Annotated in this window: 26 protein-coding genes (1 of these 26 cut by a window edge); 9 read left to right on the top strand and 17 right to left on the bottom strand. The window is 54.2% G+C overall.

The genetic code is table 11. From position 1 onward, the window contains the following. Positions 1–680 precede the first annotated feature (680 nt). Complete coding sequence (locus Poly59_RS21220) at positions 681–1,691, bottom strand: HDOD domain-containing protein (RefSeq protein WP_146536058.1); 1,011 nt, start codon at positions 1,689–1,691, stop codon at positions 681–683. Positions 1,692–1,823: 132 nt separating this feature from the next. Between Poly59_RS21220 and Poly59_RS21215 the strand changes: the two genes are divergently transcribed. Next, on the top strand, positions 1,824–3,383 hold the full coding sequence (locus Poly59_RS21215; RefSeq protein ID WP_246151816.1) for an ATP-binding protein: 1,560 nt from the start codon (positions 1,824–1,826) through the stop codon (positions 3,381–3,383). A gap of 158 nt (positions 3,384–3,541) precedes the next feature. Here the strand turns inward: Poly59_RS21215 and Poly59_RS21210 are convergent, their stop codons facing one another. The 3 genes from Poly59_RS21210 to araD form a co-directional block, all read right to left on the bottom strand. Next, a complete protein-coding gene (locus tag Poly59_RS21210) occupies positions 3,542–4,738 on the bottom strand; it encodes a hypothetical protein (RefSeq protein ID WP_146536057.1) in 1,197 nt (398 codons plus the stop codon). Between the two features lie 212 nt (positions 4,739–4,950). Beyond that, positions 4,951–5,856 (bottom strand): dihydrodipicolinate synthase family protein, encoded by a 906-nt coding sequence (locus Poly59_RS21205; RefSeq protein WP_146536056.1) that lies wholly within the window; start codon positions 5,854–5,856, stop codon positions 4,951–4,953. Positions 5,857–5,935: 79 nt separating this feature from the next. Beyond that, the gene (gene araD / locus Poly59_RS21200; RefSeq protein ID WP_146536055.1) at positions 5,936–7,669 is read right to left on the bottom strand and encodes an L-arabinonate dehydratase; all 1,734 of its coding nucleotides are present in this window, start codon (positions 7,667–7,669) and stop codon (positions 5,936–5,938) included. Between the two features lie 379 nt (positions 7,670–8,048). Here araD and Poly59_RS21195 point away from each other — a divergent pair, with 379 nt between their 5' ends. Continuing rightward, positions 8,049–8,267, top strand: coding sequence for a hypothetical protein (locus tag Poly59_RS21195; RefSeq protein WP_146536054.1), 219 nt, complete (start codon positions 8,049–8,051; stop codon positions 8,265–8,267). 45 nt (positions 8,268–8,312) lie between these two features. Here the strand turns inward: Poly59_RS21195 and Poly59_RS21190 are convergent, their stop codons facing one another. Then, on the bottom strand, positions 8,313–9,569 hold the full coding sequence (locus tag Poly59_RS21190; protein WP_146536053.1) for an outer membrane protein assembly factor BamB family protein: 1,257 nt from the start codon (positions 9,567–9,569) through the stop codon (positions 8,313–8,315). Positions 9,570–11,406: 1,837 nt separating this feature from the next. On the opposite strand from Poly59_RS21190, the gene Poly59_RS21185 reads away from it, so the two are divergent. From Poly59_RS21185 to Poly59_RS21165, 5 genes are all read left to right on the top strand, one after another. Then, on the top strand, positions 11,407–11,607 hold the full coding sequence (locus Poly59_RS21185) for a hypothetical protein (RefSeq protein WP_146536052.1): 201 nt from the start codon (positions 11,407–11,409) through the stop codon (positions 11,605–11,607). Positions 11,608–11,690: 83 nt separating this feature from the next. Then, complete coding sequence (locus Poly59_RS21180) at positions 11,691–12,956, top strand: DUF1559 domain-containing protein (RefSeq protein WP_146536051.1); 1,266 nt, start codon at positions 11,691–11,693, stop codon at positions 12,954–12,956. 574 nt (positions 12,957–13,530) lie between these two features. Next, positions 13,531–16,761 (top strand): lamin tail domain-containing protein, encoded by a 3,231-nt coding sequence (locus Poly59_RS21175; RefSeq protein ID WP_146536050.1) that lies wholly within the window; start codon positions 13,531–13,533, stop codon positions 16,759–16,761. A gap of 112 nt (positions 16,762–16,873) precedes the next feature. Then, a complete protein-coding gene (locus tag Poly59_RS21170) occupies positions 16,874–17,485 on the top strand; it encodes a hypothetical protein (protein ID WP_186776425.1) in 612 nt (203 codons plus the stop codon). 125 nt (positions 17,486–17,610) lie between these two features. Then, positions 17,611–20,586 (top strand): endonuclease/exonuclease/phosphatase family protein, encoded by a 2,976-nt coding sequence (locus Poly59_RS21165; protein ID WP_146536048.1) that lies wholly within the window; start codon positions 17,611–17,613, stop codon positions 20,584–20,586. 318 nt (positions 20,587–20,904) lie between these two features. Here Poly59_RS21165 and Poly59_RS21160 read toward each other — a convergent pair whose 3' ends face one another. The 6 genes from Poly59_RS21160 to Poly59_RS21135 all read right to left on the bottom strand — a co-directional run bounded on the left by Poly59_RS21160 (position 20,905) and on the right by Poly59_RS21135 (position 27,761). Further along, positions 20,905–21,507, bottom strand: a complete 603-nt coding sequence (locus Poly59_RS21160) for a hypothetical protein (protein WP_146536047.1) — start codon at positions 21,505–21,507, stop codon at positions 20,905–20,907. Positions 21,508–21,545: 38 nt separating this feature from the next. After that, a complete protein-coding gene (locus tag Poly59_RS21155) occupies positions 21,546–23,054 on the bottom strand; it encodes a serine/threonine-protein kinase (RefSeq protein WP_146536046.1) in 1,509 nt (502 codons plus the stop codon). Beyond that, complete coding sequence (locus Poly59_RS21150) at positions 23,051–23,689, bottom strand: RNA polymerase sigma factor (protein WP_222436148.1); 639 nt, start codon at positions 23,687–23,689, stop codon at positions 23,051–23,053. The genes Poly59_RS21155 and Poly59_RS21150 overlap by 4 nt, the downstream gene beginning before the upstream one ends. A 190-nt stretch (positions 23,690–23,879) precedes the next feature. Beyond that, the gene (locus Poly59_RS21145; RefSeq protein WP_146536044.1) at positions 23,880–25,622 is read right to left on the bottom strand and encodes a sugar phosphorylase; all 1,743 of its coding nucleotides are present in this window, start codon (positions 25,620–25,622) and stop codon (positions 23,880–23,882) included. A 68-nt stretch (positions 25,623–25,690) separates the two neighbouring features. Continuing rightward, positions 25,691–26,902: a glycosyltransferase family protein gene (locus tag Poly59_RS21140; RefSeq protein WP_146536043.1), complete on the bottom strand. Its 1,212-nt coding sequence runs from the start codon at positions 26,900–26,902 to the stop codon at positions 25,691–25,693. Between the two features lie 31 nt (positions 26,903–26,933). Next, a complete protein-coding gene (locus Poly59_RS21135; RefSeq protein WP_146536042.1) occupies positions 26,934–27,761 on the bottom strand; it encodes an HAD-IIB family hydrolase in 828 nt (275 codons plus the stop codon). A gap of 382 nt (positions 27,762–28,143) precedes the next feature. Here Poly59_RS21135 and Poly59_RS21130 point away from each other — a divergent pair, with 382 nt between their 5' ends. Further along, positions 28,144–34,575: a tetratricopeptide repeat protein gene (locus tag Poly59_RS21130; protein ID WP_146536041.1), complete on the top strand. Its 6,432-nt coding sequence runs from the start codon at positions 28,144–28,146 to the stop codon at positions 34,573–34,575. A gap of 56 nt (positions 34,576–34,631) precedes the next feature. Here the strand turns inward: Poly59_RS21130 and Poly59_RS21125 are convergent, their stop codons facing one another. From Poly59_RS21125 to Poly59_RS21115, 3 genes are all read right to left on the bottom strand, one after another. Further along, complete coding sequence (locus tag Poly59_RS21125; protein WP_146536040.1) at positions 34,632–37,616, bottom strand: carboxypeptidase-like regulatory domain-containing protein; 2,985 nt, start codon at positions 37,614–37,616, stop codon at positions 34,632–34,634. Positions 37,617–37,743: 127 nt separating this feature from the next. Then, positions 37,744–39,021, bottom strand: a complete 1,278-nt coding sequence (locus tag Poly59_RS21120) for an OmpP1/FadL family transporter (RefSeq protein WP_146536039.1) — start codon at positions 39,019–39,021, stop codon at positions 37,744–37,746. A gap of 308 nt (positions 39,022–39,329) precedes the next feature. Continuing rightward, the gene (locus Poly59_RS21115; protein WP_146536135.1) at positions 39,330–40,709 is read right to left on the bottom strand and encodes an SAM-dependent methyltransferase; all 1,380 of its coding nucleotides are present in this window, start codon (positions 40,707–40,709) and stop codon (positions 39,330–39,332) included. A gap of 323 nt (positions 40,710–41,032) precedes the next feature. On the opposite strand from Poly59_RS21115, the gene Poly59_RS21110 reads away from it, so the two are divergent. After that, complete coding sequence (locus Poly59_RS21110; protein ID WP_146536038.1) at positions 41,033–46,876, top strand: response regulator; 5,844 nt, start codon at positions 41,033–41,035, stop codon at positions 46,874–46,876. A gap of 38 nt (positions 46,877–46,914) precedes the next feature. Here Poly59_RS21110 and Poly59_RS21105 read toward each other — a convergent pair whose 3' ends face one another. The 3 genes in view from Poly59_RS21105 to Poly59_RS21095 are tightly spaced (at most 20 nt apart) and all read right to left on the bottom strand, a layout consistent with a single transcriptional unit that may run on beyond the window. After that, entirely contained in the window at positions 46,915–48,321 is a 1,407-nt protein-coding gene (locus Poly59_RS21105; RefSeq protein ID WP_146536037.1) for a sulfatase family protein, read from the bottom strand. After that, positions 48,318–50,015 (bottom strand): tripartite tricarboxylate transporter permease, encoded by a 1,698-nt coding sequence (locus Poly59_RS21100; protein ID WP_146536036.1) that lies wholly within the window; start codon positions 50,013–50,015, stop codon positions 48,318–48,320. The genes Poly59_RS21105 and Poly59_RS21100 overlap by 4 nt, the downstream gene beginning before the upstream one ends. 20 nt (positions 50,016–50,035) lie before the next feature. Continuing rightward, positions 50,036–50,407: the final stretch of a tripartite tricarboxylate transporter substrate-binding protein gene (locus Poly59_RS21095; protein WP_186776424.1), read on the bottom strand. It continues 987 nt past the right edge of the window; only the last 372 of its 1,359 coding nucleotides appear in the window; its start codon lies off the right edge, out of view; it ends in the stop codon at positions 50,036–50,038.

Raw genomic sequence — 50,407 nt, 5'->3', positions numbered from 1 at the left:
TGGTGATACTCGTGCGACTTGCATGCCTAATCCATGCCGCCAACGTTCATTCTGAGCCAGGATCAAACCCTTCAATTTTGTATTGATTCACCAGCGAGCAAGCTCGCCGGGAGAAAGCAAAGTTAAAACCGATAGTTGATCTGGTCTGGAGCCTCGGTAAAGACTCCAGCGATTCGCCATTTTTTCATTCATCCGAACCAAACCACTCCGAAAAGTAACCCGATCCAGAATCACGAGAAATGACCTCGCAAATCTAAACTCAACAGAAGTTTCATCACCAAATTGTCAAAGATCAATTAACCAATGGGCTGACTTGTTGACTTCAAATGAAGTCGGCCAGCGGCCAAAGGTTGGTCCCGTAGTATCGGGCAGTTTTTATTTTCGTCAACCGGCCGGACACTTTAAAAACCGAAGAATTTTCGGCGGCCTTGCTGGCTGATTTCGCGTCGCGGGCTTGAACGTTTCCTTGCGGAAGATGTCGAACCCGTGTCAGCGAGGCGGAAAGATAGAGGGACTTGTTCCTGGTCGCAAGAGGCAATGATGCTATTCCAGAGAATTTTTTGAAAAGGCTGTTCCTGCACTCCGTTCGAATCATGCATCCGCGATGCCTACGGTGCTTAGCAAACGGCGTAATCACGATATTTGCGGAGATTTTGAGGTCTTCAGACGGCGTCAATTTGCTACCGCAAACCAGAGACCGAAGCGAGCGTTGTCGAAAGCTGGGTCCACAATACGGTCAACAGCCCGGCGTCGATTCCAAGCTTTTTGAAGACGCGGTCGCTCGGTGCGACGATGGAGTGTGCTGGCGTCGACCCCCAACCACTGCGACTGCACAGGTAGTTGGCAATTGCCACGCAGCCGACGGTGTCGGCATGTTCCGAGTCAAGGACGCGCTCGGGCGCGTGGTGATGACGGGCTGCCATGGTCACGGCGTCGGGCAATCCCCACTGGCCCAAAATGGCTTCACCTAACTGACAGTGATCCCAGCCTAGAATGTCTCTTTCTACTTCATGAGTCGGCGATAGCTCGTCGATCTGGCTGACCACTTCGGCAAACGACTCGGGATCCAGTCGCTCGCTAGCACAAAGCCCAACGTCATGCAGGGCGCCAGCAATGAACACCAAACCGGGATCGCCAACGTTGCACATCCGCGCGATCAAAGTCGCGACGGAACCGACGGCAATTGAGTGCCCCCAAAGGATTTCGCGACTGTAAACGTCAATCTGGACCTCCGGCAGAAACATGCCTCGAACCCACGCCAGCACGGCAAGACGCGCCAATTCACAGCGATCCATGACCTTGGCGGCTTGCTCAAGAGTCTGATAGGGCTGCGAAAGGTTGTACATCGGCGTGTTGCACCACAACAACAATCGCTTGGACAACGTGGGTTCGCCGCTAAGCCAACGAACCAGGGTTTCGTTGTCGCGCCCGTCGAAATCCCCCGATGCAATCAGTCGCCGCGCACCATCAGGAAGCGCAAGCGACCACTTCGCTTGGTCGATTCGCAGGCCCAGGCGGGCTGATGAGAGGTTGGACTTCGACATGAATGTTTGCATCGAGCGGTTGGCGACCACGGGCAAATGGCATCTCTTAGTTCCTAGGTCACCAAACGCAGCAGTGCGGTCGCAATGACGACGTGCGACGATATCGCCCCGCAAATTCAATCCGGCTTGGCGAAATGGGCGGTTCATAACGATCAGTCTGATCAGGGGGACCAAACGAGACGCTCGGGGCGGCTATCGATTTTGTGGAATATCGCGACTGCCTGGGCCGATGAACAACGGAACACACTTCCTTTGCATCCACCTCAATCCGAGGCAGTCATGAGCGGCGACGTCGACAGCAAGCTCGATTCATTGATCTCTCGCATCCAAACGCTAAGCGCCGGTGGCACGCCAGCGGCCAGCCTGGCGTCGCTCGCAACTAGCCAGCCGGAATCCAGCGCACCGCAACCCAACTCGCCTGCTCAGGCTGCGCGCCCGGCGCCGGCACCGGCGGCAGCCGAGGCCCAGCGGCCTTCCGGTTCACCATCCGGTCCCGCAATCGCTCGCCCGACCGGGGAACCGGCCCAACCTCGACCGGCTCGATCGCCAGAACCGCTCGGATTCAAACCGTCCCGCGACGAACCTTGGCGACCAGGCGAACCTGCCGACATGGTCGCCGCTGGCGTCAACGAAACGCTGCTCGAAGCCATTATCTATCGTTTCATTCGCAACATCGGCGAAGCGGCAGGACGCAGAATCGCGGACCAAGTGAAATTGCCCTTCGGCATGATCGAGCCGCTGCTGACTCGCTTGAAGGCAGAACAAAATGTTGCCTACAAGAACTCGACGTCGACCAACGACTATGTCTACATGCTGACCGAAAGCGGTCGCGCGATCGCACGCGGTCACATGCAAGACTGCACTTACTACGGCGCGTGCCCAGTTCCGCTGAAGGAATACATTGCCAGCGTCAAACGGCAAACGATCGAAGGCCAGTACCCCAAGAAACAAGACCTGCTGAACGCCTTCAAGGACTTGCTGATCAATCCTGCGATGCTGAACAAACTCGGCCCAGCCGTCGCCAGTGGCCGCGGTATGTTCCTGTTCGGGTTCCCCGGGAACGGCAAAACATCCATTGCTGAACGAGTCACCGGCGCGTTTGGAAAGTACGTCTGGATCCCCCGCGCGATCGATATCGATGGCGACGTCCTACGTGTGTTCGACCCGATGTGTCACGAACTCGCGATGCCCGAAGCCGGCAGCGGCTTGTTGGACATCGGCGGATTCGACAAACGCTGGGTCCGCATCCGTCGCCCAACCATCATCGCCGGCGGTGAATTGACGATGGACATGCTTGAAGTTCAAAGCAATTCGGAAAGCAATATCAGCGAGTCGCCCCTGCAACTGAAAAGCAATTGCGGCACGTTGGTCATCGATGACTTTGGACGTCAACGAATGCGGGTCGACGAACTGCTAAACCGCTGGATCGTCCCGCTTGAAAAACGCTATGACTTCTTGAACATGGCATCCGGAAAGAAAATCCAGGTGCCGTTCGATCAACTGGTCGTCTTCAGCACCAACCTTGAACCCAAGGACTTGGTCGACGACGCGTTCCTGCGACGAATCCCCTACAAAATCGAAGCGGAAAACCCACCGGAAGCCGACTTTCGCAAGCTGTTCGAAATCATGTGCAAGGTGGTCAAAATCCCCTATGAAGCGGACCCGATCAACTATCTGATCGAAAAGCACTACAAGGCAGTGGATCGGCCGATGCGCATGTGCCAACCCCGTGACTTGCTGCTGCAAGTCAAGAATTACTGCCTGTACAACGACCTGCCCATCGAACTCAAACACGAGTACATGGACTTCGCGTGCGAGAACTACTTCTCGGTGATGTAGGGGGAGCAGGTGTTAGGTACAAGCGTTTAGGTACAAGCGTTTAGGTACAAGCGTTTAGGTACAAGCGTTTAGGTACAAGCGTTTAGGTACAAGCGTTTAGGTATTTGGAAGACATAATTTTCCTAAAACCTAATCTCTAACACCTAATCCCTATTCACTCACGGACTTCGCAGCAGCGCACCGACGGCTTCTAGGTACTTGGCGACAATATCGATGTCGATCTTGTCCCACTTGTTGGACTTGTGACGCAGGATGGCGAGTTTCATCATTTCGATGGCGTCGGCCAAGTCTTCGGGCAGTTCCGGCAGTCCCGCAAACGGCTGCATCGGAGTTGGCGCGACCTCGACGTTTTCAGGTGCGACGCCCAATCCGCCCGGGTTGGGAAGTTCGGTGTTGCCAGCCAACGACTGCAGTTCTTCTTCATCACCAAAATCGGCATCTTCATAGGTCTTGCCCATCGCGGTACCAGGCTCGTCGCCGTATTCGCGAGTGCTGCCGCCACCCTGTGCGGGCTCGACGATGTCCTTGTCGATGTCCTCGTCCGTATCGACTTCGACGATCTGGCTGGACGTCGGACGCTGCGAATCAACGGCGCCGTGCGCTTGCCAACGCTGCTCTCGCATCCCGGAAACGCTCCATCCGGATTGCACCGCGCCTTCCAGCCACAATGCAGCGTCTTCCCAGTCCTGAGCCGCCAAAAAGTGGCTCCAGTAGAGCCCTTGGTACGACTCGTATTTCGATCCGAACTGATCGTAAACGCGGCGCAGACGCCCGACATGCGGTGCCGTGACTCCGCCAACGCGGCGAGCCCATGCTTCGTCGCTGTACTGGTCGGCTCCCACGCCCGATGCGATCAACGCCGCTCGCCATTCACTGATGATGCGGCCCTTTTCCCAATTCGTGGTGCTGATCAGTTCGTTCCAGCGGCCGACAAACGGCGTCGCCAAAACAGCAAGCTGCTCTTCACCATCGTCGGCTGCGGCGTCCTCGGAAACCGCCTCGGTCGTTAACTCGGCTGCGGCTACGGTCTCAACAACGTCTTCTAAGGCAGTCACAGCGTCGCTGGCGACTGATTCCGACACGTCATCGCTTACGTCATCGCTTACGTCATCGCTGACGTCTTCGTAGTCATCGTCATTGCTGTCGAAGGCCTCGCGAGCCTCCTCGACTTCGGGATCAACGCTAGCTTGAACCTCGGTGTTCGCGTCTGCTGATTGCTCAGCGGCTGATTCACCAGCAGTCAGTGCGTCTTGCGAGTCGACGCCATCCTCCATCGCAGTTTCGGCGTCAACCGATGTTGCGCTACGGGAGGTGGCTTCGTCAAACGGGGCTTCGTAGGAGTCGTCGGCGGTCATGTGCATCCATCGCGGAGAAAAAGAATCTTCAAACGAGCTACGCATTACGCTACCGACTGTCCCACCGACTCGTGAAGACTTGATGAGCCCAGATCAGCAATCCAAGGCAAATTGCGGGCCGATCAAGCCGCGTGCGGAAAATATGACGTGTGGAAAAGATGTCGGGTCGATGACTTTAACGACTGCAACACCCATAATCTCGCCACCGCCGTCTAGCCCACCATCGATTTGACGGCCGCCGCGATCTCGGCGATCTGAGATTCCGACAAGTCGCTTAGCATCGGCAACAACGGACCTGTCTTGGCGATTCCGGCTGCCTCAACGGCATGATGCAGCACACGAATCGGGTTGATCCCGTTCCGCAGGTCTTCCAGCGGACAGAACCATTTTCGAATCGATTCGGCGGTGGCGATATCGCCCGCATGGATCGCGTGCATCATCTCCATCGATTTGCCCGGCGCGACACAAACGCACCCGCTGGTGAACCCTGCCATGCCCACGTCGTGAACGTGAACGATCGCCGGTTGCTCGCCGATCCCCGACACCATCCGATCAGCCGGGAAGACCTGCATCACTTCTTTCATATAGGGATCGTCGGCCGGATCATCCAGCACGACGGCGTACTTGATCCACGAAATCACTCCGTCGGCCTCCAACGACTTGATGATCGACGGATCAAGCCAGCGATCAAACTTCAAGTACAACACAATCGGCTTGCCAAATTTTTCGGCGATGTGACGAACGCCGGATGCGATCCCGTTTTGATCGACGATGTCACGCGACGGCAACAACATCACCGTCGGAAAATCAAAGTCGGCAAGCACATCGACTTGATCCATCGACAAACCGTACGCCGGCCCCACCGACGGCACCACGACCGTATCGTCGCCCGCACTGTCGGCAAGCACTGAAAGCAACGACGCGTACTCAGATAACCGAGCGTGATAGAAGACCGCGTTACCGCCGTACAACAGCGAACGCACGCCACCGGCTTCGATGTGCCGAATGATTTTGGCATTTTCGGCCGCATCGATTTTAAAGTTCGCGTCCCGAGCAAGCGGGGGGACAGCGATCACGGATTCGCGAAGTTGGGCAACAGAGAATGGTTGTGTGTTCATAATTTGCGTTTAATGAGAATGATTACTTCATCGCCCAACCGAACGAAACGAAGGGGCGTTCAAGGTGTCGCGAAAGAGCTTAGTGGATGCTTGGTTCAGCCCCAGGACTGCGGCCGACTAGAAAGTCAAAGTCGCATCCTTTGTCGGCTTGAGTGACGTGTTTTGCATACAAGTGGCTGTAACCGCGCTCGGGCACCGGAATCGACGTTTGCATCGTTTTTCGCCGCAATTCGGCCTCTTCGTCCGACACGTGCCAGTGAATGGTTCGCTCGGGAACGTTGATTTCAATCTCGTCGCCGTTCTTCACTAGCGCCAGCGGACCGCCCGCAGCACTCTCCGGTGCAATGTGCAGCACGCATGTACCGTAACTCGTCCCACTCATCCGCGCGTCGCTGATCCGCAGCATGTCACGAACGCCTTTTTCAAGTAACTTTTTCGGCAACGGCAACATGCCCCACTCCGGAAAACCAGGTGCCCCGAGTGGCCCGGCTGATCGCAAGATCAAGACACTGTTTTCATCCACGTCCAGGTCCGGATCGTGAATCTGTTCCTTCATCGACGGATAGTTGTCGAACACAACCGCCTTGCCGCGATGGACCATCAATTTTGGATCCGCCGCGATTGACTTGATCACGCAGCCACTCGGTGCCAAGTTGCCTTTCAGCAAACACGTTCCGCCGACTGCAGCGACCGGATTTTCGCGAGTCCGGATGACTTCGTCATTGATCACTTCGGCGCCCGCGATCTGCTGACCCAGCGTTTTGCCCGTCACGGTCATGCACTCGGTGTTCAGCAGATCCGTCATCCGCGACAACATCGCTGGCAAGCCGCCCGCATCTTGAAAATCTTCCATCAAGAATCGGCCGCTCGGACGAATATCGGCCAGCACCGGCGTGATCCGCGACAGCTCGTCAAAACGATCAAGCGTCAACTCAATTCCCAACCGACCGGCGATTGCGATCAAGTGCACGATCGCATTGGTGCTGCCCCCGATCGCCAGCGAAGTCATCAAACCGTTATCGATCGACTCGGCCGTCATGAATGTCGACGGTTTCAGATTCTCCCAAGCCATCTCAACCGCTCGGCGGCCCGTTCGTGTTGCCAAGCGACAATGCTCGGCCATCACAGCCGGAATCGTCGCCGCGCCGGGCAAACTAAATCCCATCGCTTCGGTCACACAGGCCATCGTCGACGCCGTGCCCATCGTCATGCACGTGCCAGCCGACCGGGCGATGCAGTTTTCGATGCCTTTCCAGTCGCTGTCGCAAAGGTTGCCTGCCACCCGTTCGTCCCAGTACTTCCAGACATCTGATCCGCTGCCCAGCGTTACGTCCTTCCAGCGTCCCTTCAACATCGGGCCGGCCGGAAAGAAGATCGATGGGATGTCGGCGCTAATCGCGCCCATCAACATCGCTGGCACCGTCTTATCGCAACCGCCCATCAACACCGCCGCGTCGACCGGATGACAACGCAGGACTTCCTCGACCTCCATCGCCAACAGATTCCGGTACAGCATCGTCGTCGGCTTCATCATCATCTCGCCCAGCGACATGACAGGAATCTCGACAGGAAAACCGCCCGACTGCAAAATGCCACGCCGCACTTCTTCGGCGCGATTACGAAAGTGCGAATGACACGTGTTCATCTCGCTCCACGTGTTCAAAATCGCGACGACCGGTCGATCAGTGAAATCGATGTCGTCAAACCCCATCCCCTTCATCCGCGACCGATGCCCAAACGAACGCATGTCGTCCGGCGCTAACCAGCGATGAGAACGAAGCTTGGTCGGGTCGCGGTCGGGTGAGTTTGTCATGAAAGCGGCAATCGAGTGATCGGAGCGGGGTCTGCGAAGCCCAGTTTAACGGCCTCGCGACACAACCGCGATTGCCCGTCCAGATCACGACAACGCCAACTCCCAAACCAACCGAACAAGGTCCACGAGAAAAAAATTGACGCCGAGATGCAACCATCCCCAAAAAAGACACTGCGTCTGCCTTCCCTCCGCCGCCACTCTCGGGAGTCGTCTGATGAGCAGCTCCTACTTGCTGCTGCTTTTGCTGGCAAGCCTTGCTCTCCCTCAGCCTACATTTGCCAACGACGCCGCCATCGCAACGCTAAATTGACCGGACGATCTGCGTCCCCATCGACGCGAACTTCAACTCAAACTCAATCATTGGCAAAGATCGCAGACGATGCAATTGATCGCGTTGCAGCACTTCTTTGCAAGGATCGCAAAACAGATGGACGACATTGTTCGCCGGCTGCGCGTAGCCAAAGACCCACGTAATCCAGCCCTGCTTGCCGAAGCCTTTGCAGTTGCCGCCAAAGTGCTCGACAGCACCAGTGTCGCAAAAAAATCAACAAGGTGGAAAGCAAAAGCGGACGCCGAAGTCGCCAAGGCCAAGCGTTAACTTCGCTTTGGCTGACTTCGTGTCAGTCACGACGCACTCAAACGATCATTCGCCGATGCAAAATAAATGCTTGGCACCGCGAATGAAGATTTCGTCATCCGCAATCGCCGGCGTCGCATCGACACCTTCGCCAACCGAATTAACACTGACGACGTTGAACTTCGCCGCATCATCGATCACCACCGTCGTACCGCTTCGCCCCGTCAAGAACACGTGACCGCCGGCCGCCACGGGTGATGCGTACGTTGTGTTGATGTTGGGCAATCGCACGGTCTGAAAATTCGACTCGCCAGTGTCCGCATCCAAGCACGTCAGCAAGCCCGTTTTGGCTTTAAAAAAGTACAGCCGATCGCCCGATAACAACGGCGATGCGATGTCCGGCGTGTCACGATCAACCGACCAAACGATGGCATTGGTGCCTTCGACGTCGCCTCGCCCATCCGGCTTGAACGCGGCTAAGAACGAACCCCGATAGCCGCTGCCAACGTAAACGATGCCATTGCGATAAACCGGCGACGCAACGGGTCGCTGAGTCTGGCCGCCGCATGCCCACAGCTCTTTGCCGGTTTCCAAATCATACGCCCGAGCCATCGTTTGCCCGTTCATGATCACCTGAGGTCCCGAAGCTGACGGGATCACCATCGGCGTCGCCCAACAAGTGGGCTCGTCACGCGGCGTCTTCCAAATCGTCTCGCCCGTCGCTTTATTCAAGGCATACAGGAACGATGGTCCCTCATGATCCCACGGCACCAAAATCTTCTCGCCCACGATCGTCGGCGAACTTCCTTCGCCAAAATCGTTTCGCGTGATCATCTTGCCAAAGTCATCACGCTTCCAAACCAAATCACCATCCATCGTGTACGCATACAACCCTTGCGATCCAAAGTGCGCATAGACGTGTTCGCCATCGGTACATGGCGAAGCGGATGCGAATCCATTGGTTTCGTGAGTCGGCTGATGAGGCGTCGCCACGGTCGCGGTCTGTTTCCAAATCAGCTTGCCGTCACCACGATCAAAACAGAACGTTACAAACTCGAGCTCGGGCAAACGTCCAGTCGATTTCCCCGTCGGCACGCCCGACGTCACAAACACACGGTCCTCCCAAACCACGGGCGATCCCGATCCGTTGCCAGGCACGTCCACCTTCCACTTCACGTTTTCAGTCGCCGACCATTTCACCGGCGGCGCAGCGTCACTGGCAACTCCGTTCCCATCCGGACCCCGCCAATGTGGCCAATTATCAGCCGACGCCGAAACCGAATAAGCGACCATCAAGACGGTCACACCTGCCAAACTTCGCATATCTTTATTCCAAGAAAGAAACTCAAGACTTAAAACTCAAACGCCCGAATCGCTGGCAAGCCATTTACCCCAACGCAAACGTCATCATCGCCAAAACGCCCAGTATGGTTGCCATGATGTGATCCGTGTTCGGTGCGATTCTCGAGAAATGAACTGCTGCGACAAAACGCCAAGCCGACTGGAAGCGACTTTGCCCGTCGAAGCCCATTCTACGGCAAGGACGAACCCACTTACTGCAGTGCCAGCGCTATTCCCGGCTTTTCCGAGGCTCTCAGGTTCGAGCCCACCACGCGCCGCGAACTGGGATGAAGTAGCAGTCATTGGGGATCGAACTGCAAAGCTGTTCTGATTTCCAACCTCGTCGCGAACGGAGTTGCGGGGCGCAAGACCAAGGCGAGTACACCGTCATCATGGAATCCGGCACGTTGACGCATCAAGCTGGCAACATCCGACCGTCACAGTTGCTCGGCGCATCCCAATTGGAAACCGGCGTTGATTCCGCCCATCACGATTCCGGGACGCGGCAAGTCGCAGCGAACATATCTCAAAAATTCACTCCGCCGTTCGTCTCGCCACCACCAAATCCAGGTGCCCCCAGACCTCACCCTACCGAACGACTGCACTTACGGAAGCACTGAGGTCCCCACCGCTGCTAGCCACAACCATACCACCCGACCTGACCTAGATCGAATTCGTACCGGCACCGCCCATGTGCCACTCAAGAGCCTTGCTCAGCAAAATCGGCTTCGGCGTGCAAATGAAATTGCCCACAAAACGGCAGCCACCGAATGACGCTGCGAACTAGCGGTGGCAAACGAAGCAGTCGCCAACAACTTACTTTCTCCCCGAAAGAAGCACTTCCCAACCGAAACTGCCTGGTGTTCATCCAGACTTTTCGATCAGTCGCAACTCGGCTGTGCGTCGCGTTGGACGCTTGCAAGACACCGCGTTAGATCCATTTGGCCTACTTCCACGTCAACGGCAGGAACTAAACGATTTGCCGCGAGCAGAAAACCGTGAATAAACGATGAACATTTACGAAAGCTTTCGTTAACACGATGTCTCGATAAGGAACTTATCGGACAAGAAACGAAAACAAATACGAGGACCACCACCAAACGGCCCAGCGTGGGGGACGAAGCAAGATCATGAATTACGAGAGCCCATCACGACCATTAAACAAGCTTGCCGGCGACCAACCTTCCATTGAATTCACTTGCTATGTTTTCGCGACGGAGCCCACAGAACAAAATCTTTGAACTCAGCTCTGGCAACAACAAATGAACATCACCTCAAGTCGCGACGATCTTCATCGAACCCTAACGATCGACCGCTAACATACTGGTTCGCTAGCTCGCAGCCGACGCCGATACGATTCCAATGAATGAAATACTTTCGACTGGGAACGATCAATGGTCGCACTGAAGATCTCGCGAATAGCGATTGCTGTCGAACTCATTCGTTAGTTGGTTCGCATGCGAATGAAATTTCGCAGCCATCACAAATTTGAGAACGGATTATTTGCCCGAATGATCTGCTGAAGGCTTAGCAATTTCCATTGACACCTAAGCCAACAATCGCCTCGCTTTTACCCCTACTTGCCTTCCTACAAATCTGTTTTCATATCAACGACCGCGCGCAATTGTCGGGAATCCAGTTCGAAAATGCAATCGATGCATTGAAAACTCAAAGGAATCTTCATTTGTACTCGTTCGATTCGATGCCAGGGGATCGTCATTCAATACGGATTCCGAATCGCCAGACCGCGTCATACTCTGGCTAGGAGTCGGGCGTGCATCGCAACGGTGTGGAATCGTTTTTAAGGAATCAGAAAACTATGAAATTCAAATTGAACGTGAACTCTGTGGCGGCTGCTGTGTTGCTGATCATCCCAGCAATCTCGGCTGTAGGCTGCGGTGACGGAAGCGATTCCGTTGTGATTAAGCCAGGCGAACCTTACCAGCCAACGGCAGAAGAACAGGCAACGATCGACTTTGTAGAGAAGGAAATGGCGGGCCGAAGCGGACAGCAGCGATAACTCGCTGCACTCGGATATCTCAGCCGTACCGAGCACTTGATTTACAACTCAATCTTTCTTTCGATTTTTTCAGGACACAAGCGATGCCAAGACATTTAAAGAAGCCTGTTCACGGCTTCACTCTCGTTGAATTGTTGGTGGTGATTGCGATCATCGGCGTGTTGGTTGGGCTGCTGTTGCCGGCGGTTCAGGCCGCTCGCGAAGCTGCCCGTCGAATGAGCTGCAGCAACAATTTCAAACAGATCGGGCTGGCGATCCACAACTACCATTCAGCGTTCAAGCGGCTGCCCAGCCACATGGAGGGCACAAGCAAGCACAACCCTGCTGCCAATTGGTTCACGACCCAAGAGGTTTCCAATCAGCGTTCACTGAGCATCTTTGTTCCCTTGACGCCATTCTTTGAACAGCAAGCTTTGTGGGAACAAATCGCAAACCCAAACATGACAGACTTGTTGTCGGCGACCGGGCTTCGCCCGTCGGGCCAACCCTGGCCGGCAATGGGTCCAACCCCAACAGACGACACCAACCCAGGCGGAAGCGTAACGGCACGCAACTCTGGCTATCAACCATGGATGACCGAAGTACAAACACTAAGGTGCCCAAGCGATCCAGGGTCTGGACTGCCCGGAATGGGACGCACGAACTACGCAGCCTGCATCGGCGATGCGATGCACTACTTGGACACCGGCAAAGTGCTTTACAACCTAACGGGGACCTGGACCTACGGCCCCGAAAAGATCCTAGCCTCTGGCCGTGGCGTCTTCATTCCTCGCGAATCAATGAGATTCCGCGACATCCTCGATGGGACATCCAACACCATCATGGCGGGCGAGATCGCTACTTACTTGGGCGACAGAGCAAAAACCGGAATTGGAAAAACGATCTCCAGTTCACAGGCTAGCAGCTTACAAGCCAACCCAACTTTCTGCACAACGCTCTCACCATCGATCGATCCCCTACGTCCGCAGTTCTGGGCTTCCGGCGCGACCAACATCATGCCTGCGAACAAGGGACGTGGTATGCGATGGGCAAGCGGCATGCACCCCTACTCGGTGATGCAAACGATTCGCCCACCGAACAGCGAACTATGCCTATTATTCGGCGACACAGGAAGCGGTGCAGTTCCACCAAGCAGCTATCACCAGGGTGGCGTTCACGTGCTCATGTCTGACGGCGCAGTTCGATTTATAACGGACTCGATTGAGGCCGGCACTCAAACCAACGGCACGGTGATCGCGACATACGACGGCGGCACGGGATCACGCGCGCCGGGATCGCCAAGTCCTTATGGCCTATGGGGATCGCTAGGAACTCGCGCCAGCCATGAGGTCGTTGACTCGGAGCTTTAAACACAAATCTTTCGTTACAGCATCACTGTTCGAATCGTTAAACCCACCGCCGCGCAGACCTCTGCAAAATCGACGGTGGGTTTTCTATTGATGCATCGACGATCTCATAAAGCCAACCGATCAACAAACTGATCCGTCGCCTTACCAAACCGATAAACCTCCCAAAGTGAGCGGCTAGGCACCCCTGCCCCAGTGATACAAGCAGATGATATTAAGAATGCGAAAGCATTTTTTTATTGCAGGCAATGCCGCTTCAACTGACGAAACACGTCGACTAGGGAAATATCAACTACACAGTTGAACCTTCATAAAAAGCTCACGCAATCCGTTCAGTTTAGAGGGTTTGCGTAACTTGCATTACGTATAAATTGCATTGCCGCATCACTTGGATATGTCAATTCTTCATTCACTGCGAATTGAAGAACTGCCAACAGAGTGGATCCATCGTCGCAAGTCTTTGGTCCAGGTTCCTCAGGGATTTAAGGAATTTAGTTGACCAATGCATAAGGCGACTCGGCACCTTGATATTTTGCCTCGATAAGACTTCCACTTCATTAGCCAACGAGCAATCAGCATGGGTCGCATTTCAAGCTTCGTTTCTCAACTCGGTAATTCAAATCGATCTGCACGGGTGGGCTCTAAATTTCGCCGGTCCACGAAACTCCGAAATCGTAGATTTGAGCAACTCGAAACGCGGAAACTGCTCGCCAGTGACCTCTTCATCAGCGAATATTTGGAAGGCTCATCAAACAACAAAGCGTTAGAGTTCTACAACAACTCGCCAGCAGCAATTGACCTGAGCGGATATTCACTCGAGCGATTTACCAATGGGTCTCTAACCGCCTCAGCGACGCTGCCGTTCTCTGATTTTTTCTCATCGCCAGGTGAAGGATCGCTGGCTCCCGGAGCAACGTTTGTCATTGCTAACCCGAGTTCCAACACTCTAATTCTTGGCCTTGCTGATGTGACGAGCGGGGTCATCAACCACAACGGGGACGATGCATACCAACTTTTACAAGGCACAACGGTCGTTGATACATTCGGCGTCGTTGGAGTGGATCCAGGTAGCGCTTGGGAAGATGGGGCCGTAAGCACGGCCAATCAAACATTGCGACGCAAGCCGACCATCGTCGATGGTAACGTCGCCGGATTTGATCCGATAACCAACCTCGGCGATGAATGGGATTCGTTTCCGTCGGACACCTCAGACGGACTGGGTTCTCACAATGCAGGCAATGCAGGACTAACTCTGACTCAGTCCGATGGATCCACTTTTGTCGTCGAAGGCGGCACAACGGATACGTTTGAAGTGGTCCTTAACCTAGCCCCGACTGACGATGTGACGCTGACGTTGTCGACAACCGATGGTGAAACTTCGACGAACGTCCCAAGCCTAGTGTTCACCGCGGCAAACTGGGACCAACCACAGACGGTCACAGTCACAGCAGTAGACGATGGTGACTTTGAGGGCGCGCACAGTGGCATCGTTAGCTTTACCGCTTCGAGTTCTGATTTGGATTACAACGGCCTCGTCATCAACGACTTGACCGTCAGCATTGCAGACAATGACGCACCACCTGCGAACTCGTCATTCGTGATCAATGAGATTCGTGTCAACGCCGGAGGCTCGATCACTGACTTCGCAGAAATCGTTGGTGACCCTTCGACGTCAACTGCCGGCCTGTATTTGGTGTTCGTCAGCGGCGAATTCGAGCCAGGCCAGATCGATGCTGTTATCGATCTGTCGTCGGGCGTTTCGGATGCGAACGGGTTCTTGTTGGCAACAAACTCAACCACGAACGTCGCAACTGACTCGGGTGATGTTTTGCAGCCCGGTTTCAGCGTCTTCGGATCGCCACAAACCGTCTTTTTAGTCGAAGGGTTCACCGGTTTAGTGGGCGACGACCTGGACGCTACCAATGACGGATCGCTGGACACGACACCTTGGATCGGCACTCCGTTTGATTCGGTTTCGCTGGTCGACGGTGACCAAGCCCCCGACTTCAGCTACTCGGCGACAGTGTTTGGTCCAGACGGAAACTTCACGCCCAGCGGCGTCGCCCGTGATGTCGACGGTACAGGCAACTATGTTCAACTCGCGTTTGGCAACGACGACCTAGACACCCCCGGTTCAACCAATTCGGTAGTCACCATCGCCGCGACGACGGATGGCGACGAAGCCGGCCCGGTGGATGGCGTCTTCACCGTCTCCCAAATCGCAACAAAAGCAACGGACACGGTCATCAGCTATAGCGTCGGCGGAACGGCCACCAGCGGCGACGACTTCGTCGCACTTAGCGGAACGATCACGATCCTGGCTGGTAATTTGGACGCGACCATCACGGTTCCTGTCATCGATGATTTAGTCGTCGACATCGGCGAGTCCGTGACCGTCACTCTCACTGCGATCACCTCGGGCGACCCAAGTTTGGTACTCGGCAATGGTATCGAAGCAACCATCAACATCGCGGACAACGATTTCGTCAGCACTCTGTCGCCTGGTGACTTGGTGATCAATGAGATCATGCAAAACCCAAGTGCAGTATTCGACAGCAACGGTGAATACTTCGAGCTTTGGAATACCACCGCAGCCGACATCGACATCAACGGGTTTGTGATTTCGGATTTTGACGGCGAATCACACACGATCTCGAATGGCGGCAGCCTGATTGTTCCCGCGAACGGCTATTTGGTTCTCGCGATCAACTCAGACCCTGCCACAAACGGTGGAATCGTTGCCGGATATCAGTATTCGGGATTCAACCTTAGTAACGGGGCCGACGAAGTCGTTATCACTGATCCGGTCGGCACGGTAATCGACACAGTCGCCTATGACGGCGGCCCGACATTCCCTGACCCGGCCGGCGCTTCCATGGAGTTGATTCTTGGGGTGGCATCTCCAGGAACCGACAACGACACGGGATCCAACTGGCAAACCTCCACAGCCCCTATCGCTGGCAGTACCGATTTCGGAACGCCGGGAGCGGCTAATATCGTTCCCGTCGGCGACACAACGCCCCCGACGATTACGGATGTAAAAGTAGCTTCATCAGGTTGGTCGACGCTTTTCAAATCGACGATTGACACGACCTCCTCCGAAGGACTTTCGTTACCGGGTGCTGATCAATTGAAGAACCTGACTTGGTTCAACCTCAACACGATCATCGTTGAATTCAGCGAAGATGTTCAACAGTCCGGTGGAACAGACATTGACCTAACGAATCTGTCGATCGCAGGAGCAACCGTCGCTGATTATGAGGCGTCACCAGGCCTGACGGCAACCTATTCCGATGGTGGTGGCGCAGGCCCATTCAAACTGACCATCAGCTTGAACAGTGGATCATTTGGTCCCGAGAAACTGCTGGTGATTATCAACGATACCGTTCAAGACACTGCCGGAAATTTGCTTGACGGCGAATGGACCGATGCGTCAAGCACGACTTCAGGTGACACCGTCGCAGGCGGCAACTTTGCCTTCCGCATCGATGTCCTTCCCGGTGATGTGTCAAACGACGACTTCCTGCTTGGGAATGACACCGACACAGTATCCGGCGCGCAGTTCACTTTTGCCGGCGGCGCGGGCTACGATCCGTTCACCGACGCAAACGGTGACGGCTTCTTGTTAGGTGACGATACAGACAGCATTTCGGCTGCTCAGTTCACCTTCCTGCCATCCAATGAACCTGTAGCGCCATCCCCGACACCTGCTCCGCTGAGCCCGCCCGCGTTGGACCTTTTATCAGATTCAGACGCGGATGATTCTTGGGCGTATTTAATAGATGTTGCTCTAACCGAACTCATCTGATGTCCAAAGCGTTCTCACGTGATTCCCATCGCCAGAGAGATTGCTTGTGTGCTTTTGCCTCTATCAACGTCGATGAAGGCGATTTAATTCGTTTACTTTGGAGAAGATGATAATGATAAAGAACGCGATATTGGGAATTTCCCTAATGTTTGCGAGCGGACTAGGAAGCATCGCTCACGGCGCCATTGTCGTTTCGGGCGAAATCGTTCCAATCGCCGAAGGTTTTACTGGCGATGTTGGGATTGGTATTTTTGCGACCTCCGACGTCGCCACGACCATTTCGTCGTATAACTTGCCGACACTTTTCTCAAATCCGGCAGTTGCAAGCTACGCAAGTTTCGAAGCAACGAATTTTGGATTTGGAACGGAGTCGGCGCCAGCACTTCCTGCCAACTTTACTAGTGACGTTGGGTTCGCAGGCGGTGCAGGCGCGATTCCCGTACTCGCAATGGAACGCGTCAAAGTGGGCGAGATCGTCTTCTCGATTTCGAACGCACCGCTCGGGCTGACAGAAGTCGGTCAATTCATCGACACCGGTTTTGACAGGAACTTCTTTCAATTCGCCACTTCCGGCGGTGTCCAAAGTGGAGGCAACGGTGGTTTGACTCTTGGATCGCCGTCACTTGGTATTCAAGTGAGTGCAGTTCCCGAGCCATCGGTGTTCGCCCTTGCCGCCGTCTCTTTGACAGCCGTTGGGATGCGTCGCCGCAGAACCCAAAAGTAGACCTGATTTTTCAGCTTACTTCGTATGACTTGTCCGCCGAGGGCTTTGCTCTCGGCGGACGTTTTATTTCTTAATCTGCATTTTTCGCAGAATCGAATCTTTCGATCCTAATTCAGCAGCGCCTAATGATTCGCTTTCTTCGACTTGGACAAGGTTCTGCGATTCCCCAAAACCGTTACGTCAATCGCTGCAATAGGCGCCGAATTGTTCTGTTTGAATCACTCGAGTTTCGTCGTTTGCTGACCGCTCTTCGCGTGGTTAACTACAACGTTTTGCAAGGCGGCCCGACAGACGCAACAGCGGTGGGCCACTACAGCACGATCCTAAGTGCGATCGGCAACGAGACGAAGGCCGGCGTGACCCAGCCGATTGACTTGCTGGTATTGCAAGAGACCAATTCTAGCTCGATCAACAGTATCGAGAGCATCCTGGACTCGCTCTACACTGACGATTACGCGCGGTACCTATCCCCATCCTATGGCGGACTCGCTTTCGGGTTCGTTTACAACACGACAACTTTACAGTTGCTGGGAACAAAGAACTTAACAGGTTCGTTCACACGTCCTCCAATGCGAGGGCATTTTCAGCCTATCGCGGCCACATCCGAAGATTCAGATTTTTACATCTACTCGACCCACCTAAAAGCTGGTTCCGGCTCGAGCGACGCCAGCACTCGAGCCGTTGAGGCCAGCCTGATACGCACAGACGCGGACGCCTTGGGCGAAGGTGAAAACGTGTTGATCGTCGGTGACTTCAACCTGAAGAACAGCTTCGAGGGCGCGTACACGAACCTAACCGCTAGCGGCGCAGGTCAAGTATTCGACCCCATAAATTCGCCGGGTAACTGGACGAATAATAACGCGTTCAAGAGCATCCATACTCAGGATCCCAGCGGCGGCGGCGGAATGGACGATCGCTTCGACTTGCAACTCGCCAGCGGAGAACTCTTTGTGGCCGGCGGCCTCGATTACATCCCAGGATCTTATCGAGCGTTCGGCAACAACGGCACGCACTCTTTGAATGGAATTCTGACGGGATCCGGTGCGGCGGCCAATGTTCTAGAGGCGCTTCGCGGCGCTAGTGACCATCTGCCACTGGTCGTGGATTACGAGTTCGAAAATGTGCCCGCTGAAGTCGTCGTCAATGAAACCGACGGTGCCACCGATGTGATAGAAGGCGGGATTCCAGACAGCTTTTCAATTACTCTCGTTGGCGTGCCGACGTCGGATGTCACGGTCACCTTGACTCCCAACGTTCAGCTGGATCTCGGCAACGGCCCTGGGATCGCGATCAATCGCACGTTCATTGCCGGTACCGCGACGACCCCGTTTCAGATTCTGGTCAATGCAGTCGATGACTTGGTTGCCGAAGGACTTCACTCGGGCGTGATTTCCATATCAACATCTAGCACTGACTTGGTTTTTAACAATCTGAGCATCGCCAATCTTCAAGTGAACATTACGGACAATGACAACGCAGGCGTAACGGTCGTCCAATCCGGTGGAATTACAAACGTAACTGAGGGTGGTGCCGCGGACGCCTTTACCGTGGTCTTGGACACGATTCCAAACGAAACCGTGACCGTCATAATCACCCCCGATAACGAATTGGATCTGGGAAACGGCCGAGGAACCGCGGTCACCCGTATTTTCACGCCAGCAAACGCATTGATCGCTCAGGTCGTCGACGTCACCGCATTCAACGATTCCTTGTTTGAGGGACCGCACAGTGGGCTGATATCGATCTCAGTCAGCTCCATCGACACGGCCTATAATGGGCTCACGCTTGCGAGCTTATCCTCTGCCATCATTGATGATGACACAAGCAAGACGCTGACACTGGCTGGCGAAGTAGAAGAGTTTTTCGGCCCAGGAACCTACAACTTCGATTTCTACGTCACCGCAACTGGTGGAACACAAGAATTAAGATCCTGGAACATTCCGTTTGCGTTTGATCTACCGGGTGCCACGTTTAGCGGGTCTCTCGCCGACTTCCAACCAAACGCCGCCTTTTCTCAAGAAGCCGTTGCACCGCTCAACTCTCCCTTCACTGCTGACTTCGGGCTAGCAGGATCCGTTGGCCAAATGTCCTTAGTCGAAGGGCAGCCTGTTAGCCTCTTCACGATCAGCTTGGTGGTCGACGAGACGGCATCGATAACATCGCTGACTGAAATTGGACAAGTGGTCAGCGGTGGATTCGATGCGAACTTCTTCGCTTTTTTTGACGAGAACAATCAACGGATACCGACCGAATCAATAATCGTCGGAAGTGGTTTCTCCCTCGCTCCTGATCTAATTCCGCCAACGATCACCGACGTAAAAATCGCGGGAAGCGGCTGGAGCTCCGCTTTCTTGCAGTTTAGCGACCCTGGATTCTCGGAAGGCGTATCATTGCCCGGCGCTGATCAATTGAAAAATCTCACTTGGTCAAATCTAGATACAATCGTTGTTGAATTCAGCGAAGAGGTCCAACAACAAGGCGGTACAGACGTTGGCTTGGGGAACCTCTCGTTGATGGGGCTTAACATCCCGGATTACAAATCAACCATTGGATTATCGACATCCTATTCCAACGGTGGTGGATCTGGTCCCTACCTACTAACCATCAGCCTTTTAGGTGGTGAGACGTTTGGGCCAGAAAAACTACTGCTTGCGATTGGCGATACTGTTCAAGATACGGCCGGTAACTCGCTCGACGGAGAATGGGTCGACTCGGCAAGTGCGGTTTCGGGTGATTCAACTGAAGGTGGGGACTTCAATTTCCGCATCGACCTGCTTCCTGGTGATGTTTCCAACGACGACTTCCTGTTGGGTGATGACATCGACTTGATCGCAGCTCAGCAATTCACGTTTGCCGGTGGACCTGAATACAATCCATTTTCGGATATCAACGGCGATGGATTCTTGTTGGGTGACGATACGGACTATGCCTCCGTGTCGCAGTTCACATTCTTACCTTTCGGCGTTCCGGCTCCACCGCCATCCACCAGTGCAAGTGCAGGCAGCCCGAAATCCGTGCTGCTTCCTTTGCTCGGCGACGAAAAAGTGGCTTGGTCCGAGATGGTGGATGAATTACTCGACACAACAGGAAAATTGTTTTAAGACATTGAGCTCCGCCGACCGGAGTGTTGCTGACTTCCACGGCCATCGTCAGGCAGTCGGGTGAAGTTCATTTCTTGTTGCAGTTTGAAGACAACGAAGCCAGGGTCCAGTGCGTAAAAACAGCCGTGACACTTTGGTGCTTCCACCGGGACCAGACGGCTACGTTTCCGACGAGTACTTTGTCACCGTCAACGACAACTAGATTGTCGACGTCGCCGGCAACGTTCTGCCGTCCCAATTACCGGGATCATTCCAGTTGCAAATCGAGATTGTTGACCAACGTCGAGGGGTCTAGACGGATCAGCGACCAGCAAAAACTTACCGGGATTGGAACCCCATTCCACCATCCATTCCGCCGTAACCCATTTCACCCCCGCCCCCATATCCTTCGTTGCCTTCGTTGCCACGTCCAACGCCCTGCAGATCGTCGAGTTGCAACAAACCTTCGGCGGCCAATTGAACGCTCTGAAGCTGCAGTTGCACAACACGGTCCTTCGCGGCCGTGCGGCGTTTCAGATCGCTTTCAAGTTCAGCCAAACTGTTACGCAGTCGTTCGATGTCTTTCTGACGCTGGCTCATCATCCGGTCGTAACGCTGCTCGAACGCTTCGCGAATGTAGCCCTGCAAGGTGCTCTTGTTTTCAGGCGTTTTGGCTTCCTTCAGTATCTGGATCGCACGCGGCAGATTGGCACGGAAAAGTTCATCTTGGCTCGGCTTCTGCTCAGCTCCCATTCCCATATCCATGCCCATCATGTCGTCCATCCCCATCTCCATCCCCATGCCGTAGTCGATCGGCTGGTCAAACGGATTGTAAATGGGCTGCATGGATGTGCCGGGTCGTTTTTTTGTTTCGGCGTGTGGCGTTTGTGACCAAGCGGTGGTAGCCGCGAAACACAAACACAAAACGAATAAACGTTGCATAGGTAGCTCCTAGTTTGAATCGAGTGAAGAGTTTGTTGTCATCTTTGCCGAGACATTTGAATCATGGTTTCCAAACGATCGACTTCATCCTGCCAATTTGAATTGCGCAATTGAGTAACGGGAACGGCAACGACGGAATCAGCTCGTTTCAACCGGTCAGCCAGTGCCTCGATCCGTTCGATACGGCTTTCCAATTGCCGAGAATCGAGCATAGCCGAGCTTTCAATTTGACTGGCTGCTTGCGCGATGTAGGGGCTAATCGAAATGTCCGCTGGCCGCTGGCCGCCGGACTGCGATTGCTGGTCGAGTAGATCAAGAGGCTCAACGAACCGAATCGCCCTGCCACTCGAATCGAGCATCAACCACGACGTCGCAAGACCGACGATGCCCACAAACACAACAAGACTGCACGCCATCAACAACCGGCGTGTACCCTTTTTCATCGGTTTTCTCGCTGTTTGCCCCGCTTCGACTTGGACTTGCGATGTCTTCAGCGCGTCAATCACGGCATCACAATCAGCGGGGCGTTTCGATCTTGGGCGACTTAGCAACCGCTGGACCAGCCCCACAAACGCAGGCGGCAGATCGTCACGATGGGTCGCCAATGAATCAGCATCATCGGTGACGATTCGGTGCAGTACCGCGAGCGTGTTTTCCGATTCAAACGGCGGTTGTCCGATCGCCAAAAAGTAAAGCAGACAACCGAGACTGAACAAATCGCTTTGGTGATCCACATTTTCGCCGCGAGCCTGCTCGGGGCTCATGTAATTGGGCGTCCCTGTAATGATGCCAGTCTGCGTTAACGTCACCGAGTCAGCCGCACGTGCCAATCCAAAATCAGTCAGCCAGATTCGGTCAACATTTTCACCCACCATCACATTGCCCGGCTTGATATCGCGATGAACAAGCCCCCGACGATGAGCAGCCGCCAAGCCTTCGGCCAATTGCCCAGCGATTCGCAAAATCGTCGCAACATCCGGTGGCCCGTTCGACGTAACCCATCGCTGCAACGTCATGCCGGGCACGTAACGCATCACCAAGTACGGCAATGTCGCATCGGCTTCGACGTTGTAAATCGGAATCACGTTTTCGTGCGCGACGCTGGCAGCGGACTGGGCTTCGCGGGCGAATCGCTGCCTTGCCGGTATCGACGCAGCCCACTCGGGTGCCAAGACCTTGATCGCGACCGTACGATGCAGATCACTGTCATGCGCCCTTAGCACAACGCCCATCCCGCCACGGCCAAGCACCGACTCGACTTCATAGCGACCGATCCGGCCAAGCATCTCGGGATGAGTCGGCGTATCCAAAAAACTTAGGTCGATGGGCGGCAAAGGATGTGACGCATCCAACATCGATGCGCCGTCGGCTGGAATCGACAACCATTCTTTGGCATCGTCCCACCAATGGGCTTCGCCGCCCAAGTCGGCCAGCGTTTGTTGGCAGCGAACGCAACCTTCAACATGGCTAGCGATCGATTCAACGTCGTCACCGGGATCAATGCTTTGCTGGACGAATGCGTGCAAAAGGGATTCATCACAGTTCATGACGACACCTCGCCTGAGGAATCCTGGTCAGCGAATTCCCTATCAGCGGTATCCGTCCACGCAGTGACTGCCTTACGCAGCCGTGACATCACTCGGCTGCGGGCGACGTAGATCATCCCTTCATGCATTCCCAAGTCGGCGGCAACCTGCTTGACGCTGTCGCCTTGGACATGAGTCCGATAGAAAGCCTGCCAGGTTGGATCACTCACCTGACAACGCACGTTCTCGGCCGCCCAAGCAAAGACCTGTCGTTTTTCATTCCAGTCCCAAAGACTGGCCGATGATGTGTCGTCGGCCTGTTGGTCCAACCATCGGTGAACGTCGGTATCGCCGCTGCCGGATTCTTGACGCGATCGACTGGCTAAATGATCAGCCAACTTGTTGCGAGTGATCGTGGACAGCCAGCGGCGAAAACTACTGCCTTGTCGATCATCCGAAAAGTTGTTGATCGATTTAGCGACCGCCAGCAAAGTTTCTTGGACCACTTCGCGCGCATCGGCTTCCTGCAGCCCCCAACGCGACGAGAGCCGAAATAGCATGGGTTCGTAAACCTGCAAAAATTCAGCCCAAGCCAAATCGTCGGCCGGGTCGCTCAATCGCAGGATCAAGCTCGCTCGTGTCTCTGGACTAATCACGTCAAGTAGGTCTCCTGGGGCTATCATCTTAAGCCACCGAGAAACCTTGCACGAAAAACCAAAACAATTTCGTTTTTGCGATGAGCGGAAAATAGCTCCGACATTCACAAGCTCAACATCACCTTCCCGCTTGCGGGAGGGTCGGACGCAGTAGCGGCCGGGGAGGGCCGTATAAAAATCTCTCCAACCGCTAGCGATTCGTGATCCACAGCGACTGATAGGGAGTCAATTCCAGGACACTCGTTTGCTCGTCAAACCGCAAACCGGATATCGCGTCGTACCAGACATCGGTAGAAATCAGATTCAAGTCCGACAGCCGTAGCTCTTGAACCTGATTCGTCATGTTGTAAACACAAAAGATGCTCTGGCTGCGATCTGTACTCTGACGCCAATAGGCAAAGAACGGTTCGCTTAATTGAAGCGTGAACTGCGTCGCGTTTGGGTGGAACGGAGCATGACGACGACGCAGTTGCATACGACGTGTCAGCTCGCGAAAGACCTGGGCGTGTACCGACCGATCATCGCCTAAATGTTCTTGCAGATCGGACCATCCCCACTTGTGCCGATTGATACTCCGGTTCTGATCCGTCGCCGCCACACCATCGAGGTCATTGCCCGTCGCTAGCAGGCTGTGAATGTAGAACGCAGGGATTCCCTCCAATCCCATCATCACGGTTTGCGAACACAGAAACCGTTCGACCTGCCACTGATCGGTTCCGGCAACCGTCCCCTGCAACGCATCGAACAACGCTACGTTCAGTTCGTAAACTCGTTCGCCGCCACCCTCGGTGCGACGTGTTGAAACCTTGCCACCAAAACTGCGTACCGTTTCGACAAGCTGCAGTTGCTCTTCGTCGGACAATAATCCTTCGGCCGGCCGCATCCCAATCCCGTCATGCGACGCAGTGAAGTTCAAATAGGTGCAACCCACCGGCGCCGGTGGCATGCTCATCATCCATCGCTTCAGATATTCCGTTTTCCCCGTCAATAGCGCGTGCACCAGTAGCGGCGCAAGGCTGAAGTTGTAGATCACGTGTGCTTCATTGCGATTGCCAAAGTAAGTCAGATTTTCGTGATTGGGAACATTGGTTTCGGTGATCAGTAACGTGCCCGGGGCAAACGAATCCGTGACCGTACGGATCAGCCTGACGACCTCGTGTGTCTGCGGAAGATGGATACAACTTGTCCCGGATTCCTTCCACAAAAACCCAATCGCGTCGAGCCGAAAGATGCTCACGCCTTGCTGCAAATACAGTCGCACGATTTTCAAAAACTCGAGCAAGACCTGCGGATTTCGGAAATCAAGATCGACTTGATCATGGCTAAACGTGCACCAAACATGCTTCAGCCCGTTGGCCGTTTTGGTCGGGCGAAGTAGTGGTGACGCACGAGGCCGAACGACCGCTGAAAGATCGTCACCCGCACTTGCTTCCATGAAATACGTCGCACCAGGTTCGACACCGTCACAGTAATTCTGGAACCACTGACTTTGCGACGAGCAGTGGTTGATGACAATGTCTGCCATCAAACGATAGCGATCGGAAATTGACGAAATCTGCGACCAATCGCCCAATTTTGAGTTGACCTGCGCATAGTCGATCACGGCAAAGCCATCATCCGAACTAAACGGACAGAACGGCAACACGTGCACGGCGGAGACAGCACCCTGCAAATGTTGACTTAGAAACTGATCAAGAGTTTCAAGTGGTGCCACATCACCATCGACGATCGAATCGCCATAAGTGATCAGCAAACAATCTTGCTCGGACCACAATTGATTCAGCGGAAGCGGAATCTGTGGTTGAAAATCATCAAAGATCGCAATGACCGAATCAGCAAGCTCCTCGGCGTTCGCTTCCGGATACAAAAAACGAAGGTGCTGACAAAGTTGCGAGCGGACGTTCGAGTCGTCTTGACTAGAAGGTGAAACCATCGGAATTACTACTCGATGCGGATTTGGTTACATTCGCTTGATCAACAAGTGCCAGTTGAGGAGATTGATCAAGCGTTGTCAGCTTCGACTGCACCTAGCAACATGTCATAGATGTCGGGCACAGCACTGGTCACACGCGACCAGTTGTGAATGAAAGGACTTTCATCGGGACGATTAAGGAACTCGTCACCTGCGGCCACGATCACTCGGCTAAACAGCTCGACGGTCGCTTCTTCCTGGTGACGATCCAAAGTCAAGCCGCTCATCACGGCGTCATTGTGATAGTGATCCACGACATCAAGCGCCGTGCGATAATAGCAAGCCTTCAGCGTTCGAATCATGCCGCTGCTGATCACCACACCTTCAACCGCTAACTTGCGAATGAACGCTTTACAGATGTCGTTGGCCATGCGATGAAGTCCACCGCTGCTGTCGTCTTCGGAAACCGTTTGATGCTTGTGGTCATAGGCGTCCGCAATATCGACTTGGCAAATGCTGTTCAGATTGCAGTTACGGTACATTTCCGAAAGCGTACCAATTTCCAGCCCCCAGTCACTTGGAAAACGCAGCGACGTTACGACTTCCGATCGCATCGAAAATTCACCGGACAGGGCGTAGCGAAAGCTACCCATGTAATCGAGATACTCGATACGTCCGAGCACCGTCTTCAGGGCTCGGATCAAAGGAATGACAAGCAACCGAAACACTCGACCGTTCAATTTCCCATCGGCCGCACGATAGTAGTATCCTTTGCAGAATTGATAGTGGAACGACGGATGCGCCAGCGGGTACAAAAGCCGCGCAGGAATCGAGCGGTCATAGGTCAGGATATCGCAGTCATGCAGTGCAATCGCTTTCGATTTTCCCGATGCTAAAAAGTAACCGAGACAGTACCAAACGTTGCGTCCTTTACCTGGCTCTGTCGGTGCGATCCCTTGGGCCTGCAGCGCCGCGTCCACATGTCGCAATCGCGTTCCATCGTTCCACAGCACGACGTAATTCTGCGGCAATCGGTCAAAGAATCGCTTGGCCGCTTCGAACTGTTTTTCGTTTGCGCGATCGAGCCCTATGATGATTTCGCTTAGATACGGAATCTTCGCCAACTCGTCGACAATCGGTCCCATCGCTGGACCTTCTAACTCGGAATACAAGCACGGCAACAACAGAGACATCGGCGTCTCTTTCGAATACTGAACCAATTCAGTTTCGAGTTCGTCGGTGGAACGATTCCGCAAATTGTGCAGCGTTCCGATGATTCCATTCTGCGCAAAGTCTGCCATTGTGTTCCGCCCAATTTAACAAGTGATGTATTCAGTTTTCAGTCAACGGGACTTCGATTCGCGAAAGCAACTTGGTTACCGCTTCGGCCCAGCCCACTGCACCTTGCCGTGTAGCAACGATTCCCCGCTTGCGGTCAACGGTAACGCCCAATCCATTCGCGGTTGGGATACCGATTGGAACGTCCGCCAAGTCCAGCATGCTTTGATCGATCGGGCTGTCACCGACGGCCGCGACAATCGTTGTGGACTCTGGCACGGACATGCGCTGGGCAACTCGCTGCATCGCTTTGCCCTTGGTCGTGTGGCCAGCAATATGCCAAAACCGCCCTCCCTTGGTAAGCGTCAACTGATGACGACTTAAGATGCTACCAAACTCGCTAAGATGTTCGTCCGTGTCGTCCCACAACAGAGGCTCCGTCGCCTGGCGATCAAACGCCAGACTCGCCTTTGCCTCGGACAATTGAGTTTGTTCCATGATGCCGGCGACGCCGAGATCCGCAAACGATCGAAACTGAAATCGCTGCTTCAATTCCTGCAGTACCAATAAAATGTCTTTGCGAGACGCGCCAATGATCTCCGATTCATCAACCGGTTCGCCCGTCCCCCACTGAGCGACGTCGACGCCCCAGCGGATGACCGCTCCGTTTTCTGAAATAAAGGTGCTGCCCTGAAGACCTAACTCGATCGCCAACTGAGTCATCTCTGGCACCGTCTTGCTGGAATTCATCACCACCGGAATCTTAGCCTTACGCAAAATTTCCAGAGTCGACGCAGCAGCCGACCAGTCGTAGTCGTGCTTGTTCAGCAAACAACCATCAAGGTCCGTGACCAGAATCAATCGTGTCGTAGTTGAAGACATGCGGGCAAGTCTACGCGAACATCAGTTGACTCGCCACAAAGCGATCGACAATCGCAATCTAAGGAACATAGTCCCAAACTAACGGGCAGCATAACTGCCTTTGACGGGATTGAAGTTACGCGATACAGCCGCTCGGCTGGACGCAAACCCCCGGCTTGCTATTGCCACCTCAAACGAAGCCCGTAGTCAAGGCAGACTTTCGACGCCCACTAGGTCCGATTCGACGACCGTGGCTGGTTTATAATGGCGGCCGATAGCGTCTGAACTGATCGCAATTTTGGCCGACGGAGAGTTTCGACGGTCGAGAAAACGGTTGCGAAAGATGGATCAGTGATGAATCACTCGTGCCCGTCATCGGGCCATAAAACTAGGCGGTGAGCTTGTGAATACTCTGGTTTCAAGGCTGCTAATTGTTGCCGCAACTGGCTGGGCTGCAACAATCTGGTTCGCCGACATTTCAACACAAGATTTGTGGGCTCAAGAGACCCCTGCGACGTCCGCGTCGCAGACTCGAATCATCGACGAGCAGATTGACCGTCTGGCCGACCGCAGCTTTCTTGCCCGCGAAGCCGCCGAACAAACGTTATGGCAAATGGGGCCGTCAATCGAGCCGATGTTAATCGAGCGATCAAAGACAGCTAGCTTGGAAGCAAAGATTCGAATCGCAAGCATCCGGCAGAAATTCGAACTCGGTCTAACGGCTGACATGCCCAAGGAAATCCAAAACCTAACTCGCTCATTAGTTTCCGAAATGAACTCGGCGAAGCGGACCGCAGGACTAATCACTCTGGCCAAGGAAGGCTTCATGAAACCGGTCATGCATCTGCTAAAACCAGCCGAGCCTCACGAACGCTACTCCGTCGTGATGTCCATTCTGAACGCGGCGGCCAAGCAACCGCCGTCGGAACAGATTGACGAACAAATTCTGAAACTGATCGAAATTGCAGTCACGACTTCGAGTAGAGAATCGATTGACATGACAAGCAGGATTTTTTCCTCGCCGCACGTCCGCAACCGCTCGGATGACGCCTGGCTAGAAAAGGTCATCGCTATCCTTTCCCGGTGTCCGCCCGACAATCGATTCGCGTTGTACTCGGTGGTGCGGTTTAATCAGCAAGCTATGGAAAGAATCACATCCAAAGCATTACTGCCACTTTGGATTTCGTTGATTGCTGGCGAGCCCAGTCACAGTCGGCAAAAACAATTGCTCGCGCAAACCTTGTCGCTGAATCGATTCGCGTCAAACACGACATACGGGTTATCGGTTAATCGGCCTGCAACGTTGGACATTGTAGAAACGATCAACAGTCTCGATTCCGCTGGGCAATTCACGTTGCTGGACTACATTCTGGATGCGCCGCCGATCTTTGAAACACTGCACAACAAATTGGGCGACGAGGGGATCCTGAAGATCTGTGCATCCACCGACGATCCAGTCCATGCGAATTATGTGATCGGACGGTCGGCTTCGCATCCCATTTGGGCAAGACAGAAAAACGAAAACGAAATCTTATCGTTGATCGAAAAGAACAAAGACACTGACCTACAGCAGCAACTCATCAATGGCTTCATCGACGGACTGAGCCAACGCTCGCGTAGCACTCGCGAATTGCCGCAACAGGCCATCGGCGCGATTTGGCAACAAATCACTCAGGGACCGCCCCAACCCTGGCACCTTCCGACCTTGCTCAAAACGTACAACGCTCCTTTGGCGTTCGGCAAGAAACACTCGCGCGAGTCCATGCAGCGCATCATTGACTTGGCAAAAGACACCGACGCAAATTTCCTACGCGAATTAACCTACGCACCAATACGGAACCAAACGTTTGCCGCACAACTTGCCGAGCAAGAACGGTTGATCGAATTCCTGCATACGATTCGCGACCATGCAAGTAGCACACAAGTCAACTCGACGCTGACATCATTGATGCGCTCGGCCTCATTCACGGACCAATTCGACACACCGGAATCACGTCGTTCGCTGATCAACTTCTGCCTCGCCCTCGACACCGATCCCGTCCGCTATTCGTTGACAAGCGGCATGGTCGGAAATCACGAATTGTTGCCCAAACTAATCGCCGACGGGCATTTTGAAACGATCATGGATTTGCTGATTGTCGGTCGTGATGGAATTAGCAGAGAAGATTCGAGCTACGCCAAACTGCTGGGCGAGTATCTTTCGTCCAAGGCTGTGGTCGATCACTTGATTGCCGGGAACCGCGTCGACCTGATTTTAAACCTTAAATCGAAAGGCATCTCGTCAAGATTGTTCGACCAAATCATGGAACAAATCTTGCGCAGCGATGACGCCATCTCGGCAATCTTCAACAGCGGACGATGGGACGCACTCAACGATCTGATCGATTCGTTTGAAAGCGAGGATCTGCGTACATCGTCTCGTCAAACGCTGATGACACGAAAGGCGTTCGCCGAAAACCTGTCCCGCAACAAGGAAGTCGCCGTAGCACTCAAACGGCTAGCCGAAGACAAGGCCTGGATGGACCGCAACCTCTACCTTTCACTGATCGAAAACTTGCCTGCCGACGTGGTCGAAAACGAACCCAGCGCCGCAATCGAATTTTGGGACTTTGCTCAGAAACTTGAAGGCTACGACCGCGATCGCTGCGTCAGCGGCCTGATCACAAGCCGCTGGTTTGCCGAATCTTTGGTGAAACAAAACAAATGGAAGGCGGTCGCGAAATCGATTCGCGAGTTGCTGAAGGAATCACGAATCGTCTCGGCGCTGAGAACGAAATCAACCAGCCAACAACTCGCGGACGATATCGCCGCAGGCGGACTGCCGTCCCTGCTACTGCTAAGCGACCTGCTGTTGGACGACGAAGCTCGCTTGCAGTTTCATCGACAGCTTGGCGAATCGCATGTGGTCGGGCAGTGGCTTCAAGCAGACGGACAACCCGAACCGTTTTTGCATGCGTTAGGCGGTGTTACCAATGAAAACCATCGCAGAGACTTCGCGTTCGCGTGTTTTTCTAGCCGCAGTTGGAATGACCTTGCCGACCCGACATCCACCGCTGAGAAGATCGTTGACTTTGTCGCTAGCCAACCGCCGACGACGGCAACACGAATGACGTTGGGGCTGCTGTCGAATGAAAAACTGGGACCTGCGGTTGCCGCCCAAGACCTGACAAATTGTTTGCGATCCGACATTGCCGATGCCACCAGCATTTTGATGAAAGATGTTGCCTGGCGTCGCGAACGCCGCAACTGGGTCAGCTTGGTCAAAAACTTGCCGCCCTCCGTCGCACTCAAACAACCTGAACTGGGCTGGAATCTGTTTGACATAATCTCCACGGACAAAAAGAATCCAACCAGCGACACGCTTGAAGAACTTTTGAAGACGCCCTGGTTCATCTCGCAACTGAGTCAGCAACAGAAACTGTCAACGTTTCTGGCCCGGCTGAAATCAGATTTCCGAACCTGGGACCTGAGAGGTTTCGCAACGCAGTATGCTCAGGGTCCCGCAATCGTCAAGGAACTAGAATACGGATCGATCGAAGTCTTCCTTGGCCTGTGCGACACCATGCCGACGGACGAAGCCGACCGAGTCACTCGATACATTGGCAGCTATGCAAACATCGAGGCTTGGTTTGCAACCTCGAAGCAGCCCGAAAAAATCATTCGCGTGTTTGATTCGATCAAAGATCAAGATCGCCGCGAACGCTTCGCGATTGCGTTTTTGAGCACGGGAATCTTGGGCAAGCAACCCGGAAACCCAACGATTGTTCCGCAAATGATCTTGTATAGCCGTAAACACTCAGACGACTTCCAAATCAAAATTGCGGCCACACTGCTGAGCCAGTACGCGACCGATGACGCCGCAATGAAGACCGACTTGCCGACTTTCTTAATCGATCAACTGGAAAAACATACCGACGATCTGGAAATCATTTCGCTCGCGATCCGATCGTCCAACTTAAGCAAGCTGGTCCTGAGAAAGAACCTGCAACGAACCGTGATCGATCGCATTCTCGCAGCCAACGATGTTCCGTCACGTTCAAGCTGCATCAGCGTCCTGTTGGGTTCAAGAACATGGCAGACTCTGTTGACCGATGACGATCTGAAAACAATTTTTTCGCTCGCGCAACAGCAAGGCCCAGAATCGCTTTCGACGCTCATTCGCAAGCGACCGTACTTTGCCGAGCGAATGATCGAGATGGGCCAATTCGATGTGGTCCAACGATTCGCAACCATGCGTTTCGACAACGTCGACATCGCGTCCCAGCAGTGGGCGTTTTACGTCAACGATGCCGTCGTGCGGTATCAACGCAGCAATCCGCGTTCCAGCCAGCGTTCACCAGCGACATTGGTAAAACTGTTGGAGGCGCGCGACCCAGCAGTCGTCCAACAGCGGCTAATCGACATCAGCAAGAACGGCGAAGCGGCTCGATGGATTCTAGATTCGTATGGTTGGAAACCGATGGCAGAAGCGTTGCAGCGGATTCCTGACTTCCAGCGGCGTTCCGTCGTGTCGCAGATGTTCAACCAAGGAAAACTGCTCGCCGAACTGGCACAAGCCGAACAGTTCGGGAAGCTCGTCCAGCAAGGCGAATTGCATGACTTCATCGTCGATCAAGAAGGATACGTTTACTTGCTCCGGTCAGCCGAAGTTCGTAAACACTTGGATCCAAAGCAATGGATGGACTTGATCCAAGAAGGGTACGAACAGTCACATCCGAACCTGAAGCGAGTAGCTCGGATGATGCTGAAAAACCCTACGCTGTGGGAGGTTGCGATCGAAAGTGGTCAAGGAAAATGGCTGCTCGAAACGCTCAATCAACCAGACACAAATCGACTGCCCGAGGAGGATAGAAAGCGGCGGCGCGAGAGCCTGACAAGTTCACGCGGACTATTGTGGTTGGCCATTCGAACAGGCCAGTTCGAGGTCGCCGAAGCATTGCTGGCGGAATTCGTCGACGATGACGAAGGACGACTTCGATTGATTCGTTTTCAAATGCATCGGCAATTGATCGAACAAGCCGCCGGCAAACCAGCTGAATTGTCGGATCGATTCGAAGACTTGCTAGCAAGCGACAGGCGTTTGGCCGTCTACTGGGCCCGCTGCCAGCAAGACATTACGAAAGCCATCAAACTTGCCAAGGAAGTCGGTGACGCCGGCCTGGTCTGGTCTCTGGTTTTAGAGTCGCGGGACTGGGATGCTTTGCGCGACCTACCGGTATGCAAGACGAAAGAGCTGCCGGTTCCGCCGATCACGGTCGATATCAGTCCAGTCCATCGGCGCATCGAACAACTCGCAGTGCTGACGTTCCTTGGTCAAGCGAGCGGGCAATCGGATCAGTCGACCGAGCCACTAGAATCCTGGATTGCGCAACATGCCACAACACCCAACACGCCGCGTTATGGTGCGGACGCGTTGCTTTCCGTTGGCAAGATCGGTGCGGCTCGCCAATTGCTCAATGACCAATCGCCGCGCCGCTTGTTCTACTGGCACCGTTTCCAGCTCGATTACGCCAGCGCGTTGGAATGCTTGAACTGGGATGCCACAACCCCGAGCAAGTTCTTTGAACAGTTGTCCGGCAAAGCGATCGGTACCGAACCGCTCCGCGTAAACGCAGCATTGTTCCTGATCCAAGTCGCGATGACGATGCGAGACGCGGGCAAAGACGGCGAAGTCACGGCAATCATGAACGTACTGCGCGACCATGCCGATCATCCAAAGCTGGATCAGCAAGCCAAGACAAAGTACCTGCGCGACGTAGCAGTGATGATGCATGATCGTGGCTTTCCCGCCGAGAGTCGCCAAACGATTTCTAGGTGTGACGACACGGATGCGCTTCGCCACTATTTTTACAATGCGTACGCGGACCCCAGCTTGCCGGCGGCTGCGGCTGACGCGTCTGTTTGGCTCAGTGAATTTGCATCGCGGCACCCTGAGGAATCACAACGACAACTTCTCGACCGCGTTGACGGCGCCATGTTGGCCAAGACGCCGATTGAACAACTGCGGCCGTTTCCGGACTTTGACGGATCGACCGTTTCCAGCGGCACTGCAACGACGCTCTTTCGTTACGGTCGCTTCGATCCAGTCATTTCGATGATCGAAAATGCGACTGATCCACGGCCGGACGACTTTACTCTGCTCGGGCAAACTTACCTGGCGCAAGAAAACTACCAATCGGCCGCCGCCGCATTCTTCAAAGCTTTCCAATCCAACCCCACCGACCTGACTCGCCTGTATTTGGCCGGCGATTGCTGGGGCAAAGTTGGCGAGAACCAAAGAGCAACTGAACTAAAACTGCTTGCACGAAGTCTGGCCGTTTCTCAGCAGCAAAACATGGGACTCGCTGTCGGCATCGCTCGTGTCGGCTTGAAAACCGACGCAGGTGACATTTATCAGACGTTGATCCTGAACTCACCACCGAGCCGTCCGACTCGAATTCACTCGGTGCGCGAACTGGCACTGAATGAATCCGACCCCGCGAAACGACTCGCCTACTGGGACGAGTTCGTGCTGTATCACTTGCGTCCAATCAGGTTTTACGCCGACCTGAATGTCTGGCTGCAATCGGAAACGGCTAGACGCGAAACGCAGTGCATCCTCGCGATACAGCAACAGCGATTCGACGATGCGTATGGGCATTGGCAACAACTTTTGAACATCAACCCAGCCGACGTGCCAGCCGCAAAACGGATCGCAAACGCGTTCCGTGAACACGGTCGAGGCGACCGAGCCGCCGAAGTCATCAGCGCACACCAAACTCACCTAGAGGACCGCTTAAAACAGTTTGGCAATTCGCCAATCATCCAGCAGAGTCTCGAATCACTCGCTGACTAGCAGTCGGAAAATGCAAAACAGGCTGGCAGTCTGCGCTACGAAATCACGGCATTCGTTCACTCGTCTTTCTTGAGTCGCTCGACAAGCGCGCTGATTTCATCTTCCGACATCGTGATCTTAGTATCGAGCAGCATTTTCTTAAAATGCGTTTGCCCGTGTTGGCTTGAGGGGAAACCAATGTTGTCACCCGATTCAAAGTGATTGGACGTCGCCAATTTTTCGCCATTCGCGTCAAGGATCGCGAACCAGGGAATGCCACCATTCGAGCCGTCACGCAGGTCCACCATGATTTCGCGTGCGCCGGTGAAGCGATGATCCATCTTGATCCAAAGGTAGTCCGCCTCCCACGCCCGATTTCCGTCCAAGTAATCCGACAGCAAGTGGCAGGGACCACACCATGCCGCAGTCTCCTGAACCAGAACACGCTTGTTTTCCTTCTTTGCCTTTGCCAACGTGTCGCTGAGCAATTTTTTGGCGTCGATCGGTTCGTCGAGATGCGAACGCAGCCACTCGATCACCGCGTCTTTGGATAGCTCGTCTTGTTCGATCAAGTCGACTTCGGAACTGTGCGCAATCAGGTCGCCGTCTGCATCAACCAAGGCCAGGGAAAAAGACATCGATTCCTCGTCGACTCTGGCGTCAAATCCCTCGAAAAGCTTCTCAACGTCCGCAGCCATTGCTGGATCTTCGGTGGACAATGCCATGATCAAAAAGTCGTCACGAATTTTACGGAAATCACTGTCCTCGTATCGCAATCCCATGAATTGACGAACTTGCGGTTCATCGGGTTTGCCAAGCACTATCAACAACTTTTGCTTGTTGATTCTGCACCGCGGTATTGCACGATCGAAACGTTCCTGAGCCGATCCCTTCACCCCCATCGCCCCGGCAATGCGTTCGTCTAGCGTCGGTGGCACATAAGGTTTGCGCGGCGCCGGAATGTTCATGGCTCCCATGTCGACTTGTAGGACCGAGACGATGGTAATGCTTTTCAGGCTCGGGATGGACCCGTCGGGCCGAGACTCCAAGTTGAGGTCGTACTCCCAACCCGGGACCAACCCCTCGAGACGAAACCGACCTTCTGAATCCGTTACCGCCAAGCCACCAAATCGATTGCTCCAGGTTTGATTGTTTTCGTCCGGAATTCGAATTCCAAAACGAATCTTTTCTGCGGCAGCCGGTTCCGCTGAGTCGGTTTTGTGCAGAACTCCGAACGCCGAACCGGTTTTTTCCAGTTTCATTTCCAGCGTGCTTTGGTCACCCGGCAAAATAGAAACCGCGCCTAGCGACTTGTCGTCGTTCATCGCTAAAACATAAGTCGGCTCACCCAATCGCTCGACCGCGAACGTTCCGTCCTTGTCCGTTAACGCTTGCCAATCATCACCACGGAAACGCTGCGAAACTGCACTCAATCGAATCCCCGACAACGGCCGATCGTCTTCTTGATGCCGCACGACTCCGGTCAGCTTGATTTTCGCTTGAATCTCGGTCGTCACATCGATGGTCAGCGCTGCCTCGCCGGACACATCGAACTCTTCAGCCTTCTCTTGGCGTGGTGGACGAATGTCGTAAGAACCATTCCCCAGCAAGAACTCAAAACGACCATCGTAATCCGTCTTGGTGACGTTCACGGCCATCGGTCGCACATAGCGACGTGAATTCTCTGGATTGGCGATCGAGGCTCCTGTGATGGACCCGAGGTCATCGCCAAATTGATAGACAATCACGCGTTCGTTCTTGAGCGCTTCACCCGATGGTTCTGCGGTCAGCAGCCCGGTCAAGCGAGTCGGCTTGCGCAGCGTCAAATCGATGCCCTCGACTGGCTTGCCGGAGTTGACGACGAAACTTGGAACTGCGTCCGCCACCCAATCATCATTCGACGCGGTGACCATGTAAACCTGTTCCGGTGGAACCTGTAACTCGTACGTTCCATCATCGGCGGACTTGGTCACGTCGCGTCCGCCATCCCAACCGTATCCTTCACCAGTCGCATGAACGGCGATTCCCCCGGCCGGTTCACCCGCCGGATCAAGCACTCGGCCTCGGATCGTGACCAACTGGTCGAGCGTGACAGTCAACTCGCCAACATCAACGGCCGGATCGTAGTTGGCTCGAGTCCGCGTGTAACCATCGGCAGTCGGCCAGATCGTGACGCCGGAAGTTTGCCATTTGGGCATCCACGCAAACGTCGTGGCACCTGACGCATCGGTCGACTGAGACATCGCGTCAGTGAAGTAGCTGAGGTTCAACTCGCGGTTGGCCGATTCTTTGCGAAGTATCCACGGATACAAGCGAACACCTTCGATCGGTTCGCCTGCCGTATCAACGACATTCACGGTTACCGGCGAGGCACCGTCAAGTCGCAACGTTTCCCCATCACCGGGAAACTCAGGCACGGCCGTCTTTAGGTCCGACTTTTGATCTCGACCGAGTGCATAGACTTCGTAGTCAAACCCAACGCCATCCTTCCACGCAATCACCGCATCGACACGTTCGGACTTTGCGGCGTACACGGAAATTTTCCCGTCCGCATCCGTTCTCAGGCCGTCCACTAAATGCGGATAGCCAAACTGGATAGCCACTTGCGCGTCAGCGACAGGTTTCGAATCGGCGACCACCACATTGATGGTGTACGCCTTCGTTGGCTCGACCTTGATTTCGATTTTCGAGTCAACCGTTGCCTCTTTCAACCCGCTGTATCGAAAGAAACCGGCTTGGCTGCCATCGCTAGTGTTAGCAACGATTTTCCACTGCTGAAAAGCGATCGGATTGCCACTCACTTCAACCGTGAAACCACCACTGACATCGGTAGTCACCTGAACGGTCGCAGTCGAAACCGAGGCTGGCAGCCTCGATTGCACTGTCACGGTTGCTTGCGATACCGCTTTACCGTCGACATCGACGACTCGCCCGACCACCGTTGTTGGGCCAACGTCATCGATGGCGGGCCCCCGAGAGAACGAAGGCATTGCGACTACCGCCATCGCCCCCAACAGCACAAGCAAACAAGTCACCAAGTGAAACTGAAACCGTGATCGCATCTGCCTGTCTCCGACTACGAATTTGCAAGTTTTGCAAATTTCAGTGTATCGCAGCCGAGCGGAGGATGCCCGACTTCAGTCCGAGACCATTTCCTGCCGAAGCCAGTTCAAAACTCTCAGTGACTGTTTACTGCTGCATTACGATGCCAAAGCTAAGAAAGTCTGCCGACATTTCGGTCGTGACCGACGAACCAGGCACTGCACCGATTCCTGGTAACACGAAAGGACCGCTACGAGAGTTTTCGATGTAGTGCGAGTACGCCGCGCTAACGGCAAGCTTTTCGTTGAAGTTATAGGATCCGCCGACGCTTAGCATGTGTTCGTAAATCAAAGGCGAAGCCATGTTAAAAAATGTTTCACTGTCTTTGATCGGGTTCGTGTTGTAATTGTATCCCGCACGCAGAAAAACTCGTTCGTTCAGTTGACGCTGTGCACCAAGGGCTAGCGAAAAAACGCTGCTCCAATCAAGTCCGCCAAGCGCGCCGGTTGCATCATAGACCGCATCATCACCAAACCCATCCGCATTCTTGTAGTCGATGAATCTGGCGTCCGCTGCGAATAGCCAGTTTTCGCGACCAGCATAGCCAGCGCCCAGCGAAACGATCATCGGAAGATCAATCTCGGCGGTCATTTTGCGAGGAAGCCCGTTTTCGTCCTGTCCAAAGTACTCAAACGTATCCATCCACGCAGGGCTTTTGATGGACGCCCCTAAACGCCAATCTTCGCTGGGAATGAAGTACACGCCGGCCTGAACTCCGCCGCCCCATTGGTACTTGGTCGACCTGCCCGACGAATACGTTCCGTCCGCGTTTGCAGAATCAAAAACGAATGGCTCGATACCGACTTGGGCACTCGTGATGATCGGGCCAGCGGCGAAAGAAATCCGTTCCGAAACCGCCATCGATAGGACTGGCGAAATTTGCAAAAAGGTCGCTTCTGAACTGACGCGTCCCAAACCGAACGGCTGCGGCGCAAGAACTGGATTGGTCGGGTCAGCCTGTAGGTTTGTTTTAAAACCAGCAACGGCGTTGACGCCAAGTCCGAGTGTAAAACGTGAATCTTCGAGGCGATGGACCCAAGCAAAGTTCGGCACCGGAAAGGTGCCCGGGTCCGCGACCGTTTCTCCGCTCGAACCGCCAAAACTAGAGGTCACTCGGTGGTCGGTCGAGAGCACATCGACGCCGACCTCTAACTCAGAGTGTTCCAGGCCGCTGATCGTGGCTGGGTTCCAGTACAGTGCCCCCAACGCGCTGATCGGTGCGGCGGTAGAAGCACCGCCCATCCCGCGGTGCACCGGACCACCAGCCGAAACAATGGCGCCTTGAGCCAACGCCTTGCTGGAAATCGTGTTGAAAGTCGTAACGACAAAGAGGATGGCCAATGCCATCAAAAAAACTTTTTTCATGTGCCCCGCCAATTGAATCGGCCTGTAATCGTTAGGCCGGGTTTTCCGGTATCTCTTCCAGTGTCGGCACGAACGACCAAAAAAGTTTTGCTAAAGCGAATCTGCCCTCAAAGTCCAATGGGTAAACCAGCACCCCCCACACCTGTCCGGCAGAACCTGCTTGCATCGACGTTTGAATTCGAAAAACACGTCACATCAACCCGAAGCGATCCGTTGCTACGCCACTGAAAAAAAGCCGTTCCCCTTCCTGCGTCGCAATCAAGGGAACGGCTGATACGCCGGTCAAAGCGATGCAAAGATCAACATATTTACTTCGAAGCGACGCTGAACTGATATGTCCCCAACACCGGATCGTTGGACTTCAAGTGTGCACCGGCGGACGTCGTCTCGGTGTTGTTAAACCCACAACGCAGCAAGAAATCGGCTGGTCGATCACAACCAAAGATGAATCTCTCGCCCATCTCTTCCATGCCATCTAAAAATTTTGTGATCTCTGGAATTTGATGAGAACCGTTGACCACACCCTCAGCAACCATGTCCGACCACAATCGGCTGGACGGGTTTTGCATCACTCGTCCAGCCCTGGTCAAAATCTCCTCATTCTCGTCGGCCGTGAAGTACATCGAACACCCTTCGTACACAACGACAGTCGCGGCGTGGGGATCAAAATCCGGGTGGCTGAGCAACAATTCGGAAACATCATCGGTTTTAAAATCAGCGGCAATCATCCGTCGATTCACGTCGTGGCCGCGGGCCATTTTCGAAATCACTCGCATGCGTTCTTCCAGCATTTCGGGTAGATCAAGTTCGAAGAAAGTCGGCCCACCCAAGGACTGTGACAACCGAAACGGACGCATGTCCAAACCGACGCCAAGAATGACGACTTGTTGCAAGCCTGAGACACTCTTGACTGTCCGATCGATGTGACTTGTCCGGGCCAGCACCATGTCTCGTAGTTGTGGCAAGACACCGTTAAGTCGATCGGCCAGCAATTCGCCATGCGGCCCGGCGGCTTGTCGTTCGTGGCTTTGATCGAACCGCGTTAGATGAGCTTCGGACGATGCCCGAACTCCCGCGATCATTCGAGCAGACGCTTTGAGTTTCTGCTTGAACAACGGCGAAATCTTGGGGTTTTCCTTCGTCGGTTTGAGCTGGATCGACGGCTGCGCAAAATATTTCATCTCGGCCTCCGCAACCAACTCGTCGTTGGACGTAAAGATCACCGGCAAAGTCACTAGTACTCGCTTTCCAGCAAAGTATCGCTGACGAACCATTTTGGCGACATCCGCTGGAATGTCACACGAGGCTTGCAAGTGACCGGTGCTAGGGTTTCGATACTTGACATCCATGGATGCCAGCCAAAGCGATGCTGATGTCTCATCTTTACAGCGATGAATGCCCGAAAGAGGAATGCCGCGCAGTAGTGTGGCCAGGGCGAGTCCGCCTGTGTAGTCAGCCGATAGCGAGACCAGCGCAGCTTGGTGAGTCCCGTGCTGGTTGGTCGACGATGTCGCCAGCGGAAGCTCCGATCGACACCCCCCCTCGCTAACGGTTGTCACACGCCAACCCACGGCTTTCAATACCGGAACTGCGTTGTGCAGTAACCTGGTCATCAAGTCCGGATTGACCCGGTTCTCGTAATCTTCTTGCCAACCGACTTCGGACTCTTGTTGAATCAAAGTAACCATCATTTTTCCTATAACTGATTTGACTGCCCGCAAATTAGTAATCCGCTAAGTAACTTCTGTGCCCGAAACCACTAGCGAAGGACCTTTTGTATCAGGCACGAAAGTCACATCGATCACAATCGCGACAGGAAAATCGACTTTTACCATTTTCGCGCTGAAAAATTCGGTAGCGCAAACTTTATCGGGTTACGTTTCAGCGAGTGCGCGATCTCGATCGCGTTTCGATCCAACCGTTTCCAATTTCCCAATTGCGTCTGCTGCCCCGTCAGACGCGCCCACTGGCAAGCGAATTCAATTCGCTTGCTCAATCATCGAGGCATCGCTTGTCTGCTAACGAACCGAACGACCTCACCGGCAACGCAACAGACGTGTACGAAATCGATCGGCAACTTTCCGACGACTCGATGGTTTCGTGCTTCTTAGCGAAGGATCGCCGAACGGGTGAGTTGGTTATTCTGCGTCAAGTTCCTAAGAAGCTATTCGCAGAGAGTGGGTTCTATCGCTTTAACAATGAAGCTCGCCTGACGTCTGGTATTCGCTGTGAAACGTATTCGCAGCCGATTAGCTTTGACGCATCCGAACATCACCTACGAGTGGTCTATCACTACATCGACGGCGATTCGCTGGCGTCGAAGTTTCGCAAGCAACGTTTCACATCGCAACAGACGATGCGATTGGCATGTGACCTTCTAGACGCACTTGGTTGCATCCATGAGATAGGTTGCATCCACCGAGACATACGCCCCTCCAATATCATCATTCGAAAAGACAATCGTGCGGTCCTTTGCGGCTATGTGCCGTTGTGGTGCCCCGACGTTTTCTCCAATGAAGGCCGACTTGCGCAAGAATCCGCTTCGTACACGTCGCCAGAACTTTCCGGAATCATCGATCACGATATTTGCGAATCTTCTGATCTCTATTCCGTTGGATACATACTCAACGCCGCTCTGACCGGTGGTGCAGCGTTTGGCGGAGACGTCAACGACATCCTGTATCAGCACATGACAGCAGATCCGGACCCCAGACGGTATTCGGACGAGACGCCCAAGTTGGTGATTCAGTTCATTGACAAACTGATTGCCAAAGAACCTCGCGATCGTTACCAATGCGCAAGCGCCGCGAAACTTGATGCGCAAAGAATCCTGGGGTTGTTAGACAGCGATGCGAAGTTGCCCGACTTTGTACTTGGCATAGCCGACCGGCGCACGGCGTTAATCGACGCGGCCTTCGTTGGGAGAAACGAACCGCTCGAGACGCTCGAGCGAGGCTTGAACGAAGTACAGTCTGGAGGCATGAAGCAAGTTTCGATGTGCGCCGAATCGGGGATGGGAAAAACCCGGTTGCTTAACGAAATCTCACGAATGGCGGCTCGCAAGAAGTTCTTGATCCTGCGCGGACGAGCGTCACAACACGCGTCCCAACAGCCCAACGCAGTGTGGCTACAAATGGTGGATCAATTGGCGCGGATGTTGCCAACCGACCCAATTCTAGTGCAAAAAATCACGCACGAGATGCGAGATTATCATCAAGAAGTCATTACAGCGATGCCAGTGCTGGCCAGTGCGTTGGGCTGGCACGGCGAGCATTTATTGGGGCCAGCGGAACTAGGACAAGGTCGAGTTGTTTCGGCAATTTGTGCTCTGATGACCAGTTTAGGCACAGACGATCGCAGCGTCATGATCACGGTCGATGATTGCCAGTGGATGGACGACCAGTCGATGCGCGTGATGCTGGCGATCGGCGACACACAGCCAAAGCACTTTCTGCTGTTTTCGATCATGCGACCGGATGAAGGTATCAGCCGGGCGCTCGTCGAAAAACTAACGATCACCGATCGCTTGACGCTTGACCCTTTGACGGATCACGACATCCAGCAACTCGCCGAGTCGATGGCTGGGCCATTGCCAGACACCGCCGTCGAAGTCGTCCAACGATTCGCAAGCGGCAGCCCGTTTATGGCCGCGGCCGTGCTTCGTGGGTTGGTCGAGTCGAACGTGCTGATTGCTCAGGAACAGGGATGGATCGTTGACGAACCAAAACTATCAACATTTCAGACCGCTGAGGGCGCCAATGAAATTTTGATCGATCGCCTTTCTCACTTACCCGATGATGCCAAAAAACTGCTTGCCGCAGCAGCAGTCATCGGCCGAGACTTCAACCTGGATACGGCCGCTGAACTGGTCGACATGGGGTCGGAAGAGGCGCACGCTGCAATGCTGCCCGCTCGCGCGCACCGACTGGTTTGGAGTCGTCCCGACCGAGCACTTTCGTTTGTCCACGACAAAGTACGCGAAGCGGTCTTAAGTGAACTGTCCGACGAGACCATCAAGTTGATGCATGGTCAAATTGGACGCTACCTTGAAAAGAACGATCCCACGCATTACTTCGAACTGGCATACCATTTCGATGCTGCCCAATTGCACGAAAAGGCGCTTCCCAGTGCGCTGAAAGCCGCCAAAATCGCTCGAGGAAGTTTCTCGTTGGCGAGTGCTGAAGTTCAACTAAAAATCGCAGTACGATCTCTGCATCTTGCCCAACGGGATACCCGCCACTTCGTCGAAATGATGATGAATGAAGTGCTGACTTTGCAGGGCCGGTACGACGAAGCGCAGAATTGGCTTGATCGTGCCGCAGACAGCGCGGATACGGTCATGGAGCAGGCCAAAGTTTCGTTCAAACAAGGCGATCTACATTTTAAACGTGGAAGCAAAGACCAAGCCGCCGCCAGCTTCGAAGCGTCACTTCAAAAACTCGGCCAACCGGTTTGCTACACCACACCGCAATTGTTTTGGAACTTGGGCATCGAAGGAATCCGCCAGCTTCGCCATTCGCTCTTTCCAGCGACCTGCGGACAGAAAAGCGGCGAGCCCAGCGAGGCAGAAAAAATGGCGTTTTCGATCTATAGCGAGATCGCGCACACCTATTGGTACACTCGAAACAAGTACTTTACCCTGTGGGCCCATTTGCGAGGCATGAACGCCGCCGAATGTTATGGACCGACCCGATTCTTGGCCCAATCGTATTCAGATCATGCGCCCGCGATGACGTTGCTGCGATGGCAATCTCGTGGGACCAACTACGGACGACGTTCGCTCGCGATACGCAAGCTGCTGGGTGATGTGTGGGGCCAAGGTCAATCGCGCAACTTCCTTAGCATCCTTTTGTACTCGTTCTCGGAGTTCATGGAATGCATTGATCAGGCACGACAGGCCGTTGCGATTCTGGAACGTACGGGTGACTACTGGGAAGTGCATATCGCCAGATACCAATTGGCGGCGTCGCTGTACCGAACAGGCAAGTTCGATGAGGCGGTCCAACTCGCAAGGCTAAATTACGAATCAGCGATTCAACTTGGCGATTTCCAAGCAACCGGAAATATTGTCGACGTGTGGGCGCGAGCATCAATCGGCCGCGTTCCCGACGACGTGATTGCGACCGAATTGAATCGCGATGTGATCGACGAGCAACGGAAATGTCAGGTTTTATTAGCGAAGGGCGTTCAGGAGTTTTACCAAGGACGGTTCGTCGCAGCGGCGAAAGTTCTCGGAGCAGCAGTAGCATCCGCAGACGAGTCCAAGGTCGGTAACACTTACGTCAGCCCCTGCTATCCGTGGCTCTGCACGGCCCTGCGTCGACAAATTGAAACCGCGCCGGCGAAGATCAAACAGGTTCACGACGCGAAGTTAAAGGAGCTAATCAAGTCAGCCCAAAAAGCGGTTTCCGTTGGCAAGCGTTTTACCAATGAATTGCCTCATGCGCTTCGCGAACTCGCTGCCGCATCCGCGATGGCGGGAAAACGCCGAAGAGCAGAAATACTGTTCCGACAAAGTCTTAGCGAAGCAAACCGGCAACAGGCGGTTGTCGAACACGCCCAAACAGTTGTTCTGCATGCCGAATTTTCGGACGATTTGGGATGGACAGTTGACCAATCCGAAGTCGACCGAGCAAACGAGTTGCTTGCCAAATTGCTCCATGCGGGAGAGCGCATCAACGAAACGAGTTCGATTTCACTGTTGGACCGCTTCGAATCGCTTCTCGCATCAGGAAGACGAATTGCGACCAGTGATTTGCCCGCAGAGATCTTCGACGAAGTTCGAACCGCTGCGGTCAAGATTCTGCGAGGCGAACATGTTTTCTTGATCCGTCTGGACAACGAACAGAACTTAGTCACGATGCCCGGGAATCAGCCCTTTGATGATTCATTCGTTGCCGAGGTTAGCGTTTGTCAACAAACCATCGTTCGTGACCGCGAACACTGCGTCATCCGTGGTATTCCAAACGATCGTGACGGCACGTTCCTTTGCAGCCCGATCGTCGTCAATGGTCAGACCACGGCATTCTTGTATGTGACCAACAAACGGTTCAGCGGTCTTTACGGCAAGGATGAGATCAAGATCGCTGACTATTTGACGTCGGCTGCCGGTGCAGCACTCGAAAAAGCAGATAGCTTCGAGCAACTACACGATCTGAACCAGAACCTGGAACGAAAAGTCGATGAGCGTACGGCGGCGATTGTCGAGCATTCTCGACAGCTGGAAATGACGGCACGAAAACTTGCCGTGACTCGCGAAAAATTGCAACTCGCCAAGAACGCTGCCGAATCAGCCAATGCAGCTAAGAGTGATTTCTTGGCACGAATGAGCCACGAGATCCGCACACCAATCACCGGTATTCTTGGGTTCACCGAATTGTTGCTTCGTGGCGTGATAACCGATGAGGAAGATCGTACGTCCCACCTGCAAACCATCCATTCCAACGGATTCCATCTGCTGCACTTGCTGAACGACATTCTCGACATTTCGAAAATCGAAGCCGGCAAGATTGAATCCGAATCCATCCCATGCAATCCGACACTCGTGGCTGGTGATGTGGTCGCGTCGCTTCGTTCCAAGGCGATTCAAAAAGGAATCAAGCTGCGTTTGCGAATTGACGGTTGCATTCCCGAGATCATCCAAAGCGATCCAACACGGCTGCGGCAAATTTTGACAAACCTAGTTGGCAACGCAATCAAGTTCACACAACAGGGCGATGTCACGATGGTGATTCGCGCATCCGGTCCAGACACGTTTCCGAATGAGCTGGAAATCGTGGTCGAAGATACCGGCATCGGAATGACATCCCATGAGATGTCGACGATTTTCGAACCGTTCATTCAAGCCGACACCTCAACTACTCGAAATTTTGGCGGAACGGGACTCGGTTTGTCGATCAGCAAGCGACTCGCCGAAGCGTTGGGCGGTTGCCTTAGCGTGTCGAGCGAAAAAAATTCGGGTACACAAATGAGCTTGAAGCTGGCAATCCAATGTCCCACAAGCACGAAGATGCTAAGCCAGGATCAAGCGATGGCCCTTACCAGCGGTAAACGGGCCAGCGACTTTCAAAACGTCGATTTGCGAGGCGTTCGCGTGTTGGTGGTCGACGACAGCCAAACCAATCGAAAACTGCTAACACTCTTGCTTTCCGATTCAGGCGCGGAAGTCCGCACCGCTTCGAATGGAAAGAACGCCGTTGAGACGCTGGCCGACCAGTCGTTAGCAGTGGACATCATCTTGATGGACATGCAAATGCCGGTCATGGATGGCTATGAAGCGACCAAGATGCTGCGCCAACGCGGATTTGACCTGCCGATCGTTGCCTTGACCGCGAACGCGATGGAAGGTGACGAAGCACGTTGTCGCGATGCCGGCTGCTCGCAATACCTGACAAAACCTCTGGACCTAGACCGTCTGCTTCGAATTGTTTCCGACCATTCTTTGCGTGGTGCGATTTCGAAAAATTCGACGCAGTCACATTCCTCGACGGCAGCCGCTACCGATGCTCCGAACTTGATACCAGCAAGACTCGACCGAGTCGATCAACTTTCGATGATCTCGGACGACTGGCTCCAAATGTTTGCGAGTGAATTGATCGAACAAGTTGACACCACGTTGCCGTCAATCATGGCAGCGTATGAGAACGGCGATCTTCAAACCGTGTCAAAGCACCTGCACCAAATCAAAGGATCGGGCGGGACGGTCGGATTGGATGAACTTTCGGAGATCGCAGAACAGGGCGAGTGCGCCCTCCACGACGTGGACTTGAACCGCGTTCTTGAGTCGTTGTTGGAACTGCAGGATTTTGTCGATCAAAAGAAAGTTGATTTAGCAAACTCTAGCCAGTCTCACTAAGTTCTTTGGGATTCACTGAGCTTTCGCATTGGAGACGACTACATCGGGGCGATTCGTGGCGAACCCATGTCGGTGGTTAGGACGACGTGCGCGTCGAAGGCTTCGCGAATCAAGCGATGCTTGATGTCTTGGTGGTCGGCGGCGTCCCACAGATCGTTGAACTCCCAGGGGTCTTCCTGCAGGTCATACAGCTCGCCCAAGTTTTTGTTGTGGTACATGCACAGCTTGTGACGTTCGGTCCGGTACATGGTTCCGAACGTTCCCGTTCCGCCCGTGAACTGAGGATCCAGAGCGTCGAAGTATTCGCTGCGGACCGACGTTCGCAAGTGGTTGGGATCAGCTTCACCACGCAGCACCGGCAGCAAGCTTCTGCCCTGCATCGTGTCTGGGCACGATAGGCCACAGAGGTCCATCAACGTCGAGGTCAGATCCAACAGCTCTACCAGCCCACTACCGATCACGCCACGTTGGAACCGAGCCGGACACGAAAAGATCAGGGGAACGCGAACGAGGCCCTCGTAAAAGCGACAGCCTTTGAACATCAAGCCGTGATCGCCCAACGACTCGCCATGATCACTGGTGAAGATGATCACGGTGTTGTCTCGCTGGCCTATTTGATCGAGCAAGTCAAGAATGCGCGCAAACTGATCATCGATTTGAGCGATCATCGCGTAATAGTGTGCTTGTACCTGTTTTGCGTTGTGCTGTTCGGGTGTCTTCAGCTCGTCTTGAAAATCGAGCGATGCGAGCTTGGTTTGATGCGCAATGTCGGATTGACGAAAGTGTGGTCCAGGCATCGCGTCACGATCGAACCGGTCCGCATAAACCTTGGGCGGGACGAAGGGCGGATGGGGATCGTAGATATTGACGTTCAGCAACCAGGGCTGGTCCGATGTTCGTTGCTTGGAAATGAAGTCGATCGCGCACTCGGTACCCCAAGTCGTTTGATGGAACTCGGGCGGGACTCGCTGGTCACTTTGCCGCATCGCATCGAGGTCGCCGCCCCGCTCGCGAACCCACTCGGCATAGTCGTGACCTTCCGACCAGTCATCGCGCGGTGCATGCGAAAACTTCCAGTACGAAAACCCATCATCAATACGCGGCTCGGTCCGATGTCCGGCACTTTGCAAATGAAACTTGCCCACCATTCCACAGTCGTATCCCGATTCCGCGATCAACTTGGTCACCACCGGCGGCTCACTCGGAAACGACTCGTTACCATTGCGAGTGTTGTGTACTCGTGACGGGTACATGCCTGTCATGAAGCTGGAACGACTTGGCGTGCAAATCGGGCTTTGGCAATACGCGTGAGTGAACGCGACACCGTCAGCCACCAACTGGTCAAGCGTTGGTGTGATGACGTGCGGGTTTCCGAGCGCACCGATGGTGTCAAAACGTTGTTGGTCCGTGCAGTACCACAGAATGTTGGGACGATTGTCAGTCATGGGGCGTTCGAGTGGGTGGAATCATTGCGATGAAAGCGTTGCCATAGTGTCCATGAGAAGATAGCTGCTGCAACCACACACAGGGTCATCGAAATCGGCCGTTGGATTAGCGGCAGCCAGCTTCCGCCGCTTTGCATCAATCCAGCGCTGAGGTGTTCTTCGCCGATCGGAGCGAGCACAAATCCGATCACTAGTGGCGCCAGCGGGATGCGGGCTCGTTCAAGCAGATATCCGGCAACACCAAACCCCAGCATCACCCAGACATCGAACATTCGATTGGCCAGTGCGAACGAGCCGATCACACAAAAGATCATCACGACAGGCAACAAAACGTATCGCGGAATGCTGGCGACTCGAACCATCGATCGGGCGCCCACTAACAGGAACAGAAGCGTGAACACGTTGGCCAGCAACAGCGCGCCCATGATCGTTTGCACGGCCAACGGATTCTGCTGCATCAGCATTGGTCCTGGTTGCAGACCATGGATCACAAACGCACCTAATAGAATGGCGTCGATCACACTGCCGGGGATGCCCATCGAAACCAGCGGGATCAACGCACCGCCGATCGTTGCGTTGTTCGCGGACTCGGACGCAACCACGCCTTCCTCGCTGCCGTGGCCAAACTGTTCGGGATGCTTGGATGACTTCTTTGCCGCCGCATAGGCGATCACCGATCCGATATTGGCACCAATACCGGGCAGAATTCCAATCCAAGTGCCGATCAACGACGAACGTAGCAAATTGGGACCGTGAGTTCGCAGGTCCCGTCGATGAAACAGCAACGCATCGCCCGAATCGATGACGCTAGTAGACTCTGCACTCGCATGGCTAACGTTACCGCCTTCGTCATTGAGGTCGTGAAGTTTTACTTCACCCTCCTTTTCAAGGAGGGTCGAGCCTAAGCGAGGGGAGGACTCCAGCACTCGGCCCTCTCCTCGCTTAGGCTCGACTCTCCCAGAGGGAGAGTGAAGGATTCGACGATTCAATGACAACTTAGAATCCACACCTCCTTCATTGCCGGAGCAAAGCAATTGGCGGATGACTTGGTTGACCGCGAACAATCCGATCAAGACGGGCAACAGCTTGAAACCATCATCGAGTTCGTGTAATCCGAGCGTCCATCGCGACACACCCGTCGCAGGCGAACTGCCCGGCATCGCGATCAGGACACCGATCGCACCGGCCAGCACACCTAGACTTAGCGATCGACCGCTGACTGACATGATCAACACCATTGCGACCAACACGAGTGCGGTGAACTCGAACGGGCCAAATGACAACGACCAAATGGCCATCGGTTCGGCAAGGCAAACTAAAAATCCCCATGAGATCATTCCGCCAACAAACGAAGCGCCGATCCCGAGTGCGAGTGCTCGTCCCGACTTGCCTTGTTGAGCCATCGGGTATCCGTCGAGCGTGGTCATGATCGACGCGGGAGTCCCTGGCATGCGCAATAGCGTTGCGGTCACCAGCCCACCGCTGACCGAACCGACGTACATCGACACCAACAAGACAAGCGCAAGCTCGCCGCCCATCGAAAACGTCAGCGGCAAAGCCAAAGCGATCAACATCGCGCCGGTCAGTCCGGGGATGGCGCCCACGATGATTCCGAGAAACGAGCCTATTGCCACCAACATCAACGAAGTTGGCGAGAACAACAGTTCGGCAGCAGTGCCCAGATCAGTAAACAAAACGACTCCTAGGAATCCCCTTACGGAAGATCAACGACCAAGACTTTGGTGAACAAAAAATGCATCCCGAAACTCATGGTCGTCGTGACGATCAAGATGCTTGCCACCACTCGAGGCTGAATCGGCCGACGCAAAGCTCCCGAAGCTTTAGCGAGTGTGCCGCTGAGGGCAAATGCATAGACGGCCGTGCAGGGAATGAAACCCAAAACACCTGAATGGAGACTGATCGCATAAGCAATCGTCATGATCCCGACGAGCGTGAAGCATTCGAATGACGACCAATTAGCAATAAGCGGAGGACAAGTAGCCTCGGTCGCACGCGAACGTGACCGAGCACGCACTAGCGACACACCTGCGATGACAATCGTCAAGACGAGAGCGATCATTGGAAA

Source organism: Rubripirellula reticaptiva (assembly GCF_007860175.1).
Lineage (GTDB): Bacteria > Planctomycetota > Planctomycetia > Pirellulales > Pirellulaceae > Rubripirellula > Rubripirellula reticaptiva.
The sequence above is the reverse complement of the archived record's forward strand: the minus strand, read 5'-3'. Positions and strand labels throughout refer to the sequence as shown.

What these genes read in the sequence shown, in the direction of transcription:
- Poly59_RS21220 (WP_146536058.1), bottom strand. Translation starts at nt 1,691, where the DNA reads ATGAACCGCCCATTTCGCCAAGCCGGATTGAATTTGCGGGGCGATATC.
- Poly59_RS21215 (WP_246151816.1), top strand. Translation starts at nt 1,824, where the DNA reads ATGAGCGGCGACGTCGACAGCAAGCTCGATTCATTGATCTCTCGCATC.
- Poly59_RS21210 (WP_146536057.1), bottom strand. Translation starts at nt 4,738, where the DNA reads ATGACCGCCGACGACTCCTACGAAGCCCCGTTTGACGAAGCCACCTCC.
- Poly59_RS21205 (WP_146536056.1), bottom strand. Translation starts at nt 5,856, where the DNA reads ATGAACACACAACCATTCTCTGTTGCCCAACTTCGCGAATCCGTGATC.
- araD (WP_146536055.1), bottom strand. Translation starts at nt 7,669, where the DNA reads ATGACAAACTCACCCGACCGCGACCCGACCAAGCTTCGTTCTCATCGC.
- Poly59_RS21195 (WP_146536054.1), top strand. Translation starts at nt 8,049, where the DNA reads ATGCAATTGATCGCGTTGCAGCACTTCTTTGCAAGGATCGCAAAACAG.
- Poly59_RS21190 (WP_146536053.1), bottom strand. Translation starts at nt 9,569, where the DNA reads ATGCGAAGTTTGGCAGGTGTGACCGTCTTGATGGTCGCTTATTCGGTT.
- Poly59_RS21185 (WP_146536052.1), top strand. Translation starts at nt 11,407, where the DNA reads ATGAAATTCAAATTGAACGTGAACTCTGTGGCGGCTGCTGTGTTGCTG.
- Poly59_RS21180 (WP_146536051.1), top strand. Translation starts at nt 11,691, where the DNA reads ATGCCAAGACATTTAAAGAAGCCTGTTCACGGCTTCACTCTCGTTGAA.
- Poly59_RS21175 (WP_146536050.1), top strand. Translation starts at nt 13,531, where the DNA reads ATGGGTCGCATTTCAAGCTTCGTTTCTCAACTCGGTAATTCAAATCGA.
- Poly59_RS21170 (WP_186776425.1), top strand. Translation starts at nt 16,874, where the DNA reads ATGATAAAGAACGCGATATTGGGAATTTCCCTAATGTTTGCGAGCGGA.
- Poly59_RS21165 (WP_146536048.1), top strand. Translation starts at nt 17,611, where the DNA reads ATGATTCGCTTTCTTCGACTTGGACAAGGTTCTGCGATTCCCCAAAAC.
- Poly59_RS21160 (WP_146536047.1), bottom strand. Translation starts at nt 21,507, where the DNA reads ATGCAACGTTTATTCGTTTTGTGTTTGTGTTTCGCGGCTACCACCGCT.
- Poly59_RS21155 (WP_146536046.1), bottom strand. Translation starts at nt 23,054, where the DNA reads ATGAACTGTGATGAATCCCTTTTGCACGCATTCGTCCAGCAAAGCATT.
- Poly59_RS21145 (WP_146536044.1), bottom strand. Translation starts at nt 25,622, where the DNA reads ATGGTTTCACCTTCTAGTCAAGACGACTCGAACGTCCGCTCGCAACTT.
- Poly59_RS21140 (WP_146536043.1), bottom strand. Translation starts at nt 26,902, where the DNA reads ATGGCAGACTTTGCGCAGAATGGAATCATCGGAACGCTGCACAATTTG.
- Poly59_RS21135 (WP_146536042.1), bottom strand. Translation starts at nt 27,761, where the DNA reads ATGTCTTCAACTACGACACGATTGATTCTGGTCACGGACCTTGATGGT.
- Poly59_RS21125 (WP_146536040.1), bottom strand. Translation starts at nt 37,616, where the DNA reads ATGCGATCACGGTTTCAGTTTCACTTGGTGACTTGTTTGCTTGTGCTG.
- Poly59_RS21120 (WP_146536039.1), bottom strand. Translation starts at nt 39,021, where the DNA reads ATGAAAAAAGTTTTTTTGATGGCATTGGCCATCCTCTTTGTCGTTACG.
- Poly59_RS21115 (WP_146536135.1), bottom strand. Translation starts at nt 40,709, where the DNA reads ATGGTTACTTTGATTCAACAAGAGTCCGAAGTCGGTTGGCAAGAAGAT.
- Poly59_RS21105 (WP_146536037.1), bottom strand. Translation starts at nt 48,321, where the DNA reads ATGACTGACAATCGTCCCAACATTCTGTGGTACTGCACGGACCAACAA.